The sequence below is a fragment of the Moorena sp. SIO1F2 genome (genome assembly GCF_010672755.1).
Taxonomy (GTDB): domain Bacteria; phylum Cyanobacteriota; class Cyanobacteriia; order Cyanobacteriales; family Coleofasciculaceae; genus Moorena.
In genome coordinates, this window is record NZ_JAAHFV010000027.1 from 1 (window position 1) to 42,994 (window position 42,994).

At 47.8% G+C, this 42,994-nt stretch carries 30 protein-coding genes; 13 read left to right on the forward strand and 17 right to left on the reverse strand.

Annotated features, from left to right (window positions below):
* Window positions 1-24 precede the first annotated feature (24 nt).
* On the reverse strand, window positions 25-777 hold the full coding sequence (locus tag F6J94_RS05770) for an FAD-binding oxidoreductase (protein ID WP_367142171.1): 753 nt from the start codon (window positions 775-777) through the stop codon (window positions 25-27).
* A gap of 161 nt (window positions 778-938) precedes the next feature.
* On the opposite strand from F6J94_RS05770, the gene F6J94_RS05775 reads away from it, so the two are divergent.
* Window positions 939-2,543, forward strand: a complete 1,605-nt coding sequence (locus F6J94_RS05775) for an FkbM family methyltransferase (protein WP_293037948.1) — start codon at window positions 939-941, stop codon at window positions 2,541-2,543.
* Window positions 2,544-2,846: 303 nt separating this feature from the next.
* On the opposite strand, the gene F6J94_RS05780 is transcribed toward F6J94_RS05775, so the two are convergent.
* The 7 genes from F6J94_RS05780 to F6J94_RS05810 form a co-directional block, all read right to left on the reverse strand.
* Window positions 2,847-3,617 (reverse strand): aspartyl/asparaginyl beta-hydroxylase domain-containing protein, encoded by a 771-nt coding sequence (locus F6J94_RS05780; protein ID WP_293017394.1) that lies wholly within the window; start codon window positions 3,615-3,617, stop codon window positions 2,847-2,849.
* 146 nt (window positions 3,618-3,763) lie between these two features.
* Window positions 3,764-4,501: an SDR family NAD(P)-dependent oxidoreductase gene (locus F6J94_RS05785; RefSeq protein ID WP_293017393.1), complete on the reverse strand. Its 738-nt coding sequence runs from the start codon at window positions 4,499-4,501 to the stop codon at window positions 3,764-3,766.
* A gap of 144 nt (window positions 4,502-4,645) precedes the next feature.
* Window positions 4,646-5,893, reverse strand: coding sequence for a beta-ketoacyl synthase (locus F6J94_RS05790; RefSeq protein WP_293037951.1), 1,248 nt, complete (start codon window positions 5,891-5,893; stop codon window positions 4,646-4,648).
* Between the two features lie 14 nt (window positions 5,894-5,907).
* Window positions 5,908-7,137 (reverse strand): beta-ketoacyl synthase, encoded by a 1,230-nt coding sequence (locus F6J94_RS05795; protein WP_293037954.1) that lies wholly within the window; start codon window positions 7,135-7,137, stop codon window positions 5,908-5,910.
* Window positions 7,137-7,400: an acyl carrier protein gene (locus F6J94_RS05800; protein WP_293017390.1), complete on the reverse strand. Its 264-nt coding sequence runs from the start codon at window positions 7,398-7,400 to the stop codon at window positions 7,137-7,139. The genes F6J94_RS05795 and F6J94_RS05800 overlap by 1 nt, the downstream gene beginning before the upstream one ends.
* A 48-nt stretch (window positions 7,401-7,448) precedes the next feature.
* The gene (locus F6J94_RS05805; RefSeq protein ID WP_293017389.1) at window positions 7,449-8,810 is read right to left on the reverse strand and encodes a hypothetical protein; all 1,362 of its coding nucleotides are present in this window, start codon (window positions 8,808-8,810) and stop codon (window positions 7,449-7,451) included.
* 74 nt (window positions 8,811-8,884) lie between these two features.
* Window positions 8,885-12,649, reverse strand: a complete 3,765-nt coding sequence (locus F6J94_RS05810; RefSeq protein ID WP_293037957.1) for a hypothetical protein — start codon at window positions 12,647-12,649, stop codon at window positions 8,885-8,887.
* 863 nt (window positions 12,650-13,512) lie between these two features.
* Here F6J94_RS05810 and F6J94_RS05815 point away from each other — a divergent pair.
* From F6J94_RS05815 to F6J94_RS05850, 8 genes are all read left to right on the forward strand, one after another.
* A complete protein-coding gene (locus tag F6J94_RS05815; RefSeq protein ID WP_293037960.1) occupies window positions 13,513-14,148 on the forward strand; it encodes a hypothetical protein in 636 nt (211 codons plus the stop codon).
* A gap of 23 nt (window positions 14,149-14,171) precedes the next feature.
* On the forward strand, window positions 14,172-14,834 hold the full coding sequence (locus F6J94_RS05820; protein WP_293037963.1) for a hypothetical protein: 663 nt from the start codon (window positions 14,172-14,174) through the stop codon (window positions 14,832-14,834).
* Window positions 14,835-15,159: 325 nt separating this feature from the next.
* Window positions 15,160-15,894 carry a hypothetical protein gene (locus F6J94_RS05825; protein ID WP_293037967.1) on the forward strand — a complete coding sequence of 245 codons (735 nt, stop codon included), beginning with the start codon at window positions 15,160-15,162 and terminating at the stop codon, window positions 15,892-15,894.
* Between the two features lie 11 nt (window positions 15,895-15,905).
* Window positions 15,906-17,744, forward strand: coding sequence for a hypothetical protein (locus F6J94_RS05830; protein WP_293037970.1), 1,839 nt, complete (start codon window positions 15,906-15,908; stop codon window positions 17,742-17,744).
* 4 nt (window positions 17,745-17,748) lie between these two features.
* Window positions 17,749-18,687: a hypothetical protein gene (locus tag F6J94_RS05835; RefSeq protein ID WP_293037973.1), complete on the forward strand. Its 939-nt coding sequence runs from the start codon at window positions 17,749-17,751 to the stop codon at window positions 18,685-18,687.
* Between the two features lie 171 nt (window positions 18,688-18,858).
* Window positions 18,859-28,464 (forward strand): DUF6603 domain-containing protein, encoded by a 9,606-nt coding sequence (locus F6J94_RS05840; protein ID WP_293037976.1) that lies wholly within the window; start codon window positions 18,859-18,861, stop codon window positions 28,462-28,464.
* Window positions 28,465-28,538: 74 nt separating this feature from the next.
* Window positions 28,539-30,128 (forward strand): hypothetical protein, encoded by a 1,590-nt coding sequence (locus tag F6J94_RS05845; protein ID WP_293037979.1) that lies wholly within the window; start codon window positions 28,539-28,541, stop codon window positions 30,126-30,128.
* A 97-nt stretch (window positions 30,129-30,225) separates the two neighbouring features.
* A complete protein-coding gene (locus F6J94_RS05850; RefSeq protein ID WP_293037982.1) occupies window positions 30,226-31,320 on the forward strand; it encodes a hypothetical protein in 1,095 nt (364 codons plus the stop codon).
* A gap of 75 nt (window positions 31,321-31,395) precedes the next feature.
* On the opposite strand, the gene F6J94_RS05855 is transcribed toward F6J94_RS05850, so the two are convergent.
* From F6J94_RS05855 to F6J94_RS05875, 5 genes are all read right to left on the reverse strand, one after another.
* A complete protein-coding gene (locus tag F6J94_RS05855) occupies window positions 31,396-32,787 on the reverse strand; it encodes a cobyrinate a,c-diamide synthase (protein WP_293037985.1) in 1,392 nt (463 codons plus the stop codon).
* Between the two features lie 93 nt (window positions 32,788-32,880).
* A complete protein-coding gene (opcA, locus tag F6J94_RS05860) occupies window positions 32,881-34,236 on the reverse strand; it encodes a glucose-6-phosphate dehydrogenase assembly protein OpcA (RefSeq protein WP_293037988.1) in 1,356 nt (451 codons plus the stop codon).
* A gap of 67 nt (window positions 34,237-34,303) precedes the next feature.
* The gene (zwf, locus tag F6J94_RS05865; RefSeq protein ID WP_293037991.1) at window positions 34,304-35,833 is read right to left on the reverse strand and encodes a glucose-6-phosphate dehydrogenase; all 1,530 of its coding nucleotides are present in this window, start codon (window positions 35,831-35,833) and stop codon (window positions 34,304-34,306) included.
* 220 nt (window positions 35,834-36,053) lie between these two features.
* Window positions 36,054-37,208 carry a transaldolase gene (gene tal / locus F6J94_RS05870; protein WP_293037994.1) on the reverse strand — a complete coding sequence of 385 codons (1,155 nt, stop codon included), beginning with the start codon at window positions 37,206-37,208 and terminating at the stop codon, window positions 36,054-36,056.
* A 43-nt stretch (window positions 37,209-37,251) separates the two neighbouring features.
* Window positions 37,252-37,572, reverse strand: coding sequence for a hypothetical protein (locus tag F6J94_RS05875; RefSeq protein ID WP_293037997.1), 321 nt, complete (start codon window positions 37,570-37,572; stop codon window positions 37,252-37,254).
* A 22-nt stretch (window positions 37,573-37,594) separates the two neighbouring features.
* Between F6J94_RS05875 and F6J94_RS05880 the strand changes: the two genes are divergently transcribed.
* Entirely contained in the window at window positions 37,595-37,720 is a 126-nt protein-coding gene (locus F6J94_RS05880) for a hypothetical protein (protein WP_293038000.1), read from the forward strand.
* On the forward strand, window positions 37,659-37,913 hold the full coding sequence (locus F6J94_RS05885) for a hypothetical protein (protein ID WP_293038003.1): 255 nt from the start codon (window positions 37,659-37,661) through the stop codon (window positions 37,911-37,913). Before F6J94_RS05880 ends, F6J94_RS05885 begins: the two co-directional genes overlap by 62 nt.
* Here the strand turns inward: F6J94_RS05885 and fbp are convergent.
* Window positions 37,831-38,925, reverse strand: coding sequence for a class 1 fructose-bisphosphatase (gene fbp, locus F6J94_RS05890; protein ID WP_293017374.1), 1,095 nt, complete (start codon window positions 38,923-38,925; stop codon window positions 37,831-37,833). The two genes, F6J94_RS05885 and fbp, sit on opposite strands and share 83 nt — an antisense overlap.
* A 244-nt stretch (window positions 38,926-39,169) precedes the next feature.
* Between fbp and F6J94_RS05895 the strand changes: the two genes are divergently transcribed.
* A complete protein-coding gene (locus F6J94_RS05895) occupies window positions 39,170-40,252 on the forward strand; it encodes an ATP-dependent 6-phosphofructokinase (RefSeq protein WP_293017373.1) in 1,083 nt (360 codons plus the stop codon).
* Between the two features lie 543 nt (window positions 40,253-40,795).
* On the opposite strand, the gene F6J94_RS05900 is transcribed toward F6J94_RS05895, so the two are convergent.
* Entirely contained in the window at window positions 40,796-41,074 is a 279-nt protein-coding gene (locus F6J94_RS05900; RefSeq protein ID WP_075902801.1) for an RNA-binding protein, read from the reverse strand.
* Window positions 41,075-41,402: 328 nt separating this feature from the next.
* Window positions 41,403-41,621, reverse strand: coding sequence for a hypothetical protein (locus tag F6J94_RS05905; protein WP_293038008.1), 219 nt, complete (start codon window positions 41,619-41,621; stop codon window positions 41,403-41,405).
* Between the two features lie 167 nt (window positions 41,622-41,788).
* Here F6J94_RS05905 and F6J94_RS05910 point away from each other — a divergent pair, with 167 nt between their 5' ends.
* Window positions 41,789-42,373, forward strand: a complete 585-nt coding sequence (locus F6J94_RS05910) for an Npun_F5749 family FMN-dependent PPOX-type flavoprotein (protein ID WP_293017372.1) — start codon at window positions 41,789-41,791, stop codon at window positions 42,371-42,373.
* A 39-nt stretch (window positions 42,374-42,412) separates the two neighbouring features.
* Here the strand turns inward: F6J94_RS05910 and F6J94_RS05915 are convergent.
* The coding region (locus F6J94_RS05915) for a serine O-acetyltransferase (protein WP_293038005.1) at window positions 42,413-42,994 on the reverse strand (582 nt) is incomplete at its 5' end.

Below are 42,994 nucleotides of genomic sequence, written 5' to 3' on the forward strand. Positions count from 1 at the left end.
TCACAGCACTAGACTTATTATCCCCTAAGTTAGTGCTGTGGGAGTCAAGGCTGAGGCTAATACTGTTTTTACAGCTGAGGCAATTCCATCCATTTCACCTGTCAACACAATAGTTTCTGCTGCTTGTGGTATTGGATATAGCCGAAAGGTTGCCTGAGTGATAATTCCGAGGGTGCCATAGGAGCCAGTAAACAGCTTCATCAAATCATATCCAGCCACATTCTTTACCACTCGACCCCCGGCTTTAGCGATTTGTCCATCACTGCGGACAAAGGAAATGCCGAGCAACATATCCCGAACCCCTCCATAGCGTTGACTTAGGGAGCCACTGTCTGCGGTAGCAATAATACCTCCAATGGTTGCTTCTTGGGGATTAGCTGGATCTAATGCTAGAAATTGACCGGTTTTTGATAAAATTGCTTGTAAGTCAGCTAATTTCACTCCGGCTTCTACGGTAACTGTCAAGTCTCCTACGGCGTGGTCAATGATTTGGTTTAGGTGCTTGGTACTAACTACCACATCAATGTCTTTACCGATACCTCCCCAGCCTAATTTACTGCCGTTACCACAGGGGAGGAGATGATAATGTTGGGAATGAGCTAGACCTATGACTTGGGCTAGTTGCTCGGGTGTGCTAGGGTAAATGATACTCTTGGGAAGGGTGTCGGGAGCAATGGCTGGTTTGATTCGCTCTTGCCAGCTTGGGTCTAGGTTTTCCCAGGTGTAGATATTGGAATTTTCGACAATTGGTTCGAGGGTTGAAGCGATCGCATTCATAGAAGTTGAGGGGGTTTGTTGATCAGATTGTGGGATAATCCATATAGTAATCGTAAGGGATTGGTGAACAAAAACAGATCCTGATCGTCTTTCCTATCAGCTTATAACTGTGTGTTAGAGCTACAAACAGTACAGCGAACCTTTATTGAGAGAAAGCGGAAATGTCTGTCAATTATGCTGATTCCTATTGGCAATATCTCGAAAGTGCTGGTCTGAATCTGGATTCAGAGGCTTTATCTACTGTAGAGACCAGTATTGAAAGTACGTCTTGGGATAATCCGACTTCTGCTATAGAATTGAACAACTGTGCTGTAGTAGCATTAATTGAAGCTGAGCAATGTGAAAACTCATCCCTACGTGCCATGTATCTGGAGATGGCTTTTGAGGCTTTGAATCAGGGAATTGAGTTGTCTGGTCATCCCCTGTGTGCTGCTCATTTAGCTCTAGTTTTCGCCATGACTGGAGAAATGGAGCAGGGGATACAAACAGCATTTCCAACGTTAATTAATACCCTACATCCTGCTGATATTAATGAGCAATCCATTCCTCTAGGACTAGTTTATCTACCTCCTGGAAATGACTTTACAGATAATCGGTATGAGCAATTGGCTCACATTATAGACGCTGAGGATGGCTACGCTCAATCAATTTTTTTGTTAAGTGAGGTTTTATGTCGCTCACAATTGGTATTTTATAATGCTACGGGATTAAGATTTATCCATCTTGCTGTTCAACTATTCTCCGATTCCCCCTCTATTCATTTAAAGTTGGGAATTGCTAGCCTGATCAATAGTCAATGGGAAGGATTATTTAATTTACACCAGGCTAAAAATTTGGCTCCATATTCTGCTAGGATTATACAATCCCTATACCTCGCTTATCGAGATTTAGGACAGATAGACTTAGCTAAGTATTGGCGAAATATGGGGCTAGCTAGGGCTGGCGATATTAAGGACGAAAATTCGGATTTAATCGGGTTTGAATGGACTGAATTGGAGGTTGAAAGTCCATTTACTTATGTGACCTTTGAAGAACAGTTACTATTAGCGGTTGAGCCAAGTCTCCGGAGTTTGGTGACAAGTGTGTTAATTGCTCAAGGAGACTGGTTTGAAAAAGAAATGGAGTTTTGGCGCAACTGGCTCCAACCTGGAATGACTGTTATTGATGTTGGTGCTAATGTGGGAGTCTACACTTTTAGTGCTGCTTTACGAGTAGGATCAGAAGGCTGTGTGCTAGCGGTTGAACCGTTTTCTGGTTGTGTTCGTTGTTTAGAAGAAACCTGTACTATTAATCAGTTAGACTGGGTGAAAGTGTGTGCAGGAGCAGCTAGCGATCGCAATGGTACAGCTCAACTGGCTCTTCATGGTGCGAGCGAACTTAATGAAATTGTTTCTAGTGATGAACAAGCAACTGTAAAATCTGGTAATTTTGAGGAAGTTTCCTGCTTTACTCTAGATAGTTTGATGGAGCAAGAAGCTATTAGCAAGGTTGATTTGTTTAAAATTGATGCAGAAGGTCACGAACTGCAAGTTTTAGCAGGGAGCAACAGGATTTTGACGGAATTTACCCCAACGATACTGTACGAAAATATTGCAGGGAGTCGGGGGAGTAACCTAGCTGTTGCTGATTTTCTCATATCCAAGAACTATCAACTATATCAATATCAGCCTTACCTAGGGCAGCTAATTCCGATAAATTCTAGGGAGGATTTACAAGGAAGACTGAATATTATTGCGTTGCCTGAAAATATAGCAAGGGAAGAATAGTTGAGGATATAGTATTTGGGTTTCAAGGGAACAGGGAACGGGGAACAGGGAACAGTGCTAATATTTGATTGTTTCGGTACTTCAATTCATTGTTATCACTTCCGTTATTAATTTTTTGGTACTGGTGGAATATGTTAAAAAAAAGTAGTTAAATCAAGCAACAGTCAACAGGCAACATACAAAGGTTTATAAGATCCGTTTACCCTGCCTGCATAGCCGGGGGTTTACAGCGATTAATTCCAAGAACAAGGTTAATGAGCAGCAGTTGAGCTTCATCACTACTTTCAGATCACCACCCAGTCATCAAGGAGCTGCTGCACTCTCGCCAACAGATTCAGTCCAAAAAAATCTTCTTATTCGGCGATGAGTTTCCAACGCATAGATCCAGCGAGCAAGAAACATAATGAACTTACCGAGAACATGAACTGGCAAGGCCATAGGTCGGAGAACATCAACAATGAGAACTGCACGCAATTCATCAGCATTATTGATAATTTCGTGTTCCCAACTATCATCAAATAAAACACCCTCACCTTCTTTCCAAGAATATTCACAGTCCTTGATTTTGAGAATGGGAGGATTGTGCTTGGGTACTTTCAAACCTAAGTGATAGCGTAGATAATAGCGGGATGGACTAGTATGTAGGGGAATAGATTTACCTGGATCGAGTATCGAAAAAAAGCCTTGACAAAGATTAGGAATACTATCCAACAACGCACAAGTTTCCGGACAAAGCTCTCGATTAAACTGAGGTTTTTCGCCATAGCAAAACAGCATATATATATTCCAACGTTTGTCACGATTGTACCGTCCAGACGCATAGAGCAAATCGTCATCAATTTCGTGATAGCGAGGCATTCGATCTTGATGGACAAGGACTGCTTCTAATTCAGCCTTAATGACTGCATAATGTTGCTCAAATATTTTTAAAGTTGGGTAATCTTCTTCAATATTAAAAAACACTGGTCGATGATTGCCACCGATAAATATATTAAAAATCGGATTGAAAATAGCAACAATTTTATAAGTCACCAGACGATTTTTAATAATGCAGTACAAGCGTTTTAGATTCATGGTCTGTATCCTTTAATCTACAACTACTACTTGAGTGTCACATGGACTCCCTAAACTTATGAAAATTTTTCAGCGAACTTTGAGGAACTGAAGGAAAACGCCTAAAAGACAGTTAGGTTACTGAGCTTATGCTAGTAGTTTTCTGTTTAACAGGTAAAGCCACCATCGACAACTATGTTCTGGCCAGTAATAAACCGGGCTTCCTCAGAGAGAAGGAATCTGATTAAACCAACAACGTCATCGACATTGCCGAGGCGACCCATAGGGGTGTGTTGGATAATACGTTGTTTTTCTTCTTCAGGTGTGTTGTCAGCCATGCTAGTGGTAAGCAATCCAGGAGCTACAGCATTAACACGTACTTGGCGACTTCCAACCTCACGGGCTAGACAACGACTAAAACCTTCAAGGGCACTTTTAGTGGCACCGTATACAGAGAGACCAGCAGCACCCCGGTGGCCAGAGATTGAACTGAGATTAACAATGGAGCCGCTGCTGTTGCGGAGCATGTAAGGTAAGACTAGACGGGTAACACGGATAACTGCTTCAAGATTAATGGCAAGCAGTTGTTGTACAAGCTGGTCGCGGGTGAGTGATAAAAATTGGCCTTGGCTTTGGCCAGCATTGTTCACCAGACCAGTGATATTTTTATAACGTCTTGCTACCGTTTTGATGAAGGTGGTGGTTTGTTCGGGATCGGTGAGATCAAGTTGTTGCCAGTAAAATTGTTCTTCCTGGGGATCAGAGTTGCGCATATCATAAATAAATTTAGATTCAACCCGGCTACAAGTAGCGACAAATTGTCCACGCTTGAGGGCATCCCGCACGATTGCTTCACCTAGGCCACGGCTACCACCTGTTACAATTAATACGCCCTCTGAAGTCATAATTTCTGTCTCTTCAAGTATTGCTATTGTTCCACCAGTAATTGTGATTTATCGACGCTAGGGACTAAATTCTCTATGGTTGTAGAGTTTCCTTTAGACTAAGGGAAGTAAAGTGTCAAGTAATCCTGTCCAATAGTATCTCTGTCACTCCTGAAATCGTTGTAGGGCCAAGACTCCATTTAAGCCACCAAAAGCAAAAGAATGGCTAAGGGCATAGTCGCCATCTAGGGGAGTGGCAGCACCAGTAATCAGGTTCAGCTTGCAGTCAGGGTCGGGGACATGGGTGATAGTATTGGGGGGTGCAGTGCGGTGTTGAAGCGCGAGAACTGTAGCAATACATTCCAGCGCACCAGCAGCACCAAGGGTATGACCATGATGAGCTTTGCTGGAGGAGACTTTGACGGTGCTAGCATGGCTACCAAAAACTTGATGAATGGCAGCAGTTTCGGCCATATCATTTAGTTTAGTACCAGTGCCATGAGCATTAATATAAATTACTTCTTCCTGCTTCCACTTGGCTGCTTGAATTGCAGTGCGGATGCAGTGAGCCATTGTGTCGGCGTCAGGTTGGATCCAGTCTTTAGCTGAAGCATTGTGAGCAAAACCAACGATTTCCCCATGAATAGTAGCATTGCGGGCGCGGGCAGAGGCTAGAGATTCCAGCACTAGCACACCGGCACCCTCGCCAAGAATGATACCGTTGCGGCTGGCACAAAACGGCCGACAACCGTCTGGGCTAAGTACCCCCATCTGCTGCCAACTTCGGTACAGGCTGTAGGATGGCAGTTGTTCGCTGCCACCGGCTAGAATCAATTCTGCACAGCCGTTACGAATTGATTGGTAGGCTTGGCCAATGGCGTGGGTACCAGAGGCACAAGCACTGGACACAGCATAGTGAATACCTTGCAAGCCATAGGCTAGGGAAACAGCACTCACAGCACCGTTAGCCATGGCGCGGATGATAGTTTGTGGTGAAGGTGGGCGTTGTTTGATATAGGCTCGATAGGTAGCTTCGTTGCGGGATTCATCACCGCCAACAGCAGTGCCAAGAATTACTCCCACTTGTTGACGACGCTCAAGAATAACATCCTTACCAGCCTGTTGCAATGCCTGCTCTGCAGCGAGTACGGCATAACGGGCAAAATCATCCAGCAAGTGTGGGGAAATCTTGCCAGGTAAATCATCTGGCAAGTTTGATGATACAGCCGCCGCCAACCATGACTGATGGCTTGGCCATTGTTTGCTGTTTCGTACTTGTATTTGGATGCTGCTCTCTCCAGCACATAGGCGTTGCCAGTAGCTGTCCAGGGTATTGCCGAGAGGAGAAACAAGACCCATACCAGTAATCACAACTCGGCGGCGGCTATTATTGCTTCTGAACGGAGCAGACATCGATCACCTCGCTTTTATCTTACCGATGTAACAGCTAATACTGCGTTGAGACCACCCAGAGCAAAGGAGTTGGACAGAGCAACTGATATACGCTGTTCGCGGCTATGATTGGGTATATAATCCAAGTCACACTTTGGGTCAGGTGCGGTGAAATTGGCAGTGGGTGGCAGCAGCCCTTCCTGTAGGCTCAAAACAGTAGCAATCAATTCAAAACCTCCAGAGGCACCGAGAGCATGTCCATGACTCGCTTTGGTGGATGATACCGCTAAGTGGGTTGCATGGGCATCAAACAGTTGTTTGATTGCTTCATTCTCTACTTGATCGTTGGACTGGGTACCAGTACCGTGAGCATTGATGTAATCGACCTGTTTCGGTTTTAAACCAGCACGATCCAAGGCTAGTTGCATGGCTTTTATCGGCCCATGAACCACTGGATTGACTGGGTCACTAGCGTCAGCACTCATACCAATACCTGCTAGTTCTGCATAGATTGGGGCATGGCGCTCCCTGGCTGCTGCTAAAGTTTCCAGAGTGATTACTCCTGCTCCTTCTCCCAAAGCCATACCAGTCCGACCAGAGGAAAAAGGGCGGCAGGTGTCAGTCGCTAACACTCCCATGGCTTGAAAGGCTACCAGGGTGGAGAACATTACACAAGCTTCTGCACCACCAGTGACAGCATAACGGGCTTGACCATGGCGTAACATTAAGTAGGCTTGAGCAATAGCATGGGTACCCGATGCACAGCCAGTATGAACGACAAAAGCAGGACCGGTAAAACCAAAATGCATGGAAATACCACACACCACTGCCTGATGGTTAGTACGAGTCACCAAAGCTGGATTGCAACGTTTCTTTCCCTGATAAAAAAAACGGACTGCTTCGTTTTCTCGACTGGCCTCGCCACCACTGGTAGAACCAAGAATTACTGCGACTTCACTCCTAGGTAGTTGAGTTAGATCCCATGCAGCATCGTTGATAGCTTCATGAGCAGCTACCAGGGCATATTGGCTGAAGGGATCAAGCAAGGGCTGTTGGGGTGTTTTGATATGGTGTTGTAATTGAAATTCAGTCACTGGTGCTGCTGGGACAGTTATGCTGTGGCCAGCTTGGGCACGAGTTGTAGGCGCAATTGCGCTGTGACCTTCTACGACCTGGTTCCAAAAGGGGCGCACACCGACACCATGAGCAGAGACACAACCTAAACCAGTAATAACGACCCGTTCGTCATCGCTGAGGATGCTCATTAGGTAGCTACTCCCTGAAGGTTCTTCTTGGCAAGCAGTTTCGCTATAAATTCACAGGCTGCACCGATCGTATCAAAGTCAATTAGAGTGTGGGCCTCAATTTCAATATCATAATGATCCTCGATTTCAAAGACAATCATCGCCATTTCCATAGAAGTGATACGGTAGTCGTCAAATCGAGTGGCGAGGCTTAATTCAGTCTCCAACAGGGAAGGCTTGACCTTACGGATGGCAGCATAAACTACTTCTTCAATAGTTGACACGGCTTTTCTCCTGAATCATGGGCAATCTTATTACTTACATGGGCAATCTTAGCTCACCGTAACTTGCAACTGGCTCGTAATAATATTGTCATTGGCATCAGTGGCTTTGAGAGTGTAGAGAGTACTTTGAGTGGGTGTAACGTTTAACTTGCCTCGGGCGATTTGATCGTGGCTAATGGGGGTGGAGCAGCCATCATCCGACTCTAGGGAGAGAGAGGTGGCTAGTACTGTTTGCCATTGTAGCTCGACCTCTGTACCAGGGCTTACATTATTACTGCTGCTTAGAAATACTTGGATCTGTAAGGCTTCGTAATCCCCCAGATATTGAACGAGTGGACCACGAGGACCTGTGGCAGTCAGTTTAAAGTAGCTGCCCCCTTCAACATAGTGTTGTTCAACATTTGTAAAGCCATTGGTGACTTGGACTTGAAAAGTGTTGGTTGTCTCGAAGTTTGGGTAGCGAAAATAGTCGATCGTCACTGGATTAAAGGGAATTTCCACCGAGGCAAATACTGGTTGATCAGCACCTGTAGCACGCCAAGTATAGGTAACTGATTCAGCATTACCCACTAACATTTGCTGGGGTTTTACCTCCAGAGAACCGCTGGTGGGTTGTGGGACTACCCCCTGAGGTAAAGTCAGTTGTACAGTTTCGGCGTATTCTACATTCCACTCCAACTTAACTTCTGCATCAAGGTCGATCGGAGGTTGATTTTGTGGTTCCACCTTCCTAAATACAGGTGGACTAATGGTGACTGTTACATTGTCGCGGGCAAATTTTTGATCTGGCGTCCAGGCCGTGAGGGAATACGTGACTTGGGGTGCTTCAGGAGTGACATCCTGGGATGGTGTAGTCGGATACTCACCACTGGTGTCAACCTGTTTATTGATCGGTTGAATGATCACATAAGCAGCCTTAGCTGCATTCCATTTCAAATCGGTGGTTTGGTTACGACCCACAGTAGAGGGGATTGCTTGAGCAACAATACTAAGCTGGGCTTCATTTTTTTGTATCGTAAACTCAGTTTGTCCTGGGGTCATCTGAACAAACTCTTCCAAAACCACTTTGGCGTTACCTTGAACTGGATTGATGATCACATTGTTCAGTTCGAAAACTAGCGAAGCATTGGCATTGATGGTGAAATTTTGGGTGGGTGAAATAATAAAGTTGTACTCTCCACCCTGATTAGTCGCGTTAAAGCGCCACTTATCCGGTGCTTGAGTGCTAATCTCATTCAAGTTAGGGGTCAGATCGCTAGCCTCATCTCCTACCGGCACCGCCAAATAAATTGCATTCCTAGTATTTAAGGAGAGAGGGGTAGAGCCATTTGTAGCCACTAGGGTAAAGCTCTTGCGGGTATTGGCTTGCACCGTGGTGGGATTAAAAGTATAGGTCAATACTGTGGACATGAGTTATGGCTCCCAAAAAATGATTGATTACGTTTATGGTAAACGTCGGGTTTACAACGCCGGGTTGATAAGATTTACGGTTTCTGCAATCCCAGGGCACCGCTTAGCTTTAGCCAACCCTCGTTCACATTAGGTCGTGTGGACGGTAGCTGGGCGCTAGAAGTAGAGCTAGTTAATGGATCTGACTCACGCCAGGTCGTGACCCCAGACCGTTCTACCCAAGTCCAGTCCCCTTTAATTGCGGCAGGCAGCGGTAACTGGATCTCGGTACTGTTGAGCAGAACAGGTCCAGCGCGGAAGGTAACAAACATATTATTAAGGGCCAGGGTAACCGGTCCTGGTGACAACGTTAGGTATTGTACGGGCAGGTATCCGCTGATGACTGGAATTGACCCGCGTGGATCGACCAGCAAGGTCAGGTCATGTGTGGTGGTGCCATCTGGTGGCAAATGGAGTTGGGGATTACTGACAATGTAAGGGTCACTGGCAGCTTCAGCATTATCATTATTGCTATCCAGTTGCTGGGCGATCTGGGCTAGCATTTGGGACTCTGGTAATCGTCGATCGGCCAGCGTGCGGCGAGGAACAGCCAACTTAGGCGTATACCCATGATAAGGATAAAACTGGCTGTAGTCGTTGTCCAGAAAATATCCCATGACTCCATTACCACTCAGACCTATGTCACCGATCCGGAGTGGCAGACTAACCTCAGTAAAACCATCCGTAATCTGCTTGCTGGTATTTTCCCAAGCCTGATTAGTAGCAGGCGTACCATCCACCTCCAGCGTAATCCGAGCACGCACCACCGCCAGAGGACGACCCAGCAGAATCGCTAGATTTCCTTGCATGGGCTGTCCAAGTGGATCGACTTTCCAGAGACTGGCATCGATTACATCCAATAGACAGCTCAAAGCATCACTACCCTGGGCACCGCGTAGCAATAAGCCATTAACAAAGCTATTAAGATGTTGCAATTGACTACCAAAGTTGGGAGCTGCTCCAAGGGGGGTATTGCTACCAGGCACTGCATCCCAACGCAGGCCGGTTTCCTGGTCCCTGTCGCTGTTGCCAGCATCGATCGTGATGACTTCGCCAAGGTTGTTGCCCCAGGGATCGAATACGGTCAAGCTATGGTTAATATGGTTGGGGATGACCCAGCCGCTGATGGGACTGGTGAGATCGCTCGAGTTAGTGGGGATCGTATCATCATCAAATTGGACTAACCGAAAATCGAAGCGCAAGTCTTGAGTAACACGAGGAGTGAGCTGGATGTAGCGAGTATTGGTTTCACCTGGTGTAATGAAGCTCTTGCTCCGAATAGGTTGTAAATTATTGGACAATTGTGAACCACGCAGGATTTGCCCAAAAGCATCGACAACCTCAATACGAGTAACCCGCAAGTGTCCGGCGTGGAGGGGAAAGAACAAACTGCTACCTGCCGCTGGTAGGAAGTTTTCAGCATCTGCGAGTAGCTGCGCCATATTGCCCAAGTCATCCGGGCTGAGCTTGTTCATCTGTTGCAGACGCATGATCAGTTCTTCAATCAGACCAGACATAGCCTGTGTAACCACATCAAACTGACCCAGAGTCTCCGCCATTTCTCGTAACTTCTCTTGCACCGAAATTGGCAAGTCTGATAAATTTGGATTCGAATCCAAAAAGTCATAGAGTTTTTCCTGGAGGCCCAGTGCTATCTGGCCGTTGAGTATGGCTCGCCCAGAGTAGGTTTCATCCTTGGCAGTAACTTGGGTGCCGTTCCACTCAAAATCTACTTCTCCTAGGCTCCATTGGTTGAGCATGTCCTGGGGTGTAGTAGCACTGGGATGCCACTCGATTTCCCAGTCCATGTATATAGGTGCCCAGGGTGGTGTCCAAGCTGCAACGGCAGCATTAAAGGGCGGTACACCTTTAAAACCAGCGGTTTCAGAAATTGTACGCACATCCACTAACCTAGTCGCATCCTGGTTCCAAAGTAGGGTTTGTTGGCGTTGGATTTGAGCTGTTAGGTCGTTAAGCTGGGTTGGGGTCGGTGTCACACCAGCTTTTTGAAAATTGCGCTGAGCTAGCAAAAGAGCACTGTTGGTGTCAAGTAAAAAAGTCTCAAACCAGAAGTCGTGGATCTCCTTGGGAATCTGTACCCCAGTGGGCCAAGTGATATCGGTGAAGTCATCCGCACTAAGAGTCTCGTTTACCGTTATGCCGTCACCACTGTAGTTGATGGTTAGAGCACTTAAAGTTTGACCTGTGAAACGAGTAAACAAGGTGTCTTCATCATCGTATACGCCAGGGGGAGCAAACTTAGTATCTTGATTGGTTCCTGCCAGCAATATGACTGGATCTTGCCGTTGCTCAAAGCGTGGCTGGTTTTGAGTATTGAGTTTCAGCTTCAGAGGAGCCAACAATTCCCTCAAGGCCTGGGCCTGCTGGTCCACTTGTTGAGATCCCTGGGTCACCTTGGAGTTGTAGCTATTTACTAAGGGAGTAAGGCGATTGATTTCCTTTTGAATCAGGGGTAATAAAATCGGCCCTTGCGGGAGAGGGTAATTGGCTAGCTTCCAGTAGGCAGCATACAGGGACCATTTCAGAGAGGCGAGCATCTCTCGGTCTTGATTGAGGGTTGCTTGGGTGGTGTTGAGTCGTGTCAGAGCGTCAGTTGTCGTTTGGTCTAGGGGAACACTTGTTGCGCCCGACGGAATCTCGCCATTGCTAGGCTCAGTGGTTTGCTCCTGATAAACCACCCAGCGATCGCCCGCACTCGTCGAACCAAAACGAGCGGCATGGGACTTAGTCTCAAACGTCCTCTGATTGCTGGCATAGTCAAACACCATATCCTCTTGGAAGGCCAACAACAGATCCTCAGCATACGGAGCATCAATCGCATCTGCTAGCCAAGCCGCCATTGCCTCAGGACCATTGGCTCCGATCGCAACAGCTGGGGGATGCTCACCCTGCAAAATGGCATTAATCGGATAAAACTGGTTAAATCCCTGCCAATCTAGCTTGTAGATAAACCCGTGACAGAGACTTTGAGCGGGCAAATTCTTTTGTGCATCAGTCAGGGGCGGGCCCCCAGTAATCGGATGCTGCTGCAACCAAGCTTGCCAATCCTGCTCCGCAGCATTTTGGTCAGCCTCACTCCCCACCGTCCATTGCAGGTGAGTCATAATCTCTTGCCACTCTTGCTCCGTTGTAAAGCCATCAGGAGACGATTCAGTTTTACCGAACAACTGATCGTCCGCTGGTGTGCTGTACCAACCGCAGACACTGTAGCTGTACCAACCGACAGAAGCATTCTGCATATCGTCATGAAAGGCCAGCACATTGGTCATATTGTCGTAAATGGCAACATAGGTAGCGTCGCCTGGCCCCATGGCACGTAAAAACGGTTCGCCAGAGTAGGTCGTCGTTGTGCCGTTCCAGCTAGCCAAGTCAAAACGACGACCAATATAGTAAGTCTGACTGCCGCCTGTCGGATCTGGGTAGACATGGGTTCCATTGGGGGTGGAACCAAGATAGTCACTTTCCAAAACCCAAACTGTGAGGGAAGGTACAGCACCCGGCTCAGCAATAAAGGTACGGGTCACTAACCATCGATTGGGAAGCAAGGGGAAATCAACAGCGCCATTCGCTTGAGTTTGACCATGACGCAAAGCACTGGGCACAGTCCAAAGTAAGTGAATACCTAGCTTAGGCGGATTGCTCGATGACCGATAGGAAAAGGGTGGCGGTTGGGGTTGTCCTAAGGGCAACCCGAGTTGATTAAACTGCACACCCACAACAGCCCAGTTGCCGACTTGATTGTTTTGACCCACCATTAGGGCTTCTAAATAAATCGGCACGAAGAGTCGCGGGCCCGCCCAAAGTGGGTTATTGATTGGTGTGGTATTACTCATAGCTTAGGGTAGGGATACGAGTGTAGGCAGTACAGCTTGATACTTTAGGATAAACCTATCAAAAAGGCTCAGTAATATTTAAGATTTAAGATAGAGTGAAGCCTTTGCTCAAAAGCAATTTTCGGATTGTATCATTCAACGATAAACTTCTTGTGGTTTAATAATATTTGGCATAATCACACACATAACTACCTGGTAACATAAATTAATAGTTATCCAAAATGCTCTGGGGGGCGACAACCCAGATTAAATCCTTGCTGGGTAATAATTTCAGCCGGTAAGTTACTTAATCGGTGCTCTTTCCGTTGGCGAATTAAATTCGCCACGGCTCGCACCTAAAAGATACATGCTGTTTTGGGCGTGACCTTGGACGTAGTTATAATGGTTTGAGCTTCCATAAAATCATTCGTAGGGTCAATTCGGGACTGTATCAAGCCTAATATCGTTGTTGGCATCAAACAACATTATATAGTATAAATAAGTGCTTATGATCTCAAACCTTCAGACAAAATGTCAAACAAAATGATCATTCTGGTGCATTGTTCAAAATTTTGATGTAAGATTACTTTATCGTCATCATCCTTGTGTTGTGATTTTGGTATTGCTTCCTGTCTTCATCGCTTGTAGTGCGATGAAGACAGGAAGCAATACAGACAAGAGGCAGCACCTGATATCCAGTTGGGTCTTAGTGTCCCTAGTTAGGGTTGTGGTTACCCATCTTCAAAAAATCTGAAATGATTTGCTGTTAATTGATCAAGTTCGACAGCAGATCAACAATAAACACCTAAAACTATGTATGGAGAGTCTCAATGGCTAAGAAATACCAAGACTTATCTGACGCACAGCGAGCAAAGTTTCATGCCAAGCTGGAAGCTTTAGGGATTGACCCTAACACTGTTCCAGCCACAGTTACGACGGAAAGTGGTGGTTTGCGGTGTGGACACCCTGCCGCAAGCGCCGACTTCCCACCCGCTCAAGTCCACGAGATTGGTAGTGTTGCAGATCTGTGTGCGATGGGCGGATGTCCTGACGAGGATTACCAAGCAAAAAGGGCCAGTGATGCTTTTGTCGATTACCCCCCCCCAGCGGCCAGTCTTGGAATGCCGTCCTTGGCCTCTTGTGGTGGCGATGTGTGTCAGCTCAAGGACCGCATGACGGTGCAACACCATGAAGCAGTGGGAAAAGCGCTACATGCTGCAGTGATGGGGGATTCGAGCAAAGTTAGCGATTACGAAGAGCACATTAATGCCATTCACTTTCCCATGCAAATTGCAACCCATGCTGCACAGCATTTGGTGATCACAAAGGATAACCCGCTGATTATTAATGATCCAAACGGTCAGCCCACAAACCTCGTTGTTGCCACGATTACGATCGAAGAGGGCGGTTACATTGAGATGAAAACCCCACTTAACATTGAATGCCAGCAATTTACTGTTGAATAGTTGTAAAACAGAAATAATTAATTATGCCTACTTTTCGAATTACAGGTACTAATGGTGCAAATGGAACTGATGGAGCTGACGGTACTAATGGCCCTGATGGTAGAGATGCACAGCAAGGAACATCTAGTGGCGGAAAGAATCCCACTTGTCAAAATCCCCAGTCTGCTATAGAAGGTAATCCTGGAGGAAATGCTGGTGGAGCTTCACCCGGAGGTGATGGTATTATCACGGGCCAGGGTATTTTCCACTTGGGTGATATCCAGGGTGATGTTGAGATAATTTACACCGGTGGTGGTGGTGGTAATGGCGGTAGTGGTGGTAACGGCGGTAAGGGTGGTAACGGTGGCAATGGTGCAGCGGCTAGTGGTCCCTGTAAGCAGATCAACGGTGCCAACGGCGGCAAGGGCGGCAATGGTACCAATGGTCAACCCGGTGGGAATGGTGCCAATGGTCCCAACATTGTAGTGTATTATTACCAGGACACTCCTACACCTAATGTTTCGATGAGTACCGAGACGTTAAAAGGTGGCACAGGTGGCGCTGGTGGTAAGGCTGGTCAAGGTGGCACGGGTGGTAGTTTTGGTGGTAGCAACGGCCAAAATGGTTCTACAGGCGATGCTGGTACTGTAGGCAAGAGTGGAGCACCAGGAAGCTTTTCAGTGCGTAGTGAACCCCGACCAAGCTAGCAAAGCTATTTACTGCAGGGAATCAAGGTATTCCCTTCTACGATCAACAAGCAAGGTTGACTGGCAGTTATGATACTTCTTGTAAAGTTGACTACCTGCTAGTCTGTCAAGAACTTTAAAGTCATTAAATGGATTTTAGATGTTGGATGAGTTCAACGGTTAAGCCGGTGTAAGTCAATCCTGATTGACTTCATTGACTTAAGATTGGTGAGCAACTCCCATTTAATAAATCTGCAGGTCTATAGATACTCAATCCTGCCATGAGTTTCAGTGGCATGCTGTGATAGGCGACTTCACAATTTTTGTCCCAGTAAGGAGCAACGACATGGTTCAGATCAGTGATGGTGTAATTCGATCAATTGGAGTTAACGGTAGTTCCAAACCAACAGCAAATTCAGGTGCTACTGGTGAAAGCGGCAGTAATGGCAAAAACGGCTGTGAAACCGGTGATTGTCCAAAGTGCGACTATTCAAGCAATGGTTCTATGGGTAATCCTGGCGGTAATGGTGCAAGTGGTCAAGGCGGAGGACCTGGTTTGCCTGCGCCATCTTTAGCCTTCCAGTCTGATCAAATAACAGGGTTGCTTGTGATTGTGTCTCAGGGTGGCAACGGCGGTAACGGTGGCAATGGCGGAACTGGAGGAGCTGGAGGAACGGGTGGCAATGCCGGACAGATGACGGGTAGTGCAGCAGAGTCCTGCCTGAAGGACAAAGAGGATAAATGGGCTGAGGGTGGAACCGGTGGAACCGGTGGAACAGGAGGCAATGGAGGCAATGGAGGCAATGGAGGCAATGGAGGCAATATTACCGTGGCCTACAAAACCCTAGCTCCCAATGCCGAAGTCCAACCCCATTCCTTGCCTGGTGCAGGTGGTAATGGTGGTGCAGGTGGTAATGGTGGTGCAGGTGGTGGTGGCGGTGCTAATGAAGTCTATCCACCTCCACCTAAAGGTCAGCCAACTTATGCAGACAATGGTCAGGCGGGTAATTCTGGCAAGCCGGGTGTGTTAGGTAGCGCTGGCGAAGCAGGTAAGGTAGCTATAATCCCCAACAATGGATAAGTGTGCGTCTGATGAGTAATTCTATTCTGAACCAGAACTATGACCCTGCCCTTGGGGCTGAGCTGGTGACCCTGGCGACCTTGGCCAATAAGTCCTTGAGTAGTTTGTTTGTACCTGGGTGGGACTTACTGTTCAAGTACACCAGCTCAAGCATGTACGGGAGTTGCCAGTACTATCTGGCAATGAAAACCTACGATAGTCAAGCAGTCTGTGCAGTGGTCACAGGAGCTTTGTGGCGTAGTTTTATCTCCTTCTATACGCCCCAAGACAATCATATCTTCACCTCGTTGGGTAGCAATATAGTTGGCAGCAAGGCTGTCAATGCTTTCACCCATCAACTGAGGTTGCAGCAAGTACAAGATGATCTCAAAGATATATCACAAACCTTGGCCAAGATCGATAATCCTGATGGGGGCGAGAAGTTGAACCAGGCAGCATTGGCACTGCAATCTCGTTGTGACCAACTGTCTCAATTAGCCCCTAACGATCCTCAATGGCAGTCTTTTCACCAAAGAACTGCAGGCTTAGTTAGCACCCTCCAAGATTTGGCAAAAAGTCCACAAGGCGGCGACATGGCTAAAATTGGTGATGCCATTCGTTGTCATCAAAGCGATTTAAGCCAATTGCGTCAAGGGATCAGGAGCACAAGTCAGGATGCGGAAATCGATACAGGTTTTTCGCTGATGTACCGTGCTATTCGCGGTAGTCTACTGGATGATTTGCAAAAGGTTAAGCAGCAGATTCCTGCCTTCCAAACCACCATGCCAGTGATCTGTGCTGGTCTGGGTCCTGGCGGCCCTATTGCCCAACTGGCTTCCCTAGACCTGCGACCCGGTAATGGCAACTCACCGGCAACTTCTATCCAGGCTTATGCCTATTCTTGTCCGGCCTACGGCAATGGCGATTATCAGAGTTTATACAACAGTGCAGTAACGGCCAGTTTTCGGGTGCAGGCTCAGGCAGATCTGTTCCCTAGTCTTCCAGATCAGACTACCGGTTACGTGCAGGTGGGAACTGAGGAATCACTGCCCTTAGATATTCGTACCTACGATTCACCTTGGGTTGAGCGGGATGGCCCCTATTACAACGAATTACTCACCCAGAGTGATCCTGGTAGTGGGGAACCAGGCACCGTTAGCAGTGTGACTGGTTTCAGTCAAGCGTTAGCTTTTGCCTTGGGTCAGCTTTGTGCTGTGGCTTATCAAATGTTCCAGCACCCTGGCAGTACACCGAGTTTCTCTTACACACCCTATGACCTCAAGCAGAATCTAACCCTGAATGGTGCGGTGTGGGCGAGTGTGTTCGAAGGGCCAGATAATTTGGTGTTGGCCCTCCGAGGAACAGTCAGTTGGTTGGAATTGATGACAATTGTCAGCGATTCATTTCCTGGCTATCCCAGTTGGCTACCCACTAGCTTTGGCTCTTACGCCAAGTCTTTGGTCGATCTCTATGCAAGTGGCCGCGATACTGTTCGTCAGGCTTTAAATGGTCTGGTTAACAAACCTGTGCTAGTCACCGGGCATGGTAGCGGCGGTGCGCTGGCTAACTTGATTGCAGTAGATCTAGATCAAAACCCACTGACAGATCAGCGCAGTTTGGCTGCTGTGTATACCTTTGGTGCAACACCAGCAGCAACGCCAATCTTCGCTACGCAATATGACACTATTTTAGCTGGCAGGAATTACCAAGTGGCTCGTCCCCAGGATATTATGCCTAATTTACCTTTACTCGGTTTCTTTGTGCCCCAAGGACAGCTTGTAACGCTATCCGGTGGTAGTTTTAACCCATACAACGGAGCCACTTTTCATGGTTTATTAACCTACCTGGCGTTACTCAACACGGGGAACTAGCGATATGTCCAGCAGGGAGATAACTCAAACAACTCCTCACTCCTCCTATTTTCTAAACTTACTGTCTTACCATGGGGTTGAGCTGGCAGAGCTGGGCGATCGGGTGTTACAACCCCTTCCGGGTGAGTCGCAACTGGTGTTGGACTGGCAGAGTGAACGTTCTCAGGTGCAACCGCTGCGGGTTAAACGGAATCATATTGCTCTGTTCGCAGCCTCACGTCTGGTGTTGGGTGAAGGGCAACAGATGATCGTCAGGGGACCGATGGCAGAGCGAGTGGTCTTGATAGTCGATGAGATTTCTGTTGCTGATAGCACAAAACTGGTGTTCGAAGCACCCACTGAGGTAGTGGTTGAGCGCTTAGTGTCGGCTGGTTCTTCATCGAGTCAATTTGTCAGTCAAGGGATTGATGGCGCACCAGGTGTTGAGGGTGTAGCTGGTGCACCAGGAGCAACGGGTGCTGAACCGAATGGCCCTGGAGGTCATGGTGGCGCTGGTGGCTCAGGTACCAATGGACAGGACGGTCTTGATGCTCCCAATGTAACCTTTGCTGTAGCTGAGCTCAGTGGTTCCATTCAGTTCGCCGTATTGCCAGGTCGCGGCGGTGCTGGCGGCAATGGCGGGAAGGGAGGTCAAGGGGGGCGTGGGGGCTATGGTCCCAATAACAGCATGGGAATTGGAGGGACTGGCGGCAACGGCGGACCTGGGGGTGCTGGTGGTGCTGGGGGAGGGGGCGGTACGATGCAGGTTTATTACCACAGTATAGCTTCGAATACCCAATTAACCACCGAGACACCCATCGGTCAAGGAGGTGTCGGAGGAGAAGGGGGACGCCCTGGCATTCCTGGCCTTGGACATCCCGACGGGTCTTTGGGTTACCCCGGCAGCAATGGTAGTGTTGGCCCCCAGGGAACCGCTGGTTTAGTGATTCTCACAAAGGTTTAAAGACATCTTAATACCGTTTTGGCTTGAAGTTAAATTTTGCCCCTTACCCGGTGTACACGGGGCATACCTCAAAAAATTTAACTTCAAGCAATTGGGTATCAGCTATTTTCCCAGAGCAATGCTCGCATTGCGCTTATAACTCCTATAACAATTTCAGAAAAGGTAACTCCTATGGTAGCGACAGCTCAGAAAATACGAACCTTGGAGGCTGATGTTGTCCCTCTCAGCAAAAGTCTGGACAATATCCAAGCTCGTGAAGCAGCTGCAGAATTTGCCACCAATGCGCTGGCTGTGCTGCAAGACTCTGACAATGGGAGTGGCAGTTTTGATAGCTCGACAATTTCACCCGCTCTGATCAAACTGGGCGTCGCGATCGGTCTTCTTGAGGCCGTACCCAATGAGCAGGATAGTTATCAGCTGAACCAAACCTGGTTTGAGAACCCATTAGGGGTTACTGGCGAGAATCTCAAAACCAATGGTGCCACGATTGCGTCTTTGCTGGCTGAGTTGTTAGGAGAAGTTGCTGCCAATGAACTGGGAATTCCATCTCAGGATTTGGGGGCTCTTGGTGTCTGGAACCCCATTCCTAACCCTAAAACTGATCAGCCGACAGGTTTCTATTTGGTTAACTACCCCAAAGATCAAGACAATCCTGCTGAGGATCAGATATTTGGCATTGGTGTATTGCACAGTTGGGATTTTGGAACCAGTGCTTCTGGGCCTAGCAAGGGACCGAGTCAGATAGATGTGAGGGTTTGGGGACTGTTACCCCTCCTGGAAATTGGTGATAACGGTCTGGACTTGGTTTTAGGACAGCAGGGTTATCCCCTTAACATGGGTGCGTTTGTGGGTGGTGCTGATAACCAGCCAATCCTTGATGAACAGGGACTGTCTTTTAACGGCGTTAAATTTTCGGCATTGCTTGATGTGCTGGGTGATCCTGTCATCCAATTATCGGTGGTGTTAGAGCAGTTGCAACTACCTACTGAGACGGCTCCAGCCGATCGTAACCTGAGTGAAATTGCCCAAATTACCCCTCCAGAGTTACTGGCAACGATTTCTAGCTTGTTTGTTGCTGCTCTGGAGCGTTTTTTAGGCCAAGACAGCAAGGCTGCCTACTTGTTGCCGATTTTCGGGCTGTCACCCATGGTGCCCAACAGCGATGTGCGTTTGCCTCTGTTGCGCTGGGATTTGCTCTTATCCCAAGCTCAATCTGGTGGCTCTCTGGGTACTCCCTTTATCAATTGGTTCAACGACCTACTGAATACTGAGTCTGCCTTTGCCACCTGGATGAATGCGATCTCCAGTTTGCTAGGCAACCAGTCACCTGAAGTTCAAGGGAGTGGCACTCAAGCCGATCCCTACAGCGTAGCGTTGCTCAGTGATGATGCAATTGGAACCCTGTCATTGACCGCAGTCAGCAATGTAGACACTGTGGGGACACGCTATCTATTACCTGGGTTTCACTTTGCTGGCAAGGGGAAGCAATTGGGATCTACTCCCGTTCAGATCGTGGTTCAGGGACAGGTAGACTTGGCTCAGTTTTCTCTCTCCACCAGTGGTCAGTTTGGTGTCAGCACCCAGTTTTTGCAGTTGGCAATGGGGTTTGCCCTAACCAATACGACGATTGGCGATCCCCTGTTTGAGGGTACGATTGGTCAGGATAGTTACCGCTTTGGCAGCTTGAGTGGCGGAGTCTCTGTATTACACAGTAGTAGCGGGGGGTTGCGAGTCGTTCCGGCCTTCCAACTGGTAGATGTTGCCACTCCCACTGGAGAGTATGACAGGATTGATCTGACCCAGCCTGGTCAGTTGGTGGAGCAGGCGATTAATGAACTCTACCAACTGATTGACAATGCCCTGCAGGAGCTTTTTGGCCTGACGGATCAATCTAGTTATGGTCATCAGGCCGCTATCCTATTGGGGGTTCTCCCACCAGATCTTCCGGCAGGGGTGACCTGGCCCAGTAATTTGACACCACCTTTCAACGCTAGTCAGTTAATCGATTCTTTCCAAGACCCAGTGGCGGCTCTGGCTAGTTACTATAGGCACTTGGTGTCTGGCAGTGATGTTGGGGGGAAAGTCCCTTTTTATTACTTATTAGAGGCGCTAGGCAACCTTCTAAACACCGCGAACAGACCCGCCATTAGTATTGGTGGACAGGGAAGCCTCAGTGATCCCTGGTTAATTCAACTGACGGATGAGAGCTTGCCTGCTTCCTTGGCGGTTAGTATCGATCGTAGCAACCCGGATATACCCCGCCTGACGCTTGGTTTACAGCTTGCTCCCCAAATTAACTTTGGCAATAGTATTGAACTTGACTTAGCCATCACTGTTCAAGCTCTAGCGCTCGATTTACCCACAACAAACTCAGCCTTAGTCGCGCAAATCTTTCCTGGTCTTGGGGCACAATTAAGCTTGCCTCAAACCTTCACCACTCCCACTGTCGCTGGTGCTGCAGTTAGTATTTCTGAGTTAGCTTTCTATGGGTTCTGGTCGCCTTATGGAGCCTGGGAATGGAACCTGAAAGCGGGTCAGCCAGCAGTCATTGTTGATGGCAACAATTTGCCAGTGGGCCAGCCCATGGAGTTAAGCGATAGTGATTCCCTTGCTGAACTCGTCACAAAGCAAGCAGCTACCTTTGCTCCCATTGTTGTAGCACTGATGGGTATAGCGGTATACCGTACGGGTAGCCGCCCTGGTCTGGCTTTGAACGCTATCTTCGGGTTGTTGCCCAACTTAACCCCCTTTGTGCCTAGCGGTCTGCAGTGGCCTCAAGATATGCCAGTGATGACCCCAAACAGTTTTTCTGATCCAATTGGGGATATTAAAAAACAACTGAATGCACTGCTAGCCAATACACAGCGAACTGAAGCCGTTATGGCTCTACTAGGCTGGTCAGTTGACAGTGCCGCCCAGGTGCCGACAGTGATTGGCAGTGGTAGCTACACTCAACCCTTCGCGGTGCCAGTACAATTACCGGGGGATCTGGATCTGGCGATTTGGACCTTCAATGCTGGTCAGACATTAGGTCTTGGTCTACAACGGCGGGTACAAGCTACGCTCGGTGATGTTGCCACCGATACCCAACTCTTATTGCGGATAGTGGAAGTTGGCCTAACGGGTTCTGTGCCGACACAGGATTTTCTACCCAGCTTTCGCTTACAAAGCCAGCTCACTCCCTCGTCGCCACTGCCGATAAATGATGGTAGTGATAATGATAGCCAGCTGATTTCAGTCGTTTTTGGTTTGGAAGTAGCTCTCGATTCAGGTAACCTGGCATTACAGCCGCAAGTGGTCGTCAATATTCGTGATAAAAATGGCGATCGCAGCATTGACTTGCAGCAGTTGCAAGGAAGCAGTAGCCAATTCCAGGTCTCTTTCTATGCCGTCGTTAACCTGGCAATGGCTCAATTGCTGACTCCAATGTTGAGCCACACCACCGTCAAACTGACTTATGACTTGTTGAGTTTGATCAATCTAACCCTACCCCTCAATGATCAACAGACTCAATGTGCTATTGACACCGCTGGCTGGACTGCGATGCTGGCCGATCCCCTGGGCTTCTTCCGACAACGAGGAACAGCTTTGTTCATGGTTCCTGAGACCCGTGCCCAAGCCATTAGCTGGCTAGAAGCTGTTATTGGTATTACGCTACCCACTATTCCTGAACCCCTGTTGCAAGTTTTAGCAGCACTAGAATTAGTAGAACCATCAGCCCAAGCCTATGCACCTCGGCTCTACGATTGGGTAGCTATTATTGCCAATCCATCGCAACAACTACAGAATCGCTTTACGGCTCTCATTCAGGATCAAGCAAAATCTTCAGCGCTGATGGGTGCCTTAGCGACCCAGACAGATCCAATTACTGTCGGTCCCGTGCAACTAACCGTATCAGAAGGGGCAGTCATTGAGCTTTCTATCCTCAAGGATCAACTACCAACTCTAGGTGACATCCTTACAGTTAACGGCAATCTCAAATTCGATTTGCGCACCCACCAGCTCACTGCCACCCTCGGCCTATACAGCCCACCAGTCAAACTAGCAGTAATGTCAGCCCTGAGCATAACAGTTGCTGACCAGATCGAAGCTGAGCTAAACATCAACCTAGCCTGGGGTGACGGTAGCCAGCCAATGCCAGATGCCCTGACTCTCTACCCCTTCAGCAGTAACCAGTTCATCGATCAGGTTACGGTATTGGCACCCACCTTTGCCCTATCCACTTTCTTTACCCAAGTAGTGGATGCCCGTTTGTTAACCAATTATCCGCTGGCACGAACTGTCCTTTCCGCTTTTGGCCTCGTGTTTGAAGATACCAATGGCCATTGGTACACCAAATCACCCTTAGGATTATTTAAGGATCCCCTTGGCTGGTTGCTGGGAGATGCAGTATTGGGTCAAGATGGCCACCTCAACATTGCCACGCTCAGTCGCATCTTGGCAACAGTCAGTGAAACCCAAGCCAGCAATGGTATTGGGATTAAACCCATTGCTAACGGTGCCCGCATTTTCGGTTTACCCTATGGCCAGCAGATCGATTTAGTAGCTGACACTCAAGCAGAATTATTTACCATTACTCCTGGTCTCTCAGACAACACTCCTTTGTCCCTGGTCAACAATGTTTCCCTACAAGCACTTTCTTTCTCCTTATCCCTCGGAGCCAACTTTCAGCCTGGATTTGCTGGCAACATTGCGGTAAGTGGTAAGGTGACCAATAGTACGACGCTGTTGGTTCAAGGCGGTTATGACAAAGGCTTTTTGCTCTCTGCGGGTCAAATGGAAGGAGAAACCAAAAAGCTATTTCAAATTTTGCCCTTCCCGGGTTGGCAGACATTAGTAGTACAGGCAGCTCAGCAAGTCGCTCAGGCTCTGTTGCGGGAACTCACCGACAAACTTCTTGATCAATTATCAAGACTTGGTTCCGATACAGCATCATTTATTACCAACCTACGAAATGCGGGTACTGCCTTGGATGTCGCTGGACTTGTTAATACTCTGATTAGCAACAGTGACAAGGGAGCTGATGTGATTGCTACAGATGCTCTTCGCTGGCTTAGCGCTCGCTTGTCTAGTGACAATGCCTCAGCCACGGTGGAAGCAGTGGCTGGACTTATCAGCCCTTATTTTGATGGTGTCAGCACTGATGCAGGTCTGATCAAGTATCGGCCATCTGACAAAGTACCGATCACCTTAGTTACAGGTGTTCAATCTTTAGATAACACGCGGCAGGTTGGTTTGTGGTTAGAACTCAATCTACCTGCTAGCAGTAAGTTGCTGATTAACTTTGAACCTACTGGAGTGGGTATTCCAGTTCAGGACGATGGTACTTTAGTGACAAACTTTGAACCTCAGCTCAATTTCCAATTGTCGGTTCTAGTAGCTTTGGAAGGTGATACAGGTCCCAAGTTAGGTCTGCGATTCAATACTGAAACGAAGACGCTTGTTCTAGGCATTGATCCTGCTGGTCAGACAGATAAAAATAGCCGTTATTATCGTGAGCTATTGCCAACCTTTTTTAGTGAAAGCGATCCCTCGCAATATGGTAGTGCAGTCATCAGTTGGCTGGAATCTATCCTGATTAATATTGTGCCTCGCTATCTGTCGATCATAGTGCTCAATCAAACTAGAGTGAGTCAGTGGTTAGATCAACCCCTATTTCCTGGAGGTAAAGGTCCGAAAGCGGGCAATGTCCTCATCGCCTCCCAGTTGTTGACGCAGGAAGGTCCCAATAACCTCTACATGCTCAACAGTATCAGTAATCTGGAGGCTCTCACCCTACCAAAATTTCTGGCAGGCTTCCTGCGTGCACTTTTGGCTGAGTCCTTCCAACTGATCGAGATCGGTACCAAAGGTGGAATCTGGCTTGGTCCTCGGCAAGGTATGGACAACTACTTTGGTGTGCGGGTCATGGTTCCTGACTTAACGCTGAAAGCTGTCCCCTATATCACCTTCCAGCTTGGAGACGAGGACACAGAGTGGATCCACAATGCCGGTGGTGATGCCAATCTAGAAGGGGGCGTTGCCCTGTATCTTCCCATCAGCACTGAAGGACCAGATTTCGGCAATCTCTTGTTAGAACTAGTCAATATTGGTCTAGATTTTCACGGTAAGCAGAACCAAAACCTAGTTCAACTCAGCCGATTTAGCTTACGGGCTATACAGCCTCGGGGCCTGATCACCTTCGACTTCAGCAAACCTGACCCTGTTCAATCTTATGGGGGTGGAGTTACCCTCAGTCAGATCGGTATTTCCCTAGCGCCTAACATTGCATCTGGAAAATCAGCCAACCCTGTTGCCCAAAATCTTTTGGGTTCTGGTACTCCTCAATCAAATCCACAAGGCTCCTCAGATAAGCAGAATCCTGCTACCAATCCCTCGTTTTCTGTACGCACGTCCTATGTCAAGCATCTCTATGTAGAATTGTTCAATGATGAAGGTGATAGCACTACTGAGCTCTGGTTTCCTGTGCAGCGCAGCTTCGGCCCCTTACATGCCAATAAGATCGGGGTGGGCTGGGAGCAGAGCGATAAGCTGCTCGACATGTTATTTGATGGCAGCGTATCCCTGGCAGGGCTGTATGTTGGCTTAGAGGGGCTTAAAGTCGGAGTGCCTGTTACCACCCCGCTAGATTTTGACAGTTACAGTTTGGCTTTAGCTGGCTTGGAAGTCTCCTTTGAAAGTGGCTCTGTGGCTCTTTCTGGTGGCTTTCTGAAAAACGACAATCCCCTACGTTACGATGGATCAGTCATGGTTAAGGCAGCCAGCTTCTCGCTAATGGCCTTAGGTTCCTACGCACTGGTGCCAGTGGATCAAGATAAACCTGATGGTGAGAAGGCTCCTTCCCTCTTTATCTTCGTTAACCTCAATATTCCCCTTGGGCCTGATCCAGCCTTTTTCATCACGGGCATTGCTGCTGGCTTTGCCTATAACCGCAACCTGCAGTTACCAGAACCAGGAGCTATCAATACTTATCCTCTGGTACAGGGAGCGGTGAGTAGCTCAGTATTTGGCGGTGATAGTGCTACCCCAGAATCAGCTCTGACACAACTATCAGAGGTGGTATATCCAGAAATTGGCCAATACTGGGTTGCTGCTGGTCTGCAATTTACCACCTATGAACTACTCAGCACCTTTGCCATGTTAGTGGTGCGTTTTGGCAAAGAGTTTGCTCTTGATCTCATTGGTGTCAGCTCCGCATCATTTCCTCCAGCAGTATCGCCATCAGCTGCTTTGGCCTATGTGGAACTGGGTCTGTTGGTATCTTTTCACCCAGATGACGGTGTCCTCTCAGCGCGGGCCCAGCTAACCCCCAATTCCTTTTTGCTTGCTCCAGACTGTCGTCTCACAGGTGGCTTTGCCGCTTTCTTGTGGTTCAGCGGTGAGTATGCTGGAGATTTCGTCATCACCTTAGGGGGCTATAACCCAGCATTCAAGGTTCCAGAGCAGTATCCCTTAGTGCCCCGACTGGGCTTTAACTGGCCCCAAAACCTGGGTGTTGGTTCCCTACTCATTGATGGGGGTGCCTACTTTGCTCTGACTCCTTCAGCGATCATGGCTGGTGGTTACTTACGGGCTCTGTTCCAGCTCGGCCCGTTACGCGCTTGGTTTGACGCTGGCGTGAATTTTCTGATTCAGTGGCAGCCCTTCTACTTTGATCTAGAAGGTCATGTATCAATAGGAGCCTCCATAAGTGTCACAATTGCTGGAGTTAGGGTTACCCTCAGTGCTCAAATTGGTGCCAAGCTCCACATGTGGGGGCCTCCTATTGCAGGTGAAGTCGGCGTGGACTGGTATGTTATTTCCTTTACTATTCCCTTTGGGGACACCAATCAATCTCTACCCAGTTCCCAGCCTTTAGTTTGGGACAGCTTCCAGGAAAACTTTTTGCCGCCTCTGCACACCGATCAAGGGCAAAGTACACAGGGCCTTGTCGAGCGTGCCCCCCATCCACAATTGTTGCAGCTACAAGCGAATACCACGCCCCTGACTCAGGCTTACACAGTACTTAAGCTTCAGGTTCAACAGGGATTGGTAAACGATTATCCGAATCTGGGTTGGTTCATCCAATCACCGTTTGTCCTGCAAGCTACTACTGTCATACCTGCCACTATTGTGAGCTTTGGCGGCAGTACGACCACGTTTAGTGGCCCAGCTGTGGGTATTCAACCCATGGCTCAGCCCTCCATAACTAGTCCGCTCCAAATCACTTTACAAGGACTGAACAGCAGCACCCAAACTTGGGAAACGGTGAATCTGGATGCACGAGGTATCCAGCTAGCCACACAACGGAATGGTGCCCCAGGAGCCCTCTGGTCAAAGACAGCTTTCGATCCGAATGGTGTGCCTGAGGCGAAAACTATTCCTAATAGTATTATGGGCATCACCCTTACAGGTTCCCAGGTATTAACTTATGTTCCTGTTGGTCCTATAGCACTCTCTACCCTGGCATATGTGGATCTCGGTCCCTTACCCTTGCCTTTTACCTGGACCCCCCAATACACAGCCAAAACGTTACCCAGCCAGAATATGCGCGCTCAAGTAATTTCTGACACTATTATGGATCCAGTGCATGTTATTCCTCTACGCAATGGGATGCTGGCTGCTCTACGTGCTGTGAGCCAACCTGCTCTGAATAATCCTAGTCTGGTGGTTTTGCAGGCTAATGTGGCTAATGTGTATCAGTCTCCACCGAGTCTCGCACCCCTTGGAGTAGACCTTGCTCAGGTACCAACAGAGGCTACTCTAGTTAGTCTAGGGCCGACACCACAGGTTCGTAGTTTAGCTGCGGTTGCAGAGAGCAATGGAAATCCTGAGAGCAAAGTGATTGGTACTGTTCGTCGTTATCGGGTTGGTACAAGATGTTGTTGTTTGGGTAAAGGGACACGACGATTAAATAATGTTACCCGTCCCCTAGCTCGCGCCAAGTGGCAGTCAGGTGAACCTGTTGGGACTACTCATAGCGAAGAAGGCCTTAAGGTAGCAATAACAACAGGTGCCACTGCTCTGCTTAAGCTGAATACAAATGCTGCCAAGGAGGTCACATTCACTGGTCAGTTACCGCTACGCTTATTAAGTTTTAACGACAGTCAGGAACTGATCCAGCATGTCGTCGTTGATCCGTGTCAGGCTAACTCCCACGTTTTACCAGAGATCGCCGAAGAACTAGTTGCAACTGGCACTGTTAGTAGTGCTGATACCGTCAGTGGTTGGCACATCGATAGTGAGTGGACTCGCCTTAACCAGTATTACTTTATGGGTGATTGCTGTCTGATACGTACCCAGGCACCACCGCGACCTCATAAGCGACAGCGTCGTGGTCAGGTTTTAGCGAGCACTGTGGTGAAAGCTAACCAGGTACAGGGGGGTGCTGGGCAATTGTTACCGGGTTGGGTTGAAACACTGTTCCATAACAGTCCTGTTAGTATTGCTATAATCATGCGGGGCATTACTATGCCTCGGATTCAGTTATTGTGGACTGAGGAACTGGCTAATCCGGTCTATGCAGAGGAGGCTGTCGTATCTGTTCCTCCCATAGAAATAGGCGATTTAAGAGTTTACTTGTATGATGTACCGCCTCGACCTCAGACTTTCTCTGCCCAGTTGGCAGTCCTAATTCGTCCATCAGCGAGTGCGAGTACTGAAGATATTCAAGGGGTTTTGGGTTTTGCTCAAACTGCTGAAGCGTTGCAACAGTCTGGGTTAGCTGGGGAGCTGGTTGGTGATACCTATACCCTGAGCCACATCCCCCCAGAGACCTGTCAACTGTCGATCACCTAGCTAACCAACCTACCAACGATGCTTTTCGTTATAACCTTAGCTACGACTAATAGCGCCCATAAGTAATAATCTCTATGACTAATATCGCCCTCGCCACCGCCAACGAAGACCTCAAGCCAGGTCAAGTGCGCTTTTATGCTGCTGCTGAACCACCCTTGCAAGCTGGTGGTTATCAGTTTTTGGCTGAGCAGACTGTAGAAGGTCTAAAATCCCAACCTGATAATAACCATTTCGGTACCCAGTCACCCTTTGTGGTGACTGGGCCACGTTTTCGCCTGCCACCCCAGGATTTGCAATCTGTCTATCCACCTGCAAATGAGGTGGGTGATTATGAGGAATCTCTCTGTCATGTAGTGCTGCGTACCCGTACCTTACCGTGGGTGCGTACGATTGATGGCAGCACTAATAGTCGTGGTGATGCTGATGGTACAGTACCTCCTTGGTTGGCACTTCTGACCGTTTACCCTGAAGAACTCAACGGTACTCAGCCTATCACTATTACAGTAAACGATTTGATCTATCCTGGTGATGGTAGCATTTTACCCCCCACTTTAATTGATGCGGCTGATTTAACTGAGGAGGAAAGGAACAGCCAGTTGTTGGCAGTGGATTTGGATCTGGGGGTTTTCCAAGCAATTTCACCATCCTTAGTGGAGTTGCCTTTTCTAGCTCATGTGCGTGAGGTCAACACGGATCAAAAAGAAGTGTTGAACATGTTAGAGGATGGTTGGTTTTCTGTCGTAGTGGGCAATCGCCTGCCCAAAACTAACGCTGAAAATATTTGTTTTTTGGTATCTCTTGAAGGACACCAGGATCATCTCCATGGAAACTCAGGTATTCCTAGCAACTTCACCAAGATCCGCTTAGTGGTTTTAGCGCGATGGGCTTTTACTGCTGCAGCATCGCGAGGTAGTTTTCTGTACTATATGCAAAACCTCTGTGAGCGTGGTGGTATTGATTTGCTGCAGCCTACCCACACAGCTTTTCCATCTCCTGAGGGTGATTCGGTAACGCAACAGGCACAAACTGCTGTTCAGGAAGCCTTGGAAATTGGTTATATTCCCTTGCAAAACACCACCCGAACTGGAGAGGTAACGACTTCTTGGTATCGTGGTCCGTTGACACCAGTCCCCACTAAGCCTGATACGCTAGGACCGTATTTCTTTAGCGATCGAGCAATTCGCTACGACCCAGAAACTGGTCTGTTCAATATGGCATTTGCTAGTGCTTGGCAAATTGGCCAGCTCTTGGCTCTTTCGGATGCAGCTTTTGCCCGTGCTTTGTTTGAGTGGCGGCTTAATTACTACCAGCAACAACATGGTGCGGTAGCAGAAGAACACCTTCAGCAATTAACAATCCAGCCAACCTTACAAATGGGGCAAATTCCCAAAACTGAGGTTACTCCCATACTGCTCTCGGCCATGAATCTGCTTAGCCAAATGGTTACTGTTCCTACACAGCCCAGAGCCAGCATCCAAGCTCAGACCTCGACACCTGCTAAACGCATCAATCTAGTTCAACCTCATCATTGTCGTGACCAAGCTACTGGTCAGCTGCCTGGTGTGATTGACTCTAACCTATGGCAGAGTCAACTTACTGCTGGCAACGATGCTCTGCATCTATTGTTTCAACACCTGCAGCATCCTCTGACTGAAGATACCTAGGGCTCTGTCAACAGGTGGGATTGGCGCAACACCATCCCACCCACAAACACAAGCCTGTCAGGCTAGTAGTGAGTGGTATGTAGAAAAAAGTAAGGATTTGAGTTTGTGGGGTCTAGACCTACACTCCCCTAAGTCCTTACTTCTGGAAGACCAAATCCAAGATGCTTTAAGAGAAGAATCTGTGAACAACTCAACCCAAGGACACCAACAATTACTCAAAGTGTACCGAAAAGCGGTAGGTGTATCTGCTGCTGCGGTCAAGCTAGCTACACAGGCTACTGAAACTGATACTCCTCTGCCTACTGCTGCGGTCAAGCTGTCTACACAGGCTACTGAAGCTGATACTCCTCCGCCAATTACCATTCCCGATAACATTGTTGAGTGGCTAGCACGTTTAATCCTCCTCTATGGTGTGCCCTTTGAGTACCTAGTACCTGATGCAGCTATGCTGCCTATTGAGTCAATTCGCTTTTTTTATATTGACCAAAACTGGACCAATCGCCTGATTGACGGTGCCGTTAACATTGCTCTTGGTTCCACTCAGGATTATGTACAGGTGCTTACCACTTTTGAAGAAACTGTACAAGCTGCTGCTTTGGAACAGCATAATGTGCGTGCTAAGCTGCGGGCTAAGCCTACAGTTGATAAGGCGGCAGTGGGAGGTACCCTTACTGGAGTGTTATTGCGCTCTGCTGTGGTCAGTGGCTGGCCAGGGTTAGAAGTTACTGCCTACAGCGATGAGGAAGGTACCAACGTCTTACCGCTCCTGCGTATGGATCGTGTCTCCAATAATGTACTGATCTGTCTGTTCAATGGTGTACCCCAGAGGATCGATTTTACTGAACCACCGGAGGGGCTAAATTTTGGGGTGATTAATGCGCCCCACTATGAAGTCGCCCTACGTGGCTTGGGAATCGGTGGCCATACAGCTGGGGAGCAGATTCTTGACAATGGTAATGCTGTTACTTCACCTATTACTTTTCGAACTGGCACCCTCAGTTCTGGTGTACTAGATATTAATCAAATTAAGAATGACCTGATCGAGAATCTACAGGCTCAAGGTGCTTTAGACAAACCTCCTGTGTTTACGGCATCCCAGTTTGCTGTTCAGTTAGTCAAGGGTGCTGGTCGCCAGCAGTTTAAGACAGTCGAGAAAAGCTGTAAAGGTAATAACATCCTGGATAATGCATAAACTCCAGGTGGAATCAACAACCTGACACAGATAGGTGATTGAAGCAGTGAACTTCAAAGATGGGATTCGTGTTGATCAACGACCGGATTCAGCACTCAGCCAGGACGTTGCTTGATTCTTTTTCTTACACCACATTTGACAGCATTGCAAAAATCGAACCGGAACTTCTAGACAACTACCCCAATGGAGATGAACATAGGAAGCATGGAGCTGATAGACTTGCCAACCTTCAACTCCAACCTTTCTCTGGTTATATCCCCGTAACTCAAACAAGGGATTGGAGGGCATGACTGTCAAGTGGGAGCGATGAAATTCATGTCCCCAAACCGTTGCTCCGACAGGTAACAAGGGTCCATCGACCAAAGCAGTTGCCTGTCGATATCCTAAAGTAAGGGATTTTCCCATCACCGTAACCGTGGGTAATACCCCTACCATTGACCAAGATTTCCCGTCAAAATCTGTAATCTGCTCCCCCAAATACATCAATCCGCCACACTCAGCATAAGTGGGCATCCCTGACTCTATAGCTGTTCGCACTGACTCTCGCGCACTAGTATTTTCGGCGAGTTGCTCAGCAAAAACTTCTGGAAAACCACCACCAAAGTACATCCCTTGTATATCAGGAGGTAAAGTGGTATCGGTGAGGGGACTCCAATACACTAACTCTGCTCCTAGCTGTTCCAAACTATCGAGATTGTCTTGGTAATAGAAACTAAAAGCGCGATCGCATGCTACAGCAATTCGGATTAGAGCAGGTTGCTGGTTAGTAGAGGTTAGAGGTTGCTGGTGGCCAACCTTCAACTGTGAGTCAAGATGCTCCCAATTAAAGCAATTCTGTCCTAGATCAGCAAGTCGGTTAATCAAAGCATCCAGTTGAGTAATTTCAGCAGTAGGTATCAAGCCCAAGTGCCGATCGGGAATAGTTATATTATCCTGACGCTGTAGCTCTCCTAATACAGGAATGTGTAACGGTTCGAGAGCATCCTTGAGCAATTCCAAATGGCGTGAGCTTCCGACTCGATTCAAAACTACCCCAGCTATGGTAATCCTGGGATCGAAGGATTGATAGCCATATGCGATCGCAGCCACGGAACGAGATAACCGAGAGCAATCCAACACTAATAACACTGGTATGTCTAACAGCCGCGCTACATGAGCTGTGCTGGCAAAATCATCCTTTCCTGATGCTCCATCAAATAACCCCATCACCCCTTCAATCAGGGCAGAATCTACTCCCTGGCAATGGCGATAAAAGCAATCTTTAACATAATCTTCAGAGGTTAATACTGGGTCTAAATTCCGACAAGGACGTCCCGTAACCCGCTGATGAAACATCGGGTCAATGTAATCCGGACCGACTTTAAAGGATTGAATTTTATAGTTACACTTGGATAAATACGACAATAGGGCGAGCGTAACTGTTGTTTTGCCCACCCCACTACGTTCACCAGCAATGATTAAAGCCATTGAAGAGTTGAAGGTTTAAGGTTTTAAGGTTAAAGTTTATGATCTCAACATTGAACGTGCAACTTGTTAACCTTCAACGCTTCTGTCAAACCTTCAACTTGTTACCGTCAACTTCAAAATTTCCTTGGTCACTGCCATACTTTCTTCGTATAGCATCTCCCGACCCCAGCGTTGTAATTGCTGAGAGAGCAAAAACTCTGTCTTCTGGTCAAATAAAGGCGATACCTGCTGAATGCGGCAAGACTGAGCACCACCACCAGCTTCCATCCGCATACAACCAGTGGTTTGTGAACACAACACAGTGCAGCAATCAGCTTGCAGGTTGGTCGAACCCAAGCGCAGGCTAATCAAATCACCTGCCACATCTCCGACATCAGCTACGGGGATAGCTGCCAATTCTGCTTCTACAGGTTGCTGGTTGGGTCTGATAAATTTAACACGCCGCAGGTCGTAATCCCCACCTTCTTTGAGATCAGAGGTGGGAAGCCATTCTAAGCGAGACGCTAACCAACTGAGAAACATCAGTGCTTGAGCCTCATTCCCTTTTTCGTAATCAATGGTAACTTGATCAACTTCGTAGATTGCCCCACGACGTTCTGGTGGATCAAATGCTTCTGCGGTTAACTCTTGCCATGCTGCCAACCGTGCCCAATTTAGGTCAGCCACTGGTGTGCCCTGATTGATCAGCTCACACATTTGTGATAACTGTTCCTCTGGATTGCTAAAGCTACTTGAGTCAACAATGACGGTATTACTTAGCCCTGCTAAGCGTTGGAACAACCCATAATTAGGATCAGGAGTTCCCTTCCACCATAGGAATTTCGGCAGTTCTGGTAACATCAATTCCGAAATGACACCACTAATCCGTTCCAACGCAGCAGCCGTGCCAGTTAGGGTGATGTATTCACAACATATTAATGTACTCTGGCTTTGCTTTTGAATGGGGCAAGAGGCAGATACCTGAGCCTTAACCCCTTCATCTTCTCCGGCAATAGGACAAAGGGCAATAATGCGACAGGGGTTAGAGGCTGCGATCGCATCGGCAATTCCAAATCCTTCTAAATCACCGGAATACTCTAGCTTCTTCTGGGTCTGTCCCTTCTGGACAGATTCATTGTATTCCTCCCGTAGTTTTGCCTTAGTCGCCTCATCTGCTTTACCCGTTCTTTCCAATCCGTAGGCTTTCTGTGCTGCCTTGAGAGCAGCCACCATGCGCGGGCCTAGGATACCATCAATTGGACCGGAATAATATCCCAGTGCTGCTAAGAGCTGCTGGGTTTCTTCGGGTTCATAAACCACTAAACTAAATGTGGTTGCCCTGATCGCACTGGGCGAATCACCGTTTTCACCATAGCTTTGCCAAATTTGACGCAGTTCCGCTTCAATTTCACCCAAAGAAACATCTTTGGGTGGTTGTATCGAAAGCACCGGAGGAGATTGTGTAGCCATAGCAATTCACTTGTTTTTTGTCAATGGTCAATGGTCAGTAGTCAGTAGTCAGTAGTCACTAACTAACTTAAAGTCTGCGCCAACGACGCCCATCTCGATTAATGAGGTTTTCAGCTTCCTTCGGTTCCCAAGTTCCTGCTTCATACTGAGGTATCGATGCTGGGTCAGCCGGACCATCCCAAGCTGCTAAGGCTGGTGTCACTACCCGCCAGGCTTCTTCCACTTCATCAGCACGGGTAAACAAGGTTTGATCCCCTAACATACAGTCAAGTAACAGTCGATTATACGCATCAGCGGTTGCCACACCAAAGGAAGAACCGTAGCTAAAGTCCATATCTACGGTGCGGGTGCGCAAATCTGGTCCTGGCCGTTTCGCCTCAAAACGCAGAGAAATTCCCTCATTGGGCTGCAAGCGCAGAGTTAAGACATTGGGGCTAGTCTGCTGAGCCGCAGATTTAAAAATCATTAGGGGAACTTTACGAAACTGAATGGAGATCTCACTGACCTTCTTCGGCAGTCGTTTACCCGTGCGCAGGTAAAAGGGAACTCCTTGCCAGCGCCAGTTATCAATCAGTAGCTTTAGGGCGACATAGGTGGGGGTAGTGGAATTGGGGTCAACCCCTTTCTCTTCCCGATACCCAGGCACTTGTTTGCCTTTCATCCAACCTGCTGCATACTGACCCCGCACTGCTGAATTTTCTAGATTATGAATATCTGCCAGGTGAGTAGCTTGAATCACCTTGACCTTTTCAGTACGGATACTGTCAGCGTCCAGAGCATTGGGAGCTTCCATGGCCGTTAGGCAAAATAGCTGCATCAAATGGTTCTGCACCATATCCCGCAGTGCGCCGGATTTGTCGTAGTAACCTGCCCGTTCCTCTACCCCTACCGATTCGCCTACGGTAATTTGGATATGGTCAACAAACTGGCGATTCCAAAGGGGCTCAAATATAGCATTACCAAAACGGAACACTAACAGATTCTGAACGGTTTCTTTGCCGAGATAGTGGTCAATGCGGTAAATTTGCTCTTCCTTGCAAACTTTTTGTACCACCCGGTTCAGAGATTGAGCTGAACTTAAATCCTTTCCGAAGGGTTTTTCAATTACCAAGCGCTGCTTGACTGGGTCACTCAACATTCCCGCTGCCCCCAATTGCTGGATGGCTTCTGTAAAGAATCTGGGAGCTACGGCTAAATAAAATACCCGGTTTCCCCGTGTTCCCCGTTTACCATCGAGTTCTGCCAAGAAGGCTTTCAGCTTCTGGTAACTTTCGGCTTTATCCATGTCACCGGAACAGTAGAACAGGCCATCGGCAAAGTCTTGCCACAACTGCTCCGATTGAATCCCGTCGGAAAATTCCTCAATTCCCTCCCGCATTTGTTCCCGGAAGTAGTCATGAGTCCAATCTCGACGGGCAACACCAACGATGGTAATTTCTGGTGGTAGACGTCGTTCTCGTTTAAGCTGGTAAAGTGCTGGTACGAGCTTGCGTTTAGTCAAATCTCCGGACGCGCCATAAATCACCATAATCAATGGTTCTGGCGTGCGCTCCTGTTGCAAGCCCACTCTTAAGGGATTTTCTAGCAGAGTAACCATCTTTGCCTATTGAAGGTGATCAGGGTGTTCGCGTAGCGTGGCCTTTTGGCCAAGGTTATCAGGTTAAAGGTTAAAGGTTAAAGGTTGTTGTTACCCAGGTGTTCGTTTTAGGGTAGGCTGAAGGGTGACGGTTAACACTTTAAATTAGCTTTCTATCGAAGCCATTTTGTCAACCGACAACCTTCAACCTAAATTAACTGGCAACCTTCAACGTCTTCTATTACACCGTAGCCAATAGTTTGACTTTGCTTTCTAAAGATGATATTAAGGAATCAAAGGGCTTAACAAATTTAACGATCCCTTCCTCAAGTAATTCATCCATAACTTCGCTGAGATTGATATTGACATCAGGATCGTTAAGAGAGTTTATGGTTTGGTAAGCTTCTTCAACACCTGTCTCAATCCGACTTTCTGGGGAACAGTGATCGGCACAAGCTTCGATGGTATTGGGAGGCAGGGTGTTGACAGTATTCGGTCCAATAAGTTCATCGACATACATCACATCGCTGTAGGCAGGGTTTTTGGTGCTGGTGCTTGCCCACAATAACCGTTGTACCTGTGCACCTTTTGCTGATAGAGCTTTCCAGCGATCGCTTTGGATAATTTCTTTGTACTTCTGGTAGGCAACTTTAGCGTTAGCGATCGCAACTTTGCCTTCGATTCCCTTTAGCTTCTCTGTCACATTGGGGTCATCGCTCGCCGCACTTTTTTCCTCCAATTTGGCATCCACTTTGGTATCAATGCGGCTGAGGAAGAAACTAGCTACAGAAGCAATCTTGCTAATATCTTTCCCTTCTGCGGCTCGTTTTTCCAAACCCCGGATATAAGCCCAGAATGTCTCAACGTAGCTTTCTACAGAGAAGAGCAAGGTGACATTAACGTTGATGCCTTCACTGATAGCTTGCTCTACTGCGGGTAACCCTTCTGGGGTACCGGGAATCTTAATCATCACGTTTTCCCTACCAATAGCTTCGTAATAGCGTTGGGCTTCGGAAATCGTGCTTTGAGTATCTTTGGCGATAGTGGGTGGGACTTCAATGCTGACGTAACCATCTAACCCATTGGTTTGGTCGTAGACAGGTTTGAAGATATCACAAGCATTAGAAATGTCTTCAAATACCAGGGTTTCGTAAATTTCCATCACCGACTTCTCGGCACGAATACCGGCTTCAATATCTGCATCGTAGATGGCATTGCCTGCGATCGCTTTTTCAAAAATTGCTGGGTTGGAGGTTATCCCACAAATTCCCCGGGTTTTAATCAGTTCTTTTAGTTCTCCAGACTCAATCAGCGTGCGGCTGAGATTATCCATCCAGATACTCTGACCATAATTTTTTTCAATCTGAAAAATCGGATTCTCGGCTGTCGTTGTCATTGCTTAGCTCCTTATGTGTTATTTGTCAAGGGTTTAAGGTTGTTCACCTTTCGGGTTCGGTGTAGGGTTGGTTGGTTGAAGGTTGAAGGTTGGTTGGTTGAAGGTTGGTTGGTTGAAGGTTGGTTGCTTGAAGGTTGGTTGGTTGAAGGTTGGGTGGTTGAAGGTTGGTTGCTTGAAGGTTGATTGGTTGAAGGTTGGTTGATTGGTTGTTCGCCTTGGGGTTCGGTGTAGGGTTAGTTGGTTGGTTGAAAGTTATTGGCTTGACTATTGGCTTGACGGTTGGTTGGAGTTCGGCGAAGCTTTTCTCAAAGATTAGCCGTGGCCTTACCCCAAAGGAAAAACCGAAGGGTAGGGAGGTATTCATTGCCACCTTCAACCGGTTAACCTTGGCCTTTGGCCACGCGATCGCTCGATTGCGGGACTTCGTCCATCGCGTTCAACCTGTTAACCTTGGCCTTTGGCCACGCGATCGCTCGATTGCGGGACTTCGTCCATCGCGTTCAACCTGTTAACCTTGGCCAAAAGGCCACGCTACGCGAACAACCGCTTAACCTTGGCCAAAAGGCCACGCTACGCGAACAACCAGTTAACCTTCAACCTTCAACCTTCAACCTTCAACCAGTTAACCTTCAACCGGTTCACCCTGATCTACGTGCCCTGCCACTTCCAACTTTTCTTGCGCCTGCCTTGCCTTTTCCTCGATGAAGGACTTGACCAAAGCTACATCCTCTTTGCTGCCAATAATTAATGGAGTACGAGCATGGAGGGTTGTTGGCACAGTGTCCAAAATGTCTTCGGTACCTGTACTGGCAGCGCCTCCGGCTTGTTCTATCAAAAAGGCTAGGGGAGAAGATTCGTATAGTAGACGCAACTTCCCTTCTGGTTTTTTCACAGTACCGGGATAAAGGAATACACCGCCCTGATACAAGATGCGGTGAAAATCTCCCACTAATGCCCCACCATAGCGAGCGGTATAGCCTTCATGGCGATGGACATAGCGAACATAGTCCCGTATGGATTCTTCCCACTGCCAGAAGTTGCCTTCATTGGTGCTATACACTGGGCCATGTTCTGGCACCTGAATGTTTTCCTTCGACAGGATAAACTCTCCCAAGGTTGGATCGAGAGTGAAGGCATGAACACCCGTGCCGATGGAATACACCAGCATTGTGCTAGGACCATAGAGAACGTAGCCAGCAGCAATTTGCTTATGCCCGTTTTGGAGAAGATCACGGGCTTCCCCGTCTAGATCCTCTCCTTCTTGCTTACGAATCGAAAAAATCGAACCAACATTCAAGTTCGTGTCGATATTGGAGGAACCATCAATGGGGTCATACAGCAGAGTGTAACGTCCAATTGGGCAATTCTCCGGGATATAGTAGGGTTTTTCCATTTCCTCGGAGGCCAAGCGACAGACGAGACCACTTTGCTTAAATACCGAGATGAAAACATCATTGGCATAGAGATCCATCCTTTTGACAGATTCACCCTGCACATTGACTTCACCGGTGAATCCTAACACCCCTTCCATCAAACCAGCTCGGCTCATGCGTTGAGCAATTAGCTTGGCAGCTAGGGCGATGCGATTCATGAGGGCACTTAGGTCTTGTGCCTCCATCGAAAAACTTTGGAGTTGCTCGAAAACGTGACGGGATAACGTTTTACAATCCCGATCCAGGGCTCTTTCTTGAGTTCTAGGTTCAGCTCCCTCTGCCATAATTTTTGTCCTCCCTAGGTCTTAGGGCACTTGGTTTGTCAGAGATGTTGGTGTTCGCAAGAGTACCGATTGGCCCAGTGCCTAGTCCTCTTCACTTTCTATCTTAGGGAGGCATTTTTGATGATGCTTAATAACTTTAGAAGAAATACAGAAATCAAATCTTCACACCATTTTTCTTGTCTTGGAGGCTATACCTGAGGTCAAATTGATCTGAACATAAGCATTGCAACCTTAAACGGAGATTATGGGAGAAACTAAACGCATTGGCATTCTGACCAGTGGTGGAGATTGTGCTGGTCTCAATGCGGTGATTCGAGCTGTGACTCACCGAGCTGTGGCTACTTACAACTGGGAGGTGCTTGGCATCTGTCGGGCTACTCAGGGGTTGATGCAAAATCCGCCTCAAGCGATTAACCTAACTTTGGACAAGGTTGATCGGATCTTGACTATGGGTGGTACAATGCTTGGCACTACTAACAAAGGCGACCCCTTTGCTTTTCCGATGCCAGATGGTACGCTATGCGATCGCAGCAGTGATATTGCTGATGGCTATCACCAACTGGGTCTAGACGCTCTAATTGGTATTGGAGGTGATGGCAGTTTGGCTATTTTGCGCAAACTTGCCCAACAAGGGGGGATGAAATTGGTAGGTATACCCAAGACTATCGATAATGACGTTGCCATTACCGAACGCTCCATTGGGTTTGACACTGCCGTTAACATTGCCACCGAAGCTCTAGATCGCTTACATTTCACAGCGGCTAGCCATGACCGGGTGATGATTTTGGAAGTGATGGGGCGTGATGCTGGTCACATTGCTATCAGTGCTGGCATTGCAGGAGGGGCTGACGTTATTCTGATTCCAGAAATTCCTTATACCCTTGACAATGTTTGCCATAAAATTAAGCAACTTCAGGAGCAGGGGCGAAACTTCTGTTTAATCGTAGTTTCCGAGGCGGTTCGCACTGCAAGCGGTGAGGTGCTTCAGAGTAATGTGGGGTTTGGTGAATGTCGATTAGGTGGCATTGGCCAATATCTAGCCCAAGAGATTTGTAATTCGATTGGAGCGGAAACGCGAGTTACAGTTCTTGGACACACCCAGCGGGGTGCCACTCCTTCACCCCTTGATCGCTTAATTGCCTCAGCCTTCGGTGTGGCAGCAGTTGACTTAATCGCCAATGAACGATATGACCAGATGGTTACATGGCAATATCGCCAGGTTGTAAGTGTACCGATTGAGGAAACGATTAAGCATTATCAAGCTGTGAATCCGAACGGAACTCTGGTAAGAACCGCTAGAGGATTAGGTATTTGTCTAGGAGATTAGACAGTTTTTAGATCATGAACGTTTTAAGTACATGAATCTTGTTGACTGTTGACTGTTAGTGGTCAACGGTCAACGGTCAACGGTCAAATTGAGAACTCGTGAAGTACCCCCACCTCGCGTACCAGGTGGGAGTGTCCGTCTTGATTACAAGGGCTTATCCCTCGCGACAGGCGGCATTCTCGCGCCTGCTTCCAGGACTTTTGCTGGACTGTTCCCCCAAGTCGTTTCCGCTATGGGGCCATGTTTAGAATCTCTCACCTAGAGTCTGACGTATATAAACCGACTACACAGGATTTACAGGTTTGATTTCCCTTTCGTTGAGAGGTCGTGCCTCCAGGTTGTTCAGAATCTTGTTCTGCCCTTTGCCGTACCGCTCAACATAAACCTAGTTATAGCACAGAATTTGTCGTTTCTTGACCGGATTGACCGGACAGAAGGCGTAAGACATGTGCGCCCCTAACCCCCACCTGAACGTTCGCGCAGCGTGGCGATAGCCAGGTGGGGGAATACGTCGCTCAATCTTGTTCAACAGCTGATTACCAACTACCAGGAATTGCGCCGTGGAGCGTTACTACGATTTTCCCGAGGTCTGGCTTTATTGACCCTGATTCTACGTCCCATCCACTCAGCACCATCCAACTGAGATATAGCTGAGTCTTCTTGATCTGATTCTGTCATTTCCACAAAGGCAAACCCGCGCATTTTGCCGGTTTCACGGTCTGTGGGCATAACAACTCGTTTAACGGTGCCGTAGTCTCCAAAAACTGTTTTTAAGTCGTCTTCGGTGGCTTGATAGGACAGGTTTCCGACGTAAATGGTCATGTCGATCGATGAGGCAGAACATAGAACTAAAGTTCAGAGGCACAGAGGAACGGAGTACAACGTATTTTGGTTGCTCACGGTCATATCTGAGGAACCAGTGGTAAATTTCGACAGTGGGCAACCACCTCAGGGGGGGGAAGCAAAATCAAAGTTTTACCAAAGGAATCCACTGAACTTGTGAATACCGTTTCATGATAGCTCACTTACGGGATTATCAGTGGTTGTCTAGTTGACACTATTTAATAATTCATCAAAAAAATGTTTTAGGGTGGTGCTTAAGCACCAATTAGACCCCAAACAACCACGCTAAATATAGTTTAATTAGCTCTTAATCAATGGAAATAGACTGCGGACCCTTATTTTTATCATTTTCGCTTCTGTTATGACCATCTTTGTCTGCTTCAGAGCCAGTTTGAGCCTCTAGCCAACTTTTGAGAGGATCATCTGAGAGATTCAGGCGGAACACTCCTGAAAAAAATCCGCCCAAAAAAGCTACAGGCTGCTGAGTAAATTCTTCAAAAATTGGTGTCAGTTCATTGAGGAACATGAGTTGCTCTCCTGGTGCTGGTTGTGCTGCCAATAGTTGTATGAGTGATTAGATTGGGATTCTAATTGGGATTCTAACGTTTTGTCAGCCAACTTGCGACTTGGTTCCATCCTGAGCTTGAAACTACCCTACATTTGCGCTATTTTCTGGGCTATGTCTCAAAAAAAATGCCTATTGCTCTTTGGCGATCGCCCCTAGCTCGCGCACTCCATCACAATCGGAGCCTAGCTTATGCCCGTTACTTTCAACTTGCAACCGTTGACCCCAAGGGCTATCCGGCTAACCGCACCGTAGTTTTTCGAGGTTTTTTGGACAATTCCAACCAACTCAAAGTTATTACCGATACCCGTAGCCAGAAAATTCACGACATTAATCATCATCCCTGGGGAGAAGTTTGTTGGTACTTTCCTAACACTCGCGAACAATTTCGTTTAGCAGGCCAGTTGACCCTGATCACTGCTGATTATGCCGACGAAGGACTTCAACAAGTCCGCCAAGAGACTTGGCAAAATCTTTCTGATGCAGCTCGTTTACAATTTGCTTGGCCTGACCCTGGTGTTGCCAGAGTAGCAGATAAACAAGCCTTTTCCCCACCGCCACCTGCCCTAGATCAGCCTTTGCCAAATTTTTGCCTATTATTGATCGAACCAGTCAAGGTGGATCACCTAGCGTTGCAGGGTTTCCCCCAAAACCGATGGCTTTACTACCAAGACAGTTCTGGGGAGTGGTTTCAAAAAGCTGTTAATCCTTAGCTTCGGCTGTTTGGCTGTGCCAGTAAGAGTTTTATGCTCTTAAGAATCCCCCGCTATAATCTTCGATTTAGCGGTGGGAGTATCAAAACTATCTAAAAACTGCCGAATTTCTTTATCCTGGAGATCACAACATGGGGCATTAGCCCCCTTCTCTGGAGCATCTGGTGTTGAAGAGTGATCAGACATCATTGATGCCATTGAAGATTTTTGCTGAGCTAACTCTTGCAGCTGTTGTTCGAGAGACTCAATCCGGTCTACTAACGCTCGAATTACCTTGGCTTCTGAGTCAGGCAAGCTACCATGTTCAAGGGGATTGACTCGCACACCGGAACGATAGACAATCCGACCTGGAATACCGACGACAGTACAATCGGAAGGAACATCTCGCAAGACCACTGAGCCAGCACCAATGCGCACATTATTACCAATTTGGATATTCCCTAGCACCTTAGCACCAGCTCCCAGCACTACATTTTCTCCTAGAGTAGGGTGGCGCTTGCCACTTTCCTTTCCTGTACCGCCGAGGGTAACACCTTGATAGATTAGACAGTAGTCTCCCACAATGGCGGTTTCTCCAATCACCACACCCATACCATGGTCGATAAATACACCATGACCAAA

Bases quoted from the DNA above. Each gene is read 5' to 3' on its own strand.
- F6J94_RS05770 (WP_367142171.1), bottom strand. From the start codon at position 777: ATGAATGCGATCGCTTCAACCCTCGAACCAATTGTCGAAAATTCCAAT.
- F6J94_RS05775 (WP_293037948.1), top strand. From the start codon at position 939: ATGTCTGTCAATTATGCTGATTCCTATTGGCAATATCTCGAAAGTGCT.
- F6J94_RS05780 (WP_293017394.1), bottom strand. From the start codon at position 3,617: ATGAATCTAAAACGCTTGTACTGCATTATTAAAAATCGTCTGGTGACT.
- F6J94_RS05785 (WP_293017393.1), bottom strand. From the start codon at position 4,501: ATGACTTCAGAGGGCGTATTAATTGTAACAGGTGGTAGCCGTGGCCTA.
- F6J94_RS05790 (WP_293037951.1), bottom strand. From the start codon at position 5,893: ATGTCTGCTCCGTTCAGAAGCAATAATAGCCGCCGCCGAGTTGTGATT.
- F6J94_RS05795 (WP_293037954.1), bottom strand. From the start codon at position 7,137: ATGAGCATCCTCAGCGATGACGAACGGGTCGTTATTACTGGTTTAGGT.
- F6J94_RS05805 (WP_293017389.1), bottom strand. From the start codon at position 8,810: ATGTCCACAGTATTGACCTATACTTTTAATCCCACCACGGTGCAAGCC.
- F6J94_RS05815 (WP_293037960.1), top strand. From the start codon at position 13,513: ATGGCTAAGAAATACCAAGACTTATCTGACGCACAGCGAGCAAAGTTT.
- F6J94_RS05820 (WP_293037963.1), top strand. From the start codon at position 14,172: ATGCCTACTTTTCGAATTACAGGTACTAATGGTGCAAATGGAACTGAT.
- F6J94_RS05825 (WP_293037967.1), top strand. From the start codon at position 15,160: ATGGTTCAGATCAGTGATGGTGTAATTCGATCAATTGGAGTTAACGGT.
- F6J94_RS05830 (WP_293037970.1), top strand. From the start codon at position 15,906: ATGAGTAATTCTATTCTGAACCAGAACTATGACCCTGCCCTTGGGGCT.
- F6J94_RS05835 (WP_293037973.1), top strand. From the start codon at position 17,749: ATGTCCAGCAGGGAGATAACTCAAACAACTCCTCACTCCTCCTATTTT.
- F6J94_RS05840 (WP_293037976.1), top strand. From the start codon at position 18,859: ATGGTAGCGACAGCTCAGAAAATACGAACCTTGGAGGCTGATGTTGTC.
- F6J94_RS05845 (WP_293037979.1), top strand. From the start codon at position 28,539: ATGACTAATATCGCCCTCGCCACCGCCAACGAAGACCTCAAGCCAGGT.
- F6J94_RS05855 (WP_293037985.1), bottom strand. From the start codon at position 32,787: ATGGCTTTAATCATTGCTGGTGAACGTAGTGGGGTGGGCAAAACAACA.
- opcA (WP_293037988.1), bottom strand. From the start codon at position 34,236: ATGGCTACACAATCTCCTCCGGTGCTTTCGATACAACCACCCAAAGAT.
- zwf (WP_293037991.1), bottom strand. From the start codon at position 35,833: ATGGTTACTCTGCTAGAAAATCCCTTAAGAGTGGGCTTGCAACAGGAG.
- tal (WP_293037994.1), bottom strand. From the start codon at position 37,208: ATGACAACGACAGCCGAGAATCCGATTTTTCAGATTGAAAAAAATTAT.
- F6J94_RS05875 (WP_293037997.1), bottom strand. From the start codon at position 37,572: ATGAATACCTCCCTACCCTTCGGTTTTTCCTTTGGGGTAAGGCCACGG.
- fbp (WP_293017374.1), bottom strand. From the start codon at position 38,925: ATGGCAGAGGGAGCTGAACCTAGAACTCAAGAAAGAGCCCTGGATCGG.
- F6J94_RS05895 (WP_293017373.1), top strand. From the start codon at position 39,170: ATGGGAGAAACTAAACGCATTGGCATTCTGACCAGTGGTGGAGATTGT.
- F6J94_RS05900 (WP_075902801.1), bottom strand. From the start codon at position 41,074: ATGACCATTTACGTCGGAAACCTGTCCTATCAAGCCACCGAAGACGAC.
- F6J94_RS05905 (WP_293038008.1), bottom strand. From the start codon at position 41,621: ATGTTCCTCAATGAACTGACACCAATTTTTGAAGAATTTACTCAGCAG.
- F6J94_RS05910 (WP_293017372.1), top strand. From the start codon at position 41,789: ATGCCTATTGCTCTTTGGCGATCGCCCCTAGCTCGCGCACTCCATCAC.